General features: G+C 63.2%; 51 protein-coding genes (2 of these 51 only partly in view). 32 read left to right on the plus strand and 19 right to left on the minus strand.

What is annotated here, in order from left to right; translation table 11 throughout:
• Both VXL81_RS15400 and VXL81_RS15405 read left to right on the plus strand, forming a co-directional pair.
• Window positions 1-132, plus strand: the 3' portion of a protein-coding gene (locus VXL81_RS15400; RefSeq protein WP_340546057.1) for a TIGR00282 family metallophosphoesterase. Its footprint begins 681 nt before the window's first position; the window shows 132 of its 813 coding nt (coding positions 682-813); the start codon falls outside the window, past its left edge; it ends in the stop codon at window positions 130-132.
• Window positions 133-429: 297 nt separating this feature from the next.
• Window positions 430-2,208 (plus strand): SLC13 family permease, encoded by a 1,779-nt coding sequence (locus tag VXL81_RS15405; RefSeq protein WP_416546347.1) that lies wholly within the window; start codon window positions 430-432, stop codon window positions 2,206-2,208.
• Between the two features lie 51 nt (window positions 2,209-2,259).
• On the opposite strand, the gene VXL81_RS15410 is transcribed toward VXL81_RS15405, so the two are convergent.
• Together VXL81_RS15410 and VXL81_RS15415 are read right to left on the minus strand one after the other, a co-directional pair.
• Window positions 2,260-3,930, minus strand: a complete 1,671-nt coding sequence (locus tag VXL81_RS15410) for an FAD-binding dehydrogenase (RefSeq protein ID WP_416554990.1) — start codon at window positions 3,928-3,930, stop codon at window positions 2,260-2,262.
• Between the two features lie 111 nt (window positions 3,931-4,041).
• A complete protein-coding gene (locus tag VXL81_RS15415; RefSeq protein WP_416554992.1) occupies window positions 4,042-5,817 on the minus strand; it encodes an SLC13 family permease in 1,776 nt (591 codons plus the stop codon).
• Window positions 5,818-5,997: 180 nt separating this feature from the next.
• On the opposite strand from VXL81_RS15415, the gene VXL81_RS15420 reads away from it, so the two are divergent.
• Window positions 5,998-6,738 carry a YebC/PmpR family DNA-binding transcriptional regulator gene (locus VXL81_RS15420; RefSeq protein ID WP_340546053.1) on the plus strand — a complete coding sequence of 247 codons (741 nt, stop codon included), beginning with the start codon at window positions 5,998-6,000 and terminating at the stop codon, window positions 6,736-6,738.
• 88 nt (window positions 6,739-6,826) lie between these two features.
• A complete protein-coding gene (locus VXL81_RS15425) occupies window positions 6,827-7,297 on the plus strand; it encodes a GNAT family N-acetyltransferase (RefSeq protein ID WP_416535105.1) in 471 nt (156 codons plus the stop codon).
• A gap of 9 nt (window positions 7,298-7,306) precedes the next feature.
• Here the strand turns inward: VXL81_RS15425 and VXL81_RS15430 are convergent, their stop codons facing one another.
• Window positions 7,307-8,137, minus strand: coding sequence for a hypothetical protein (locus tag VXL81_RS15430; RefSeq protein WP_416554994.1), 831 nt, complete (start codon window positions 8,135-8,137; stop codon window positions 7,307-7,309).
• A gap of 110 nt (window positions 8,138-8,247) precedes the next feature.
• Complete coding sequence (locus tag VXL81_RS15435; protein WP_416541375.1) at window positions 8,248-9,132, minus strand: LysR family transcriptional regulator ArgP; 885 nt, start codon at window positions 9,130-9,132, stop codon at window positions 8,248-8,250.
• Window positions 9,133-9,270: 138 nt separating this feature from the next.
• Between VXL81_RS15435 and VXL81_RS15440 the strand changes: the two genes are divergently transcribed.
• The 3 genes from VXL81_RS15440 (at window position 9,271) to VXL81_RS15450 (ending at window position 12,118) form a co-directional block, all read left to right on the plus strand.
• Window positions 9,271-9,876, plus strand: coding sequence for a LysE/ArgO family amino acid transporter (locus VXL81_RS15440; RefSeq protein ID WP_416539044.1), 606 nt, complete (start codon window positions 9,271-9,273; stop codon window positions 9,874-9,876).
• A 127-nt stretch (window positions 9,877-10,003) separates the two neighbouring features.
• Window positions 10,004-10,981 carry a DMT family transporter gene (locus VXL81_RS15445; RefSeq protein ID WP_416546337.1) on the plus strand — a complete coding sequence of 326 codons (978 nt, stop codon included), beginning with the start codon at window positions 10,004-10,006 and terminating at the stop codon, window positions 10,979-10,981.
• A 66-nt stretch (window positions 10,982-11,047) separates the two neighbouring features.
• A complete protein-coding gene (locus VXL81_RS15450; protein WP_416554996.1) occupies window positions 11,048-12,118 on the plus strand; it encodes a DUF1036 domain-containing protein in 1,071 nt (356 codons plus the stop codon).
• A 55-nt stretch (window positions 12,119-12,173) separates the two neighbouring features.
• Here VXL81_RS15450 and betI read toward each other — a convergent pair whose 3' ends face one another.
• Complete coding sequence (betI, locus tag VXL81_RS15455; RefSeq protein WP_340546046.1) at window positions 12,174-12,749, minus strand: choline-responsive transcriptional repressor BetI; 576 nt, start codon at window positions 12,747-12,749, stop codon at window positions 12,174-12,176.
• A 159-nt stretch (window positions 12,750-12,908) separates the two neighbouring features.
• On the opposite strand from betI, the gene VXL81_RS15460 reads away from it, so the two are divergent.
• From VXL81_RS15460 to VXL81_RS15480, 5 genes are all read left to right on the plus strand, one after another.
• Window positions 12,909-14,117, plus strand: coding sequence for a BCCT family transporter (locus tag VXL81_RS15460; RefSeq protein ID WP_416554998.1), 1,209 nt, complete (start codon window positions 12,909-12,911; stop codon window positions 14,115-14,117).
• Between the two features lie 181 nt (window positions 14,118-14,298).
• Window positions 14,299-15,807, plus strand: a complete 1,509-nt coding sequence (gene betC, locus VXL81_RS15465; protein WP_416555000.1) for a choline-sulfatase — start codon at window positions 14,299-14,301, stop codon at window positions 15,805-15,807.
• Window positions 15,808-15,873: 66 nt separating this feature from the next.
• Window positions 15,874-17,331 (plus strand): betaine-aldehyde dehydrogenase, encoded by a 1,458-nt coding sequence (betB, locus tag VXL81_RS15470; RefSeq protein WP_416555002.1) that lies wholly within the window; start codon window positions 15,874-15,876, stop codon window positions 17,329-17,331.
• Window positions 17,332-17,530: 199 nt separating this feature from the next.
• Window positions 17,531-19,186, plus strand: coding sequence for a choline dehydrogenase (gene betA / locus VXL81_RS15475; protein ID WP_416541380.1), 1,656 nt, complete (start codon window positions 17,531-17,533; stop codon window positions 19,184-19,186).
• 151 nt (window positions 19,187-19,337) lie between these two features.
• A complete protein-coding gene (locus tag VXL81_RS15480; RefSeq protein ID WP_416555004.1) occupies window positions 19,338-19,577 on the plus strand; it encodes a YdcH family protein in 240 nt (79 codons plus the stop codon).
• Between the two features lie 110 nt (window positions 19,578-19,687).
• Here the strand turns inward: VXL81_RS15480 and VXL81_RS15485 are convergent, their stop codons facing one another.
• The 4 genes from VXL81_RS15485 to VXL81_RS15500 form a co-directional block, all read right to left on the minus strand.
• On the minus strand, window positions 19,688-20,185 hold the full coding sequence (locus VXL81_RS15485) for a hypothetical protein (protein ID WP_340546040.1): 498 nt from the start codon (window positions 20,183-20,185) through the stop codon (window positions 19,688-19,690).
• Window positions 20,186-20,320: 135 nt separating this feature from the next.
• A complete protein-coding gene (locus VXL81_RS15490) occupies window positions 20,321-21,709 on the minus strand; it encodes a helix-turn-helix domain-containing protein (RefSeq protein WP_340546039.1) in 1,389 nt (462 codons plus the stop codon).
• Between the two features lie 162 nt (window positions 21,710-21,871).
• Entirely contained in the window at window positions 21,872-23,083 is a 1,212-nt protein-coding gene (locus tag VXL81_RS15495) for a multidrug effflux MFS transporter (protein WP_340546038.1), read from the minus strand.
• Between the two features lie 47 nt (window positions 23,084-23,130).
• The gene (locus VXL81_RS15500; protein WP_416539039.1) at window positions 23,131-24,360 is read right to left on the minus strand and encodes a M10 family metallopeptidase; all 1,230 of its coding nucleotides are present in this window, start codon (window positions 24,358-24,360) and stop codon (window positions 23,131-23,133) included.
• A 217-nt stretch (window positions 24,361-24,577) separates the two neighbouring features.
• On the opposite strand from VXL81_RS15500, the gene VXL81_RS15505 reads away from it, so the two are divergent.
• From VXL81_RS15505 to VXL81_RS15535, 7 genes are all read left to right on the plus strand, one after another.
• Window positions 24,578-26,110 carry an acyl-CoA carboxylase subunit beta gene (locus VXL81_RS15505; protein WP_416535113.1) on the plus strand — a complete coding sequence of 511 codons (1,533 nt, stop codon included), beginning with the start codon at window positions 24,578-24,580 and terminating at the stop codon, window positions 26,108-26,110.
• 404 nt (window positions 26,111-26,514) lie between these two features.
• Window positions 26,515-26,910 (plus strand): DUF6497 family protein, encoded by a 396-nt coding sequence (locus VXL81_RS15510; RefSeq protein WP_260104883.1) that lies wholly within the window; start codon window positions 26,515-26,517, stop codon window positions 26,908-26,910.
• A gap of 283 nt (window positions 26,911-27,193) precedes the next feature.
• Window positions 27,194-27,334, plus strand: coding sequence for a hypothetical protein (locus VXL81_RS15515; RefSeq protein WP_014880466.1), 141 nt, complete (start codon window positions 27,194-27,196; stop codon window positions 27,332-27,334).
• 69 nt (window positions 27,335-27,403) lie between these two features.
• Window positions 27,404-27,760 (plus strand): hypothetical protein, encoded by a 357-nt coding sequence (locus tag VXL81_RS15520; RefSeq protein ID WP_416535115.1) that lies wholly within the window; start codon window positions 27,404-27,406, stop codon window positions 27,758-27,760.
• Between the two features lie 552 nt (window positions 27,761-28,312).
• Window positions 28,313-28,516: a hypothetical protein gene (locus tag VXL81_RS15525; RefSeq protein ID WP_340546034.1), complete on the plus strand. Its 204-nt coding sequence runs from the start codon at window positions 28,313-28,315 to the stop codon at window positions 28,514-28,516.
• 227 nt (window positions 28,517-28,743) lie between these two features.
• The gene (locus VXL81_RS15530; protein WP_416555006.1) at window positions 28,744-30,789 is read left to right on the plus strand and encodes an acetyl-CoA carboxylase biotin carboxylase subunit; all 2,046 of its coding nucleotides are present in this window, start codon (window positions 28,744-28,746) and stop codon (window positions 30,787-30,789) included.
• A gap of 9 nt (window positions 30,790-30,798) precedes the next feature.
• Window positions 30,799-31,323, plus strand: a complete 525-nt coding sequence (locus VXL81_RS15535; protein ID WP_340546335.1) for a hypothetical protein — start codon at window positions 30,799-30,801, stop codon at window positions 31,321-31,323.
• A gap of 97 nt (window positions 31,324-31,420) precedes the next feature.
• On the opposite strand, the gene VXL81_RS15540 is transcribed toward VXL81_RS15535, so the two are convergent.
• The gene (locus VXL81_RS15540; protein WP_374015580.1) at window positions 31,421-32,023 is read right to left on the minus strand and encodes a DUF4174 domain-containing protein; all 603 of its coding nucleotides are present in this window, start codon (window positions 32,021-32,023) and stop codon (window positions 31,421-31,423) included.
• Window positions 32,024-32,225: 202 nt separating this feature from the next.
• On the opposite strand from VXL81_RS15540, the gene VXL81_RS15545 reads away from it, so the two are divergent.
• The 7 genes from VXL81_RS15545 (at window position 32,226) to VXL81_RS15575 (ending at window position 39,028) form a co-directional block, all read left to right on the plus strand.
• On the plus strand, window positions 32,226-33,161 hold the full coding sequence (locus tag VXL81_RS15545) for a hypothetical protein (RefSeq protein WP_416555008.1): 936 nt from the start codon (window positions 32,226-32,228) through the stop codon (window positions 33,159-33,161).
• Window positions 33,124-35,250 carry a methylmalonyl-CoA mutase gene (gene scpA / locus VXL81_RS15550; RefSeq protein WP_340546031.1) on the plus strand — a complete coding sequence of 709 codons (2,127 nt, stop codon included), beginning with the start codon at window positions 33,124-33,126 and terminating at the stop codon, window positions 35,248-35,250. The genes VXL81_RS15545 and scpA overlap by 38 nt, the downstream gene beginning before the upstream one ends.
• 397 nt (window positions 35,251-35,647) lie before the next feature.
• The gene (locus VXL81_RS15555; RefSeq protein ID WP_340546030.1) at window positions 35,648-36,250 is read left to right on the plus strand and encodes a VOC family protein; all 603 of its coding nucleotides are present in this window, start codon (window positions 35,648-35,650) and stop codon (window positions 36,248-36,250) included.
• A complete protein-coding gene (locus VXL81_RS15560) occupies window positions 36,247-36,771 on the plus strand; it encodes a GNAT family N-acetyltransferase (protein ID WP_340546029.1) in 525 nt (174 codons plus the stop codon). Before VXL81_RS15555 ends, VXL81_RS15560 begins: the two co-directional genes overlap by 4 nt.
• A 9-nt stretch (window positions 36,772-36,780) precedes the next feature.
• Window positions 36,781-37,479: a molecular chaperone DjiA gene (locus VXL81_RS15565; RefSeq protein ID WP_340546028.1), complete on the plus strand. Its 699-nt coding sequence runs from the start codon at window positions 36,781-36,783 to the stop codon at window positions 37,477-37,479.
• Window positions 37,460-38,455 carry an endonuclease/exonuclease/phosphatase family protein gene (locus VXL81_RS15570; RefSeq protein WP_416555010.1) on the plus strand — a complete coding sequence of 332 codons (996 nt, stop codon included), beginning with the start codon at window positions 37,460-37,462 and terminating at the stop codon, window positions 38,453-38,455. Before VXL81_RS15565 ends, VXL81_RS15570 begins: the two co-directional genes overlap by 20 nt.
• Before the next feature lie 132 nt (window positions 38,456-38,587).
• Window positions 38,588-39,028, plus strand: coding sequence for a hypothetical protein (locus VXL81_RS15575; RefSeq protein ID WP_416555012.1), 441 nt, complete (start codon window positions 38,588-38,590; stop codon window positions 39,026-39,028).
• A 64-nt stretch (window positions 39,029-39,092) separates the two neighbouring features.
• Here the strand turns inward: VXL81_RS15575 and VXL81_RS15580 are convergent, their stop codons facing one another.
• The 3 genes from VXL81_RS15580 to VXL81_RS15590 are packed head-to-tail and all read right to left on the minus strand — an operon-like array spanning window position 39,093 to window position 42,532.
• Window positions 39,093-40,637 carry a Ppx/GppA family phosphatase gene (locus VXL81_RS15580; protein ID WP_416555014.1) on the minus strand — a complete coding sequence of 515 codons (1,545 nt, stop codon included), beginning with the start codon at window positions 40,635-40,637 and terminating at the stop codon, window positions 39,093-39,095.
• Window positions 40,638-40,684: 47 nt separating this feature from the next.
• Window positions 40,685-41,455 carry a chromosomal replication initiator DnaA gene (locus VXL81_RS15585; protein ID WP_416555016.1) on the minus strand — a complete coding sequence of 257 codons (771 nt, stop codon included), beginning with the start codon at window positions 41,453-41,455 and terminating at the stop codon, window positions 40,685-40,687.
• A 9-nt stretch (window positions 41,456-41,464) separates the two neighbouring features.
• Window positions 41,465-42,532, minus strand: coding sequence for an AI-2E family transporter (locus VXL81_RS15590; RefSeq protein ID WP_416539032.1), 1,068 nt, complete (start codon window positions 42,530-42,532; stop codon window positions 41,465-41,467).
• Between the two features lie 224 nt (window positions 42,533-42,756).
• Between VXL81_RS15590 and proS the strand changes: the two genes are divergently transcribed.
• The 3 genes from proS (at window position 42,757) to VXL81_RS15605 (ending at window position 46,340) form a co-directional block, all read left to right on the plus strand.
• Complete coding sequence (gene proS, locus VXL81_RS15595; protein WP_416555018.1) at window positions 42,757-44,112, plus strand: proline--tRNA ligase; 1,356 nt, start codon at window positions 42,757-42,759, stop codon at window positions 44,110-44,112.
• 229 nt (window positions 44,113-44,341) lie between these two features.
• Window positions 44,342-45,634, plus strand: a complete 1,293-nt coding sequence (locus tag VXL81_RS15600; RefSeq protein ID WP_416555020.1) for a lipoprotein-releasing ABC transporter permease subunit — start codon at window positions 44,342-44,344, stop codon at window positions 45,632-45,634.
• A complete protein-coding gene (locus VXL81_RS15605; RefSeq protein WP_416555022.1) occupies window positions 45,627-46,340 on the plus strand; it encodes an ABC transporter ATP-binding protein in 714 nt (237 codons plus the stop codon). The genes VXL81_RS15600 and VXL81_RS15605 overlap by 8 nt, the downstream gene beginning before the upstream one ends.
• 10 nt (window positions 46,341-46,350) lie before the next feature.
• Here the strand turns inward: VXL81_RS15605 and VXL81_RS15610 are convergent, their stop codons facing one another.
• From VXL81_RS15610 to parE, 5 genes are all read right to left on the minus strand, one after another.
• Complete coding sequence (locus VXL81_RS15610) at window positions 46,351-47,037, minus strand: hypothetical protein (protein ID WP_340546019.1); 687 nt, start codon at window positions 47,035-47,037, stop codon at window positions 46,351-46,353.
• 62 nt (window positions 47,038-47,099) lie between these two features.
• Window positions 47,100-49,166: a molybdopterin-dependent oxidoreductase gene (locus VXL81_RS15615; protein WP_416555024.1), complete on the minus strand. Its 2,067-nt coding sequence runs from the start codon at window positions 49,164-49,166 to the stop codon at window positions 47,100-47,102.
• A 101-nt stretch (window positions 49,167-49,267) separates the two neighbouring features.
• On the minus strand, window positions 49,268-50,020 hold the full coding sequence (locus VXL81_RS15620; protein WP_416555026.1) for a hypothetical protein: 753 nt from the start codon (window positions 50,018-50,020) through the stop codon (window positions 49,268-49,270).
• Between the two features lie 786 nt (window positions 50,021-50,806).
• Window positions 50,807-51,760, minus strand: a complete 954-nt coding sequence (locus VXL81_RS15625; RefSeq protein ID WP_416555028.1) for a COG2958 family protein — start codon at window positions 51,758-51,760, stop codon at window positions 50,807-50,809.
• An 8-nt stretch (window positions 51,761-51,768) separates the two neighbouring features.
• Complete coding sequence (parE, locus tag VXL81_RS15630) at window positions 51,769-53,727, minus strand: DNA topoisomerase IV subunit B (RefSeq protein WP_416555030.1); 1,959 nt, start codon at window positions 53,725-53,727, stop codon at window positions 51,769-51,771.
• Between the two features lie 225 nt (window positions 53,728-53,952).
• On the opposite strand from parE, the gene VXL81_RS15635 reads away from it, so the two are divergent.
• Window positions 53,953-55,368, plus strand: a complete 1,416-nt coding sequence (locus VXL81_RS15635) for a pyridoxal phosphate-dependent decarboxylase family protein (protein ID WP_416555032.1) — start codon at window positions 53,953-53,955, stop codon at window positions 55,366-55,368.
• Between the two features lie 232 nt (window positions 55,369-55,600).
• Window positions 55,601-56,209: a carboxymuconolactone decarboxylase family protein gene (locus tag VXL81_RS15640; protein WP_416539022.1), complete on the plus strand. Its 609-nt coding sequence runs from the start codon at window positions 55,601-55,603 to the stop codon at window positions 56,207-56,209.
• Between the two features lie 9 nt (window positions 56,210-56,218).
• Here the strand turns inward: VXL81_RS15640 and VXL81_RS15645 are convergent, their stop codons facing one another.
• Window positions 56,219-56,953 carry a DUF2461 domain-containing protein gene (locus VXL81_RS15645; protein WP_340546012.1) on the minus strand — a complete coding sequence of 245 codons (735 nt, stop codon included), beginning with the start codon at window positions 56,951-56,953 and terminating at the stop codon, window positions 56,219-56,221.
• A 169-nt stretch (window positions 56,954-57,122) separates the two neighbouring features.
• Between VXL81_RS15645 and VXL81_RS15650 the strand changes: the two genes are divergently transcribed.
• Window positions 57,123-57,291, plus strand: partial view of an MATE family efflux transporter gene (locus VXL81_RS15650; protein ID WP_340546010.1) — the beginning only. Its footprint extends 1,229 nt past the window's final position; only the first 169 of its 1,398 coding nucleotides appear in the window; its start codon is at window positions 57,123-57,125; its stop codon lies off the right edge, out of view.

The following is a 57,291-nucleotide window of genomic DNA, read 5'->3' on the forward strand; positions in this document are numbered from 1 at the left end:
AACCGCTTTACCCCGGCCGAAGGCCCGGCAACCCTGTCGGGTGTTTTTGTCGAAACCGACGATCGCACCGGGGCGGCCAAATCGATCCGCATGATCCGGGTCGGCGGCCTCCTTGAGCAGGCAACTCCCTGACGCTGGCCACCCGGTCCAGGCCCCCTAGTGCAGGCCACGGCAACCCCGCCCGTTCCATGCGCGAAACCTGGGCAGGCGGGGCGGGATATTCGCCTGCCAAACCCCTCAAATTCCGAAGCTTATTCGCAAAGGACCGCTAAATAGGGACCAGATGCTCCCATCGTGTTGCGAAACACTTGCCTCCGGTGACCGGATCAGGTTCACTCCCTTGGGCCGCGCGATATGCGAGGCGGTTCGCGCAGTTCTTTCAGGTCGCCGATGATTGATCTCTCAACCTCTTGGATGTCTTTACCCCTGATGCAGTTCATTCCCCTTGGCGAAACCGGTGGCGCGGTTCTGACGTTGCTGATCGTGGTGGCCATGTTTGCCGCTTTCCTGCGAGAAACCTTCCCGACCGAGGTGGTGGCGCTGGCCGGTGTCTCGGCGATGCTGGCAACCGGCGTTCTGCCCTATCAGGCGGCATTGCCCGTGCTGTCGAACCCGGCGCCCTGGACCATTGCGGCCATGTTCATCATCATGGGCGCGCTGGTGCGCACCGGCGCGCTGGATGCCTTTACCGCGCAGGCCCGCAAACAGGCCGAGGTCAATCCGAAACTGGCCATTGCGCTCTTGATGGTCTTTGTCGTTGCCGCCTCGGCGGTGGTGTCGAATACGCCGGTAGTGGTGGTGATGATCCCGGTGTTCATCCAGATCGCCCGCACAATGAACGTTTCCGCCTCCAAGATGCTGATCCCGCTCAGCTATGCGGCCATTCTGGGCGGCACGCTGACGCTGATCGGCACCTCTACCAACCTGCTGGTTGACGGTGTCGCGCGGGCGCAGGGGCTGGTGCCTTTCACCATCTTCGAAGTGACACCGCTTGGCATCATTCTGGTGATCTGGGGCATGATCTACCTGCGCTTCATCGCGCCGCGCCTGCTGCCGGATCGCAGCAGCATGGCCAGCCTGCTCAGCGACCGGTCCCGCATGAAATTCTTCACCGAGGCGGTGATCCCCCCGGACAGCAACCTGATCGGCCGCGAAGTCACCGGCGTGCAGCTGTTCAAACGGCCCGGCGTTCGACTGGTCGATGTCATTCGCGGCGACATCTCGCTGCGCAACGCGCTGAAAGGGGTTGAGCTTCAGGTCGGCGACCGCGTGGTGCTGCGCACCCAGATGACCGAACTCCTCAGCCTGCAACGCAACAAGGAGCTGAAGCGCGTCGATCAGGTCTCCACCGTGGAAACCACAACCGTGGAGGTGCTGATCACGCCCGGATGCCGCATGGTGGGACGGTCGCTCGGCGCGATGCGCCTGCGGCGGCGCTATGGCGTTTATGTGCTGGCGGTGCATCGGCGCAATCAGAACATCGGTGTGCAGCTTGAGGATCTGGTGGTGCGCGTAGGCGATACCCTGCTGCTGGAAGGCAATGTCGAGGATATCCAGCGACTGGCCGCCGATATGGATATGGCGGCCGTCTCGCAACCCTCGGTGCGCGCCTATCGCCGGCGCCACGCCCCCATTGCCATTGCCGCGCTGATCGGGATCGTGCTGCTCGCCGCGCTCAATGTGGCGCCAATCCTGCTGCTGTCGGTGCTGGCCGTCTCCACCGTGCTGATCACCCGCTGCATCGACGCGGATGAGGCTTTCTCATTTGTCGATGGGCGCTTGCTGACGCTGATCTTTGCCATGCTCGCGATCGGGGCCGCCCTGGAAAGCTCGGGTGCGGTGCGTCTGATCGTGGATGCCGTGGCCCCCTCGCTGTCTCTGCTGCCGCCGTTCCTACTGGTCTGGGCGGTCTATCTGTTGACCTCGATCCTGACCGAGCTGGTCTCCAACAATGCCGTGGCGGTGGTGGTCACGCCGATTGCGGTCGGGCTTGCACAGGCCATGGGCATTGATCCGCGCCCGCTGGTGGTTGCGGTCATGGTTGCGGCCTCGGCCTCTTTTGCGACGCCAATCGGCTATCAGACCAATATGCTGGTCTACGGTCCGGGCGGTTACAAATTCACCGACTTCCTGCGCGTTGGCATTCCGCTGAACTTCAGCGTCGGCCTTCTGGCCTCCATCCTCATCCCCTTCTTCTGGCCGCTTTAACAACGGCCGGTAAGGGTTTGTTAACCATAAGTTACCGCAGGTTTTGGCCGCTCATGCGATGGCGCGGGACCGGCCTGCCTGACGACCGGTAAACAGGCAGCCGCCCAGAAAGCTGCCCTCCAGCGCGTTGTAGCCGTGATAGCCGCCACCGCCAAAGCCTGCGACCTCTCCGGCGGCAAACAGTCCCTGCACCGGCGTGCCATCGGCGCCAATCAGCTGCCCGTCAAGATCGGTCTGCAAACCGCCCAGTGACTTGCGGGTCAGGATATTCAGCCGCACCGCGATCAGCGGCCCATTGGCGCGGTCCAGAATCCGATGCGGCTTGGCGGTGCGGATCAGCCGGTCGCCCCGGTAGTTGCGCGCGGCATTGATGGCGATGATCTGCGCATCCTTGGCAAAGGGATTGTCGGCCTGGGCATCGCGCGCTTCGATCTGACGCCGCAGGTGGGTTTCCTCCAGTGCGACATCGCCGATCTCGTTCATGCCCGCCACCAGCTCGCTCAGCGTGTCGGCCACCACAAAATCCGCACCGTGTTTCTTGAAGGACTCAACCGGGGCAGGGGCCTTGCCCCGCGACAACAGCCGGGCGCGCAGCACCTCGCCCCATTTGCCAGAGGTCAGATCCGGGTTCTGTTCGGACCCCGACAGGGCGAATTCCTTCTGGATGATCTTCTGGCTCAGGATGAACCAGCTGTAATCATGGCCCGTCTTCAGGATCTCGCGCAGCGTGCCCAGCGTGTCGAACCCCGGCAGATAAGGCGCAGGCAGCCGGTCGCCTCTGGCGTCAAACCACATCGACGATGGCCCGGGCAGAATGCGGATGCCGTGGTTGGGCCAGATCGGATCCCAGTTGCGCAGCCCTTCGGTGTAATGCCACATCCGGTCGGCATTGATGACATGGCCGCCCGCCGCCTGCGCAATCGGGATCATCCGCCCATCGACGTGAAAGGGCACGCCTGCCACCATGCGGCGCGGTGCAGGTCCCAGCCGCTCCACCGGCCAGTTCTGGCGCACCGCATCCAGATTGCCGCCAATCCCGCCCGAGGCGACCAGCACCGAGGGCGCATAGACCTCGAATTCGCCGATTTCCTGACGGTTGGTGCGAGCCCCCTGCGGCGCGTCATCTGCCGCCAAGACCTCGCCGGAGACACCTTTGACAGTGCCGCCCTGAGTGATGATATGGCTCACCTGATGGCGAAAGCGCGGCTGGATTAGACCAGCCTCGATATGGGCTTCGACCCGCGCGGCAAAGGGGGCGACCACCCCCGGTCCGGTGCCCCAGGTCAGGTGAAAGCGCGGCACCGAATTGCCATGTCCCTCGGCGTCGCCACCGCCCCGTTCGGCCCAGCCGACCACCGGAAACCAGCGCATTCCCAGACCATGCAGCCAGGCCCGCATCTCGCCGCTGGCAAAGTCCAGATAAGCGCGCGCCCAGCGTTGCGGCCAATGGTCTTCGGGGCGGTCAAACTGGGCGCTGCCGAACCAGTCGCGCCGCGCCAGATCGGGACAGTCGCGAATGCCCATGCGGCGCTGCTCGGGCGTGTCGATCATGAACAGCCCGCCCAGGCTCCAATGCGCCTGACCGCCCAGGAAATGTGCAGGCTCCTGATCCAGCAGGATCACCCGCTTGCCCCGGTCGCCCAGTTCGGCTGCCGCCACCAGCCCGGCCAGCCCGGCCCCGACGATGATCACATCTGCGCTGTTGTCCGTCGGCTGTCCCATGGCGTGCCTCTGCTGTTGGTCCCGGTTGTGGGATCAGCCTAAGCGTGCAGAGGGGCGCGGCGCAAACCCTGCGGTCCCTGCCGTTGGGTCACAGCAGCGCCACAGCGCCGATCACAGCGGCCAGAACAGCAGGATTGCGGGGATGGAGACCGCGATGATCAGCACCTCCAGCGGCAGGCCAATGCGCCAGTAATCGCCAAAGTGATAGCCGCCCGGACCCAGCACCAGCGTGTTGTTCTTATGCCCGATGGGGGTCAGGAACGCCGCCGAGGCCGCCACCGCCACCGCCATCAGGAACGGATCCGGCGACACGCCCAGACCATTGGCCATCTGGATCCCGACCGGGGCCGCGACAATGGCCGTGGCGGTGTTGTTCAACACATCCGACAGCGTCATGGTGACCACCATCAGCACGGTCAGAATGGCCCAGGCGGGCATGCCTGCGGTCAGCGTCAGCAGGCTCTCGGCGATCAGCGCAGTGCCACCGGCACTGTCCAGCGCCGCCCCCAAGGGGATCATCGAGCCGAGCAGAACCACCACCGGCCATTCGATATGGTCGTATAATTCCGCCAGCGGCAGGATCTTGGTCAGCACATAGGCCACCACCACCAGCCCCAGCGCAATCGGCAGGTAGATGATACCCAGCGAGGCCGCCAGCACCGCGCCTGCAAACAGCGCGATGGCAAGCCAGGTCTTGTCATTGGCCGTGACCGACAGGCCGCGTTCCGCCAGCGGCAGGCAGCCCAGCCATTCGGTGACATCCGTGCCGCGATCACGCGGGCAGAGCAGCAGCAGGATATCCCCCGCCTCGATCTGTTCCTGCCGGATATGCCGGGTCAGGCGGCGGCCCTGCCGCGCCAGCCCCATCAGCACGGTGTTCTGCCGCCAGGCCAGACCCAGCGCCTGCGCGCTGCGCCCCTTGATACGGGCGGTTTCCGGCACCACCACCTCGACCAGCTCCAGGCCATCACCCGCGGCGCCCAGCTTCTCCTGCCGGGCGGCATCGGCAAAATCGAGCGAGGCGGCGGAGCGGAATTCATCCAGCGCTTCGGGCGTGGCCTCCAGCACCAGCGCATCACCGGCCCGCAGCAGCTGACCCGCCGCGCGCCCATAGAGCCGCTTGCCGTCGCGGATCAACCCGAGGATCGCCACATCGGCCTTGTCGGCTTCCGCGTCCAGCTCGCCCAGACGCTGACCGATCAGGCCCGATTCTTCGGGCACCGTCAGCTCGGCGATATACTGCGACAGCTGCGCCTCCGAGTCGCCGGCCGCATTCTGGCGCAGCGGGATCAGCCGCCAGCCGATCAGCGCCACAAACAGCAGCCCTGCCAGCGCCGCGATGCCGCCCACCGGGGCAAAGTCGAACATTCCGAAGGGTTCGCCCAGAGTTTCGGCCCGGATCGACGCGATAATGATATTGGGGGGCGTGCCTATCAGCGTCACCATACCGCCCAGAATGGTGGCAAAGGACAGCGGCATCAGGCTCAACCCCGGCGCCCGCCCGGCCTTGCGCGCGGTCTGGATGTCCACCGGCATCAGCAGCGCCAGCGCTGCGACATTGTTCATAAAGGCCGACAGCACCGCGCCAATACCGCCCATCAGCGCGATATGTGCGCCCAGATTGCGGCTGCTGTCGACCAGCGTGCGGGTGATCAGAAACACCGCACCCGAGCGCACCAGCCCGGCCGAAACCACCAGCACCAGTGCCACCACCAGTGTTGCCGGATGGCCAAATCCGGCAAAGGCGTCATTGGCAGGCACCACCCCCAGCAGGACCGCCACCATCAATGCGGAAAAAGCCACGATATCATAGCGATACTTGCCCCACAGCAGCAGGCCAAAGACAGCAGCGAAGAGGGTGAACAATACAATCTGGTCAAATGTCATGGCGCCACTCTAGCGGTTGCGCGCTGCGGGACAAGCGCCTCCCTGCACGCCGGATGCAGTGCGGCTCACGGCTGTCACCGCCCGCATGGTGCGCCGGGCCGGATATGGGGCGCTTGAAAGCCCCCCGGTGTCGGGGCTATATGGGCGCCAGATCCGAAATTGAATTAGCAAGGATGCACCATGGCAGGCCATTCCAAATGGGCGAACATCCAGCACCGCAAGGGCCGTCAGGACGCCGCGCGGTCGAAACTGTTCTCGAAACTCTCCAAGGAAATCACCGTCGCCGCAAAGATGGGCGACCCCGACCCGGACAAGAACCCGCGTCTGCGTCTGGCCGTCAAAGAAGCCAAAAGCCAGTCCGTCCCCAAGGATGTGATTGACCGCGCGATCAAGAAAGCCACCGGCGGCGACGCCGAGAACTACGACGAAATCCGCTATGAGGGCTATGGCCCCAACGGTGTCGCTGTGATCGTCGAAACCATGACCGACAACAAGAACCGCACCGCTTCCAACGTGCGCTCCACCTTCTCCAAGAATGGTGGCAACCTCGGCGAAACCGGTTCCGTGGGTTTCATGTTCGAACGCAAGGGCGAGGTGACATATCCCGCCGCTGTCGGCGATGCCGATACCGTCATGATGGCCGCCATCGAAGCCGGTGCCGAGGATGTCGAAAGCGCCGAGGACGGGCATTTGATCTACTGCGCCGACACCGACCTCAACGAGGTCTCCACTGCGCTTGAGGCTGAACTGGGCGAGTCGGAATCGACCAAGCTGGTCTGGAAACCCACCACCACAACCGAGCTGGATCTCGAAGGCATGCAGAAGCTGATGAAGCTGGTGGATGCGCTGGAAGATGACGACGACGTGCAGCGGGTCACCACCAATTTTGAAGCCTCCGACGAGGTGATGGCGCAGCTCTGAGCCAGCGTCCGATGCGATTTCCAAGGCCCGTCAGCCCGGCGGGCCTTTTTCTTTGAACCCCTTGGGAATGCTGTAGAAAGGCCGCCCGATGCAGATCAGAGAGTTCCGCGCCGAAGATGCCGCCGCAGTGGCGCAGATCTTTCATGCCGCCGTGCATGGTGTTGCGCGGCAGGACTACACCGCCGCGCAATGCGCCGCATGGAGCCCGGAAGCCGCCCCCGCCACGGTCTGGCAAAGCCGCGCTCTGGACGGGCGGGTCATCTTCGTTGCGGCTGACGGCCGCGATCAGCCGCAGGGCTTTATCGAGCTGGAGCAGGACGGCCATATTGATTGTTTCTACTGCCACCCGGATGTGGCGGGCACAGGCGTCGGCGTGGCGCTCTATCGTCAGCTGGAGATCCGGGCGCGCGATCTGGGGCTGAAGATCCTCTATGTCGAGGCCAGCGAGGCCGCAAAGCGCTTCTTCACCCGGCAGGGCTTCAGCGATGAGGGGCGGCGCGATTTTGAACGGCGCGGCGTGATGCTGCACAACTACCGAATGACCAAATCGCTGCAATAAACCCGCGCCTTAGGGCCGGGTCAGCACACCTGCGCGCCGCAGCTCGTCCGCATCCGGTGTCCAGAGCTGGCGATGGTCGGTGGCAAACAGCCGTTCGGCAAAATCGGCGCTGACCCCCTGTGCAATCAGAAAATCGCGGTCGCGGGCCTGTTCGCGGTTCAGATCGACCTGCGGCAACCCACCGGGAAAGGCCAGCGCATAGGAATGGAACCCAAGGCTGCCACCCTTGGCGAGCCTGCGCTCCTCTCCGGCGGCAAAGACCAAGGTGCAGGCCGAGGCGCAGGCACCCTCGGCCACCGTGTCCAATGCGCGCTCCCGGATCAGCCGGGCCACACCTCGCGCCTCATAGATCAGCCCGCCCGGACCGCTCAGCGCCACCTCGCGCAGGGCCGGCGCCTCGGCCATCATCGCCGCCACCCGGCGCGTCAGCCCATGCGGGATTTCCCCGGCAAAGACCAGCCGACGCCCATCCGGGGTGATCGACAGATCATATAGCGCCTCGCGCGCCAGCCGTTCGGTTTCGGCATAATCCGGCTCCTTCGGGGTGGTTGCGATCAGCACTGCGTCCCACCACAGGGTCACCGTGGCAAAACCGGCGAAGAGAATGGCCAGATAGCCGCCCCAGACCGGCGCCAGATGACCGGTGTCGCGAATATGGGCATCGGCGCTGCGCAGGAAACTGCGCGCCTGCCACAGCAGCAACAGCCCATCAATCAGCACCAGCGCATAAAGCAGCCGAAGCGGCAGCACGACAACCGTGTTCAGCAGCGCCCATGTCAGGAGCACCAGCATCCGTGGCAACACCAGCTGCCACAGGAAACTGCGGCCCAGCGTCAGCATATGCAGCCGCTCCGGCGAGCTGCGGGCGGGATCTGTCTTCAGGCTGGATAACCTGCCGTCCGTTCTGTTGCCTTTGTGGTCCTCTGGCACTGTATTCGTGCCCCCGGTGGTTAGATCGGCGTCAGATGCCGACGGGCTGATTTGAGCACGGCACGGGTCACATCGGCAAGGGCCGGGGCCAGAACCCGGCTCACCTGCCAGGTCAGCGGTACATCCAGCGGGGTGTCTGGGATCAGCGGGCACAGCTGCTCGGCCGTCAGATAGGGCGCAGCCAGCTGCTCGGGGTTCATCCCCCAGCCGACGCCCGCCAGCGCCGCATCGACGAATCCCTGGCTCGACGGCAGGAAATGCGCAGGCGGCGCAATCCCCGGTCCCACATGCGCGCCAAGCCAGCGCGCCTGAAGCTGATCCTTGGCGTTGAAGATCAGACAGGGCGCACGACGCGCCGTCTCCGGGGTCACGCCGCTGGCAAACCAGCGGTCGCGGAACGCAGGCGAGGTGGTCGCGATATAGCGCAGCGCCCCCAGCGGATGGGCATCGCAGCCGGTCACCGGCTTGGCGCGGGCCGTCACCGCTGCCGAAACCTCGCCCCGGCGCAGCCAGTCGGCGCTGTGGTCCTGATCGTCGATCACCAGATCAAACAGCAGCCCCTCGCAGGCCGCCATCACCGGAACGAACCAGGTCGCCAGACTGTCGGCATTGATCGCCACCCGCAGCCGCGAGGCACCGGGCGCGCGCTCCAGCCGCAGATCGTCGGACACTGCCGCCTCCAGCAGGGCGACATCCTCGGCATGTTTGGCGATCCGCAGACCGGCCTCGGTGCCCAGACAGGGGCTGCCGCGTTGCACCAGGCTGCTGCCAATGCGATCCTCCAGCGCCCGGATCCGCTGCGAGATCGCCGACGGCGTCACCCGCAAGGCCTGCGCGGCCGCCTCAAACGAGCCGAGCCGCAAGACAGCCGATAGCGCGGCGAGCTGATTGGGATCGAATTGCATTAGCAGATCTTAATTTGGGTAAGTCAGATTAATTTGCTTACACCCGCTCAGCGCCTTAGTCAAAGCACAGGCCACGACCACCACCAGGTCACCTGTTGGACCAGGCCGCCTGCACCAAGATAACAAAGGACAGATCCCATGCCTTCCAGCCTGATTGCCGGTTTCTTTCTCGGCCTGAGCCTGATCATGGCCATTGGCGCGCAGAATGCCTTTGTGCTGCGGCAGGGGCTCAGACGCCAGCATGTGTTCTGGATCTGCCTCACCTGCGCCAGCTCCGATGCGCTGCTGATTACCGCAGGAGTGCTGGGCTTCGGCTCGCTGGCGCTGGCACTGCCGTGGTTCGAGCTGGCGATGCGACTTGGCGGCGCGGCCTTTCTGCTGTGGTATGGCGCGCGCAGCCTCAGGTCGGCATGGCGCGGCGGCGCGCATCTGGACAGCGCAGACGGGCAGGGCGCGCCGGTGACACTCTGGCCGATGCTGGCCACGGTGCTGGCGCTGACCTGGCTCAACCCGCATGTGTATCTCGATACCGTGGTGCTGCTTGGCTCGATCTCGGCGCAATATCCGCAGCCGCTGGTCTTTGGCCTTGGTGCGGCGCTGTCGAGCTTTGTCTTCTTCTTCACGCTTGGCTACGGGGCCAGCCTGCTGGCACCGGTCTTTGCCCGACCCCGAGCCTGGCAGCTGCTGGACGTGCTGGTGGGGCTGACCATGTGGGCCATCGCCATCAAGCTGCTAATGATGTGACAGTGCGGGGTGTCATACAGGTTCTGATGCGCCTCTGTGCGCGTCACGCACAAACCCGGTCGTGCCGCCCGGGACAAGAACATATTTCATATGTGAAGGGTTGTTCTGCGACCGCCCCGGTGCTCTCATGCGCGCCATGACCACTCCATCCGACGACCACCCCACATCCGACAGCGCCGCCGCCGCCGCCGCCGTAAGGCCGCCGGCGCCCCCCGTCGGCAACCCGGTAAAAGGGGTGTTCTGGATGCTGGTGACGGGGCTGTGTTTTGTCGCGGTGACCGCCCTTGTCAAATACCTCGGCAATCGCATCCCGCCTGCGGAATCGGCCTTTCTGCGCTACCTGATGGGGCTGGTGTTTCTGGTGCCGATGGTCGCGACGCTGCGCCGGTCGCGGCTCACCGCCCGGCTCTGGGGGCTGTTTGCCATGCGCGGCTTTGTGCATACGCTGGGGGTGATCCTGTGGTTCTTTGCCATGACGCAGATCCCATTGGCCGAGGTCACGGCGATGAACTACCTGTCGCCGATCTATGTCTCCATCGGTGCCGCCCTCTTTCTGGGCGAACGGATGGCCCTGCGGCGTGTGGGCGCCATTCTTGTGGCGCTGCTGGGCGCGCTGATCATCCTGCGCCCCGGATTTCGCGAGGTAGAGGCAGGCCATCTTGCCATGCTCTTTACCGCGCTGGCCTTTGGCGCGTCCTACCTTCTGGCCAAAACAACGGTTGATGGCACCAACCCGGTGGTTGTCGTGGCGATGCTGTCGATCTGGGTCACGGTGTTTCTGGCTCCCTTTGCCGCCGCGGTCTGGGTGACCCCGAACATCTGGGAGCTGGCTGTCCTCTTTGCGGTCGCCTGTTTTGCGACAGCGGGGCATTTCACCATGACGCTTGCCTTTGCGTCAGCGCCGGTGACGGTGACCCAGCCGGTAACCTTTCTACAATTGCTTTGGGCGACACTTCTCGGCGCCCTCGTCTTCGAAGAGGCGGTGGATATCTGGGTTGTCGCCGGTGGCTGCCTGATCCTGGCGGCTGTCAGCTTCATCACCTGGCGGGAGGCGGTGCTGAAACGCCGGGCGCTGACACCTGCCAGCCTCGCCACAAAGGTCTGATTTCGCAAAACCGTCACAGAGCACTGATAGGGACACCGGAATAATTCGAGAATAGAGGTGAACGACATGCGCGTCCGATGGATCTTGGCTCTTCTGATTGCACCGGCGGCGCTGGTGCAATCGGCTTGGGCCGACACCGGTCATGTCGGGCTGGAGATCTGCAATGACACCGCAGTGCCGCAGTCGCTCAGCCTGGCGTTCCGCGATGACGGGCGCTGGATCTCCCGTGGCTGGTGGCAGTTGCCACCCGCCACCTGCGAGCGGGTGATCGACGCCCCGCTGCGCAACCGCTTCTACTACTTCCGAAGCGAGGCACAGGACTGGCAGTTTCTGGATGAGCGGATTTCCTTCTGCACCGCGCCGGATGAGTTCACCATCTATGGCGACCATGATTGCGCAATACGTGGCTATGACAGCGCATTTTTTGCCAAGATCGACACCCAGGCGCTCGCCACAACCACCGATGCCCCCGGCGCCAAAATCGCCTATGTGGCGCAGCTCAGCGAACATTCCCGCCCGCGTCACGCCTCGCCTGAAAGCGCGGCGTCAGGTGCCACCGCGCCGCCGGACAGCGGGTTTGATCGGGATGTCACCTTTCAGGGCTGCGAGGTCCGGCAGAGCGACGGGCGGGTGATCTGCAAGCTGGTGATGGAGGAGGGGCAGATCTGCGTCACCAATGACGGCGCGACAGAGACTGCCATCATCGAGCGTCTGCTGACGTTGGATGCAGGCGCTCCGGTGCGGGTGGCCGGCAATCGTCTGGCGATCGGGGATCGCGTCATCCAGGCCAGCATCAGCGCGCTGACAGAGCGGGACGAGACCCGATATGACACCCTGCTTACTCAGCTGGCGGGCAGGTGGGTCTCACAGTCGGATGCCTACGATCTTTTTGTGGTCGAAGGGGCGGCGCGGCGCAATTTCTACGGCTCGGTCGAAACTATGACCGAATTGCTCTCGGTGCAGACCGCCTGCGCTGATGCTGCGGGTGCGGGCCCGTTCCTCGTCGCTCAGGCCGAGGACGGCGGACCGACCCATTGTTACCGCATCCTCTCCCTGACGGAGACCGATCTGGTGCTGGGCTACATGCCGCGTGACAGCCGATTGCACTATCGCCGTCAGGACCTGCCGCTGAACTGAACTGCCATCCGCTCGACGGGCCAGATCGTCGGGCAACGGCCCGGTTCAGTGGCTGTCAGCCGATCGCCAGATCCACAACCCGATGTGCCGCCCGGCGCGCCTGTTCGGGATCCAGCGGCGTTTCGGACTGGGCCGCCTGAAGCCAGACGCCATCCATATAACATTGCAGCGCCTGACGGGCGGTTTCGACCCGGTCCTGCGGCAACAGGCATTTCAGCTCGGCCCGGAAATGGCTGCGCACGCGGCTGCGGTTGATTCTGTGCAGCCGCGACAGACGACTCGAATAAGGCGCGCTGGCCCAGAACTGCATCCACAGGCTACAGGGCGCGACACGAAACAAATCATCGTCAAAATTGGCGTCCATCACCGCATAAAGCCGCTCTTTTGGCGTCTGCGCCGTGGCATATCCACGAATCATCGCCAGGCGCAGCTTGTTCAGCAGATGGCGCATCGTGGCCTCCATCAGCCCTTCCTTGGAGCCGAAATAATAGTTGATCGAGGCTGCCGAGGCCCCCGCTTCCTTCGCGATTTCCGCCATGGTAACAACACCATAGCCGCGGCGGTGGACCGCAACGATGGTTGCTTCGATCAGCTCTTCGTTCCGGATGTCGCGAATTCTTTTTCTAGCCATATAGAAGTCTTGCGCCAGCTCGGTCTGCGTTTCAACTCCTGTTATGACTATTCCGGATCTTGAATGGTCATTTAAAAACTATTTGGGGACCTCCCGTTTTCTGCTATGTCTGTCGCACACGTCAAAAGGGCGACCAACGCCCATCCAAGGGAGGGACGTATGACAACAATCATCTCAGCCGGGATCTTGCTGGCCTTTGCGCTGGTGATTTTCTGCGTGATCAAATGGTGGAACATGCGCATCGTCGGGGTCACCCCGGTGCCGCTGTTCACCTTCATCGCTATTCTTTTCACCTCGGGTCTGGATGTGGGGCTGATCATGTTCCCACTCGCCTTCGACTTCCCGCTTTACGCGGATACGGCGACAGAGCCCGCCTATGCCTTCACCAATCCGCTGGCGCTCGAATTTGGCTTCTGGGGCTTCCTGATCTGGGCGTTCTACTTCCTGACCGCCTTCTATTTCTGCGCCATCGAGCCGCGGGTGAAGTTCTTTGAAATCGGCATCGTGAAGCTGCTGAACAATCTGGTGATCATCACCACCTGTGCCTTCACCGGTGCGCTGTTCCTCATCTACATGCCTTATTATATCGCCGAAGTCGGCGACGGTGAGACGGTCATCCCGGCCTTCTATGTGATCTGCTTCCTGGTGATCCTGGCGGCGGCCTATTCCTCGACCGACATCAAATACGTCCGTATCCTGTCGGTGGGTTCGACCTTCCTCTTCTTCGCGCTGATCCTTGGCATGTGGGCCTATGCAGGTATGGGGCTGGGTGAGTTTGTCACCACAGCTGGCAATATCGGCGGCTACTTCGGCAATATCCACAAATTCATCCTGCCGCTGACCGAATACCATGAATTCTACCTGTTCTGGTGGTTTGCATGGTCGATCATGATCGGCCAGTTCACCTCGCGCTTTGTTGGCGGTCTGACCACATGGCAGCTGCTTGCCGCACTTCTGGTGTTCCCGTCGATCCCGCTCGCGGTTTGGTTCTCGGTGCTGTATTTCTACCACCTCAACACCATCCCGACCGCTGGTCTGATCAACTGGTCCATGACCGTCGTTGGCATTCTCTTCGTGATCAACTCGTTTGACTCGCTGATCCGCCTTTACACCGACAACATGAACCTCAGCGCCGAACGTCTGGGCAAGCTGCCTTATGTGCTTGGCAATGCGGTGGCGCTTTTTGCCCTGACCCTGGCCTTCCAGAGCCAGTGGCTGCAGATCCAGTGGGTCGGCACCGTGGTAATCGGCATCTACATCGCCTGCCTGATCTACATCTTCGTGAAGAAGCGTAGCGAAGTTGCAGCGATCACCAGCTCGCCTGAGGAAAACACCCTCGACTTCGATCGTATCAAAACAGCCCACTAAAGACCGGGCGCCCCGGCCCGCCAGATGGCAGGGCCGGGGCCTTTCGCGGCATCGCCGCATTCAGACATCTGACAGGATTGGTTCTTTGTGTCGCGCGCTTCTGGCCCCGCAAAACGCCACCTGTTGCAAGCTATCACCGGGCCCAAGGCCGCATTGCAAAGACAGAGGAGACGTTGGAAAGATGACCGCCCCGAATATCCTGATCGTGATGGTTGACCAGTTGAACGGTACGCTGTTCCCCGACGGTCCCGCCGATTTCCTGCATGCGCCCAATCTCAAAAAACTGGCGGCCCGCTCCACACGTTTCAAGAACGCCTATACTGCCTCGCCTCTATGCGCGCCGGGGCGGGCCTCGTTCATGTCCGGTCAGCTGCCGTCGCGTACCGGTGTCTACGACAATGCCGCTGAGTTCCGCTCCGATATCCCGACCTACGCCCACCACCTGCGCCGCGCGGGCTACTACACCTGCCTGTCCGGCAAAATGCACTTCGTCGGCCCCGATCAGATGCACGGGTTTGAGGACCGCCTGACCACCGATATCTACCCGGCCGATTTCGGCTGGACGCCGGATTATCGCAAACCGGGAGAGCGGATCGACTGGTGGTATCACAATATGGGGTCGGTCACCGGCGCAGGCATCGCCGAGATTTCCAACCAGATGGAATATGACGATGAGGTCGCCTATCACGCCAAGGCCAAGCTCTACGATCTGGCGCGTGGCAAAGATGATCGCCCCTGGGCCCTGACCGTCAGCTTTACCCACCCGCATGACCCCTATGTGGCGCGCCGCAAATATTGGGACCTCTACGAAGATTGCGACCATCTGCTGCCAGAGGTCTCGGCGATGGACTACGCCGACCACGATAACCACTCCAAACGGATTTTTGACGCCAATGACTGGCGCAGCTTTGATATCTCGGAAGAGGATATCAAACGCTCCCGCCGCGCCTATTTCGCCAATATCTCCTACCTCGACGACAAGATCGGTGAGATCCTTGAGGTGCTGGAAACCACACGGCAAGAGGCGATCATCCTTTTTGTCTCTGATCACGGCGACATGCTGGGCGAGCGGGGATTGTGGTTCAAGATGAGCTTTTATGAAGGCTCCTCCCGCGTGCCGCTGATGATCTCGGCACCAAACCTGCCTGCCGGGCTGATCGAGACGCCTGTATCCACATTGGACGTGACCCCAACGCTGGGCGCGCTGGCCGGTGTGGATATGGCAGAGATCGAACCCTGGACAGACGGGCAGAACCTGCTTCCGCTGGCTCTGGGCACGGAGCGCAGCGAACCGGTTGCCATCGAATACGCCGCCGAGGCCTCTTATGCGCCGCTGATCTCGCTGCGCTATGGCAAATGGAAATACAATCGCTGCACGCTGGACCCCGATCAGCTGTTCGATCTGGAGGCGGATCCGCAGGAGCTCAACAATCTGGCCGACGACCCGACCCATGCAGGCACGTTGCAGACCTTGCGCGCCAAGTCCGAGGCCCGCTGGGATCTGGACCGCTTCGACGCTGAGGTACGCGCTAGTCAGGCCCGCCGCTGGGTCGTCTACGAAGCCCTGCGCCAGGGCGGCTATTTCCCCTGGGACTACCAGCCGCTGCAAAAAGCATCCGAACGCTACATGCGCAACCATATGGATCTGAACGACGTTGAGGATGGCAACCGCTTTCCTCGCGGCGAATAGACCACTCACACATACTCCTACGCCAGTTCTTCTGGCCCCAAATATCCCCGCCGGAGGCATAAAATCATGACACACCCCGCACAGCCCAAAGCCAGCCATTTCATCAATGGCGCATATGTCGAAGACACCAGCGGCACCCCGATCCCGGTGATCTATGCCGCCACCGGCGAGCAGATCGCCACGGTCTACGCGGCCACGCCCGCAATCGTCGAACAGGCGCTCTCCACCGCCAAAGCCGCGCAAAAGGCATGGGCCAAGATGACCGGCACCGAGCGCGGCCGCATCCTGCGCCGCGCCGCCGACATCATGCGCGAACGCAACCACGAGCTCAGCGTGCTGGAAACCTACGACACCGGCAAGCCGCTACAGGAGACGCTGGTGGCCGACGCCACCTCCGGCGCCGACGCGCTGGAGTATTTCGGCGGCCTCGCAGGCTCCCTCACCGGCGAGCACATCCCGATGGGCGAAGACTGGGTCTATACCGTGCGCGAGGCGCTGGGCCTCTGCGTCGGCATCGGCGCCTGGAACTACCCGACCCAGATCGCCTGCTGGAAAGGCGCGCCTGCGCTGGCCTGCGGCAACTCGATGGTGTTCAAACCCTCCGAGACCACGCCGCTCTGCGCTCTGAAGGTGGCCGAGATCCTGCATGAGGCGGGCCTTCCCGCGGGCCTCTACAACGTCATCCAGGGCATGGGCGAGGTCGGGGCCGCGCTGGTCACCGACCCGCGCGTCGACAAGGTCTCGCTGACCGGCTCGGTGCCGACCGGCAAGAAGGTCTATGCCGCCGCCGCTGCTGGCATGAAGCACGTCACCATGGAACTGGGCGGCAAGTCGCCGCTGATCATCTTTGACGACGCCGATGTGGAAAACGCCGTCGGCGGCGCCATCAATGGCAACTTCTATTCCTCGGGTCAGGTCTGCTCCAACGGCACCCGCGTGTTCGTGCAGAAGGGCATCAAGGAGAAATTCCTCGCCCGTCTCGCTGAACGCACCGGCAACGCAATCCTCGGCGACCCGATGGATGAGGCCACCAGCTTTGGCCCGATGGTCACCGAAAACCAGATGAACATCGTGCTTGGCTACATCGAGAAGGGCAAAGAAGAGGGCGCCCGCCTGATCTGCGGCGGCAAGCGCGCAGACATGGATGGTTTCTTTGTCGAACCGACCGTCTTTGCCGATGTGACCGACGATATGACCATCGCCCGCGAGGAGATCTTTGGCCCGGTGATGTCGGTCCTCGACTTCGACACCGAGGAAGAGGTGATCGCGCGGGCCAATGACACCGAATTCGGCCTGTCGGCGGGCGTCTTCACCAATGACTTCAGCCGCGCTCACCGGGTGATCGGCCAGCTGGAGGCGGGCAGCTGCTTCATCAACTCCTACAACGACGCGCCGGTCGAGGCGCCGTTTGGCGGCGTGAAGGCCTCCGGTGTGGGGCGAGAGAACTCGAAAGAGGCGATCAAGCACTTCAGCCAGGTGAAATCGGTCTACGTCCGCATGGGCGACGTCGAAGCGGCGTTCTGATTGCCCTTTTGGGCAACGCCCACCCACCCGCCCCGTTGCCCAAAAGGGCAAGAGGGAAGGGGATGCTGAGGGCGCTTCGCGTCCTCGGCGGACCACAACAATGATGAGGCAGATTCGGGGTGCCTCAAGGACAGGCCGCGCCATGGCGCGGTGCCACAGGCATCCTTGACCCAACCCGGATCCGCAATGGAGAGACGCAATGAACGCGGATTATGTGATTGTCGGTGCCGGCTCTGCCGGCTGTGCCATGGCTTACCGCCTGTCCGAGGCAGGAAAATCGGTTCTGGTGATCGAACATGGCGGCAGTGATGCCGGACCGTTCATCCAGATGCCGGGGGCGCTGAGCTACCCGATGAATATGTCGATGTACGACTGGGGCTACAAATCGCAGCCGGAACCGCATCTGGGGGGTCGCGAGCTGGTCTGCCCGCGCGGCAAGGTGATCGGCGGTTCCTCCTCGATCAACGGCATGGTCTATGTGCGCGGCCACGCAGGCGATTACAACCACTGGGCCGAGACCGGGGCGACAGGCTGGTCCTATGCCGACGTGCTGCCCTATTTCAAACGTATGGAAACCTGGGACGATCGCGGCCATGGCGGCGATGCGGACTGGCGCGGCACCGACGGCCCGCTGCATGTGACCCGTGGCCCCCGCGACAACCCGCTGCACGCGGCTTTTGTAAAGGCGGGCGAACAGGCCGGCTATCCGGTGACCGAGGATTACAACGGCGAGCAGCAGGAAGGCTTCGGTCCGATGGAAATGACCGTCTACAAGGGTCAGCGCTGGTCCGCCGCCAATGCCTATCTGAAGCCCGCGCTGAAGCGTGACAATTGCGATCTGATCCGCGCCTTTGCCCGCAAGGTTGTCATTGAAGAAGGGCGCGCCGTCGGCGTCGAGGTCGAGCGCGGCGGCAAGATCGAGGTGATCCGCGCCAACGCCGAGGTCATTCTTGCGGCCTCCTCGCTGAACTCGCCCAAACTGCTGATGCTCTCGGGCATCGGTCCGGCCAAACATCTGGCCGAGCATGGCATCGACGTTGTTGTCGACCGTCCCGGCGTGGGCCAGAACCTGCAGGACCATCTGGAATTCTATTTCCAGTTCGCCTCCAAACAGCCGATTACCCTGTTCAAATACTGGAACCTGCTTGGCAAGGCGATGGTGGGGGCGCAGTGGCTGTTCACCAAAACCGGTCTGGGCGCTTCCAACCAGTTCGAAAGCGCCGCCTTCATCCGCTCGGACAAGGGCGTCGATTACCCGGATATCCAGTACCACTTCCTGCCCATCGCGGTGCGCTATGATGGTCAGGCCGCAGCCGAGGGCCACGGTTTTCAGGCCCATGTCGGCCCGATGCGCTCGGACTCGCGCGGTGAGGTCACGCTGGCTTCCAGCAATCCCAAGGATGCGCCAAAAATCCTGTTCAACTACATGTCGACCGAGAAGGACTGGGAGGATTTCCGCAAATGTATCCGCCTGACCCGCGAGGTATTTGCACAGGATGCGATGAAGCCGTTCGTGAAATATGAAATCCAGCCCGGCGATGGGCTGCAATCGGATGACGAGCTGAACGGCTTTATCCGCGAACATGTCGAAAGCGCCTATCACCCCTGCGGCACCTGCAAGATGGGCGCGGTGGAGGATCCGATGGCGGTGGTTGATCCCGAATGCCGCGTCATCGGCGTCGAGGGGCTGCGCGTCGCCGACAGTTCGATCTTCCCACGCATCACCAACGGCAACCTCAACGGCCCCTCGATCATGACCGGCGAGAAAGCCTCCGACCACATTCTCGGCCGCCGCCTGCCGTCGTCAAACGCGCAGGCCTGGTTCAACCCGAATTGGCAAACCTCCCAGCGCTGAACAGCCGGGGGATAGCCCTGAAACGCCCGCCGCACCCCGTTGCGCGGGCGTTTTTTAGTCGGACGAAGTTGCCGGTTTGATCCGCGTCAAAGTGGGCAGGGGCAGGGCTGGCTAAGGTCCGTCTGACGCTGAAAAATCAAGGAGCGAGCAGATGTCCAATACCCCCCACGAACTGGCCGAAGAATTTCCCGACAAGCAGCCGCAGATCCATGCGCTGAAGCAATCGGACGCCCATTTTGCCAAGCTTGCGGACAGCTATCACGCGGTGAACCGCGCGGTGCATCGCGCCGAAACCAATGTCGAGCCGATGTCCGAAACTGCCGAAGCCGACCTGCGCAAACAGCGCGCCGCCCTTAAGGATGAGATCTGGGGCTTGTTGTCAAAGGCGTAAGAAACCCAGCCAACAACAGCAAAGAGGGGCGCCGCCGGTGCCCCTCTTTTCCTGTCACCCGCGCGATTATTCCTGCGATATCATGCCGAAGATCGGGGCCGAGATATCGCTCAGCCCATTTCTTCCTGACATTCGATTGCCGCTTCAAGCGCCTTGTAACTCCCGGTGAGGTCAATCGACATGACTTCGCCCTCGGTCGTGTAGAGCGTCATCGTCTGTTTGATCGCGAGGTCGAACAGGAAATCGGGGTTGTCAAAGGCGATATCCGCCCCGGGCACATCCTCAAGATAGATGCCCGTCGCATCGGCATCATAATCCTGACCGTCAAGCGAGAAGAGAACCGGATAGGAGGCCCCTTCCTCGATGTCGCCCCAGCCCATGTTGAAGGCAGTGACATAGCCCGTGCCTTCGGTGCGGTCAAAACCGATGCGGACAACGGATCCATCGGTGAATTCCGACTGGATCAGGCAGCCGTCGCCCAGTGAGGGATCAATCAGAACATCCCAGTAATCAGAGGCCCCCCATTGCTCCAGTGTCTGGGCACCGACCGCGTTGGTATGGACCGCACCGATCAACAAGAAACTGGCGGCAATAGCTGGGATTTTCATGTGGTTACTCTCTTTTCCGGGGGACACTCGTATCTGGCTGCCGAGCTTGGAGGCTCGCCCCTGTTTCTGCAAGAAACTTTTCTGCCGGGGCGCTCAGGTCCTGCTGGGCACCGCGGCTGGGTGTTCCGCATCCTTTCAGCTCACCTCATAAGGCAGCACGCCGCGCTGGTCGGTGTTGATGCTCAGCCGCCGTTCCAGCGGTGGCACCGATCGCTGATGGCAATCGCGTCGTTCGCAGATCCGGCAGGAGATGCCAATCGGCTCATAGGCGCTGTCCTGACTCACATCCAGCGTATCGGCATAGACCAGAGCGTCGGCATGGCGCACCTCGCAGCCCAGGGCAATCGCGTAGCGCCGGACGGGAGAGCCAAAGGAACCGCCCGGTTTCGACACATCCCGCGCCAATGAGATATAGCGCACCCCGTCCGGCGTCTCCGCCAGCTGCCGCAGGAACCGGCCCGGCGTCTCAAAGGCGCGGTGCACATTCCACAGCGGGCAGGCGCCGCCAAACCGTGCAAATTGCAGCCGCGTGGCCGAGTGCCGCTTGGTGATGGTGCCCGCCTGATCAACCCGGACAAAGAAGAACGGCACCCCCTTGGCGCCGGGGCGCTGCAATGTGGACAGGCGATGCGCCACCTGTTCGATCGAGGCGCCAAAGCGGGTGGCGAGCAGCTCCAGATCGTGGCGGCAGTCCACGGCGGCATCCAGAAACTGCCGGTAGGGCATCATCGCGGCCCCGGCGAAATAGTTGGCGAGGCCGATCTTGGCGATCGAGCGGGCCGCCTCGCTGTGAAACTTGGCAAAGTCCAGCGTGGCCTCCAGCAGGTCGTTCTGATGCAGCAGCGCCACCTGCAACAGCAACTGGAACAGCTGCGTCTGCGGTGAGGCACGGTTGGACAACCGCAGCACCTTGCCTGCCGGATCAAACTTTCGCAGCCCGTCGATATCGCCGAAAACCACGCTGATCCCGGCCTGATCCAATGCGGCGATGGCGGCGCTGCGGGCGTCTAGCCTGCCACTGAAATTCTCTGCCGCGCGATCCACCGCATCAATGTAGTTGTCACAATAATGGAAGAAATCGCGCACCTCTTCCCAGGGCGAAGCCTGAATGCGCGCATCCTCGCGCCCCAGCGCCTCATCCAGCGAGGCCAGCCGCTCATGGGTCTGACGGTAGGCGCGATGCAGCGTCAGCAGCGCGCGCGCCAGCGCCGGCGCGTTGGAAGCCGTCAGCCGCAGATCCGCCATTGGTACTGCCGCATCGGCAAAAACCGGGTCGGCCATCACCTCTCGCATGTCGCTGACCAGTCGTTCGCTGTCACCGGTGGACAGCTCGGTGACATCCAGCCCGAATTCCTGCGCCAGCGCCAGAACCACGGTCGTGGAAACCGGGCGGTTGTTGTTTTCCATCTGGTTGAGATAGGGCAGGGAGACCCCCAGCTTGGCGGCGAACTCCTTTTGCGTCAGCGACAGACGCAGCCGCATTTCCCGCAGCTTGGCTCCGGCATAGAGTTTCTGTTGCGCCATGGGTGTCCCCTTTGCAAATATTGGATGTTGCAACTGTAGAATTGCAAATCATGCGGTGCAAGAGCGGCACGCCCATCGGACGCGCTGGCGGGGAAAGTGCAAGGTGATGATGGGAGGGCGTTATGCGAACACCCGAACCGGGCAGGGCGGCGCTAATGCCGCTCAGATCCCGAGGTTTTTCTCGCGGCGGATCACCACCTGGATCGACACAAAGCCCAGAACGGCGGTGGCCAGCATGATGGTCAGCAGCGGCACCGGCGTCGATCCCGGCACCAACAGGTAGCCCGCATAGGCGCTAAGCCCGGCGCCAACGCCAATCATGATCGCACCGGCAAGCCCTGAGGCAGTGCCCGCAAGATGGGGCCGCACCGAAATCGCACCGGCGGTGGCATTGGGGATCGCCATGCCGTTGCCCAGCCCGACAAAGGTCATGAAGCCAAAGAAGGAATAGACGCTGTCGGCACCCGCCAGCGCCAGTGTGAGCGACAGCGCCACGCCGATGCCGTTGATCAGACAGCCCCAGAGCACCATCCGATTGAGCCCGATCCGGGTCGAATAGCGACCGGACAGGAAATTGCCGATGAAATACCCCACGGCCGGCGAGGCAAAATAGACCCCAAGCTCGGCAGCAGACAGACCATAGACCTGTGTGCCGACAAAAGGCGCGCCGCCCAGATAGGCAAAAAACGCGCCCGACGACAGGCCCGAGGCCAGCGAATAGCCCCAGAACCGCGGCGACCGCAGCAGCTCGGGATATTCGCGGAACTGCGCCATCAGGGTCTTGCCGCTCTTGCGGGCGGTTTCGCCAAGGTCGAGATAGGCAATCGCGAATGTTGCCGCCCCCAGCACCATCAGCAGCCAGAAATTGGCTTTCCAGCCGAGGGTCTCTTCCAGCGCGCCACCGATCACCGGGCCGATCATCGGCACCACCGCCATGCCCATGGTGACATAGCCGATCATGCTGGCGGCGGCATCATTGTCGTAGATGTCGCGCACGGCGGCACGGCTCAGCACCATGGCAGAGGCGACAATCGCCTGACACATCCGAAACAGCAGAAAGATCTCCGCCGTCGGCGCATAAAGACAGCCCAGCGTCGCCAGCAAGAACAGCGCCACGCCCCACAGGATGACCGGGCGGCGCCCCAGCTTGTCGGAAATCGGCCCGACAAAAATCTGCACCGCCGCGCTGACGGCAAGGTACAGCGCGACCGACAACTGCATCAGGCTGTAATCGGCATCAAAATATCGGGCCATCCCGGGCAGGGAGGGCAGAAAGATATTCATCGCCAGCGCCGACAGCCCAGAGAGCAGGATCAGCGTGCCGATATTGGGGTTGGACCGACGGTCCAGAAATCGCCGCGGAATGGTTCGCATGTGAACGAATTAGGTCACACCGCGGCGATTGTCCATAATGCGCAGCCTCAGACCAGCAGATCGTCGCTGATCTGATCCAGGGTCATATTGCGCAGCGTGACGCTGTTGTTGCCATCAAGGTCGAAGTATAGATCGTCGCCCACCTCGCTGGCGCGGGCGAGCACCTCGGCTCTGCTGCCGTGGCCGACGATGCGCAGCGTGTCGATATCGTCCTGAAAGTCGCGGATGGTATCATTGCCGCCATTGCGGGCAAAGATGAAGATATCGGCGCCGCTGTTGCCCACCAGACGATCATTGCCGCCAGCGCCGTTCAGGCGGTCATTGCCGCCGCCACCGATGAGCAGGTCAATCCCGCTGTTGCCGTTCAAGGCATCATTGCCGCCATCGCCGCGCAGGGTGTCCCGTCCGCCGCCACCGACCAGCCGGTTGTTGGCGTCATTACCGATGATCAAATCCCGGCCTCGCCCGCCGATGGCGTTCTCGATGGTGACGCCATGGGCAATTGTCACATCGCTTTCGGTGTCAAAGCTCGAGAAATGCATCTCGCGCAGATCCAGTGTCACCGCCGTGCTGCGGTCGCTGGCGTTGAAGGTGTCGCGGCCACCGGTGTCCCAGATCACATCCACGGTGTCGGTGCGCGATCCGCGATAGGTAGAGTTGCCGGTGTTGTAATCGACGGCACCCCAGATGTCCTGCAGCGCCAGCACGTCAAACAGCATCATCGCATCGCTGTCCTGACCGTTCAGCGGGTTTTCGCGGTAGGACATCACCGAATAGAGGTTGCTGTCATAGCCTTCGGGCAGGCTTGAATCATGGGTGTGCTGAAGACCAAGAGCATGTCCCAGTTCATGCAGGATCAGGCTTTCACGGTTGTCCTGTGACATATCCAGGGTGTTGTCAAAAACCGCATAGCCGTCCCAGCTGCTGATATCACTGCCGCGAAAGCTCATGCTGTAGCCGCCGATCCCGACCGTGCTGCCGGGGATGGTGACGGAGCCGAGGTTCAGGTCGGGATCAGCCGCGCCCCGCACCTCGACAAAATCGACGTTCAGGAAGGTTTCGATATGATCGAAAGCCTCGGCAAAGGCAGCCCGTTCCGCGGCGCTGAAACTCTGCCAGCCGGAATATGTGCTGCCGGTCGGCAGATCGCCGGGCGCGGAGCTGCCCGCGAATTGATAGGTGATGGTCAGCCGGGGGGCGTTATCCGTGTTGATCGGATTGCGGGTGTAGAACCCGTCGAACTGCATGGCCTGTATGATCTGGGAAGGGTGTAACATGGGGGGTGTTCCGTCTCCGTTGCTCGGCCCCGGTGATACGAGCACATCGGTCAGCACATCAAGAACACCCGCCGCTTCGGCGGTTTCTGCGCGGTTCTGTGCCTGTTTGCAAATTAGCGCATCTGTTACGCAAATGCTTTGCAAATTTGCCATTATTGACTTTGGCTTCTCCTGTGCAGCGTCTATGGTCGCCTGAAATTCAACAGGGGGCATGGCCATGAAAGATATCCTTTCCGAGCTGGAAGACCGTCGCAACGCAGCGCGACTGGGGGGCGGACAAAAGCGGATCGACGCTCAGCATGGGCGCGGTAAACTGACCGCGCGCGAGCGGATCGAGCTGCTGTTGGACGAGGGCAGTTTCGAAGAATTCGACATGTTCGTGGCGCATCGCTGCACCGATTTCGGCATGGAAAAACAGCGCCCGGCGGGCGATGGCGTGGTTACCGGCTGGGGCACCATCAATGGCCGGATGGTCTATGTCTTCAGCCAGGATTTCACGGTGTTCGGCGGCTCTCTGTCGGAAACCCACGCGCAAAAGATCTGCAAGATCATGGATATGGCGGTGCAGAATGGCGCGCCGGTCATTGGCATCAACGATTCCGGTGGCGCCCGTATTCAGGAAGGTGTCGCCTCGCTTGCGGGCTACGCCGAGGTGTTCCAGCGCAACATCATGGCTTCGGGCGTGGTGCCGCAGATTTCCGTCATCATGGGCCCCTGTGCCGGCGGCGCGGTCTACTCGCCCGCGATGACCGATTTCATCTTCATGGTGAAGGACACATCCTACATGTTCGTGACCGGCCCCGACGTGGTGAAGACCGTCACCAACGAGGTCGTCACCGCCGAGGAGCTGGGCGGCGCCTCGACCCACACAAAGAAGTCCTCGGTGGCTGATGGCGCCTTTGAAAACGACGTCGAAGCCTTGGCGGAGGTCCGCCGGCTGGTCGACTTCCTGCCACTGAACAATCGCGAAAAACCGCCGGTTCGCCCCTTCTTTGATGAGCCGGGCCGCGTCGAAGCCTCGCTCGATACGCTGATTCCAGAGAATCCCAACACGCCCTACGACATGAAGGAGCTGATTCACAAAGTCGCGGACGAGGGGGATTTCTACGAAATTCAGGAAGATTTCGCCAAGAACATCATCACCGGCTTTATCCGCCTTGAAGGGCAGACCGTGGGTGTTGTTGCCAACCAGCCGATGGTGCTGGCGGGCTGTCTCGATATCGATTCCAGCCGCAAGGCGGCGCGGTTCGTGCGCTTCTGCGACTGTTTCGAGATCCCGATCCTGACGCTGGTTGATGTGCCGGGCTTCCTGCCTGGGACCAGCCAGGAATATGGCGGCGTCATCAAACATGGGGCAAAGCTGCTGTTTGCCTATGGCGAGGCGACGGTGCCGAAGGTTACCGTGATCACCCGCAAGGCCTATGGCGGCGCCTATGACGTGATGGCCTCCAAACATCTGCGTGGCGATTTCAACTACGCCTGGCCGACGGCGGAGATCGCCGTGATGGGGGCCAAGGGTGCGACCGAAATCATCCACCGCGCTGATCTGGCGGATGCCGACAAGATTGCCGAGCACACGAAGGATTACGAAGAACGCTTTGCCAATCCCTTTGTGGCGGCGGAACGCGGCTTCATCGACGAGGTGATCATGCCGCAATCCACCCGCAAACGCGTCAGCCGTGCCTTTGCGTCGCTGCGGGGCAAGCAGCTCAAAAACCCGTGGAAGAAACACGACAATATCCCGCTGTAACACCCGGACCCGTTCCGGATTTCCTGACCCAGACCCTTGCGGCCAAAGGTAAATATCGCCTTGGTTGCGAGGGGTGATGAGGATACAACTCAGATGTCAGCGCCTGCCTATGCCGCGATCTGCCGCCACCCCGATGGCAAAAGCCTGTTGGAAATCAGCGGGCTGGAACCAATCGCCGGCATATCGGGTGGATTGTTCGCAAAATGCGATCAATTTGAACAATCTCAGATGTTTGCGCCCACATTTGTATCTTTGTTTGACACCGGAACCGAATCTGACACATGATCCGCGCCAGCTCATATCGGACAGCGCGCACCGCGTGTGCAGCGCCTGCAGCCCCGACAGGAGGAGCCCATCGTTTTTGGGGTCGGGGCTGCGGTATTGGGCCTGCCATCAAATCTGCCGTGACGGCCTCCGGGGTCTCGGTTCTGCTTGCCCTTGGCGCGGCTGCGCAGGCCGGATCGCTGCCGATTGATCTGCCATCGGGGCAGGAGGTCGATCTGCATGAGGTTCTTCTGGACGACAGCACCGGCGAGCTTTGGGTGCGCTTTCGCTTTCTTGCGCCGCAGATTGCCCGCGACGCGGCGCTGATCAGCTATGAACAGGCCGCCCCGGATATGGATCACCTGTGCCAGACCCTGGTTTTGGCCTATCTGCACCAGCATGGGCTGGAGCCGGTCCGGGTGGTGATCTCGCTGTCGGACCGCGAAGTGCCCTTTGGGGCGGCGGATGCGGCGGCGACACAGTTCTTTGAAAGCTACCGCCCCGAGGGTGACAGCTGCATCTGGGAGGCATTCTGATGATCTGTTGTCTGCCCCGCGGGCTGCGGGCCGCTACAGCCCGGCAGCTGCCGCCGGTTCTGGTGTCCCCCGGTGTCACAAAGACGCCGATGCAGGCTGAAAACTGGCGCTTTTTTGCAGCTTTGCCCGCCGAAGTGTCGTCGGATCCGGCTTTGGGATGTGAAACCCCGCGCATCTCCGCTACTCTCTCGTCAGATCACATGAGCGTGATCTGTTATTTGAGGATGAGGCAGGCGCCGGCCGTGGCCCGCGCAGGTTTCAAAGACACAATTGGGAGACAGAAATGTCCAAGAGCATCAAACTCGTTGCCCTGGCGGGCCTGCTTGCAGCCGCCGCAGCCTGCGCACAGCAGGAAGAAGAATACGTCGTTGTCGAGCCCGAGCCGATTTCGGCTGAGCCCGTTTACACCGGCAAATACAAGTAATCACGACAGGGGTCCGGCCCTGCGGCCGGACTCTACCGTCCCGCGGGGTGCCGGATCGGAGGCACCATCATGCTAAAACACCGCGGTTTCCCCGGCCGTCTGCCGGGCACCGATTTTCAATTCGTCATCCGCCGTCCCAACCCCAAGGGGGTTACGCCGATCACCCGTCGCGAACGGTTCCGCGACCGTCGCCCGGCAGACCGGCGCGCCGATGCGGGCTTCATGCAGGCGCTGTGGGACTGCTTTGGCGATCAGCCCTTTGAACGTGGTAATCTGGATGCAGGTCGTCTGAGCTGGCTGTTCGGCCGCGAAGTGATCCCGGCCGAGGACCCGTTTGATCCCGAAAGCTATGAGGCGCTGCTGGTCATCAATGTCGATGTTGCCCAGCTGTCCTTTCCCGAAGTCTTCGACGGGAGCGCGCGCTGAGATGTTTGCCGGGCCCGACCATATCGCTGTGCAGAGCTGTCGTCGCCTCGCGCGACCGCCGCGCAGTGGCTGTGATCGGGCCCCGGCGAATCTCTTGACCCTGCGCGATGTGGCGAGCCCCGCGGCAAACCCGGCCGCAGGGAGGGTCAGATCGCGGGGCGGTGACACTATATGCGGCGCGAGCCGGGCATTCCGGGCCGATTTCGGCGTAATCCTGCAGGGCAGATCCCGGTTTGCGCAACTTCTCGCCAAATTGGCGTGTTTTGCAACTCAGGGGATGTTTCTGTGGCGCGGGCTGTGCACTCTGGTCGTGACAGGTCAGCCTGTCGTGCATCTGATCCAGCCCCTTCGCCTGGAAGGGCAGGTTTGCCCCCCCAATCGCGGCCTGCCCATTTTTTCCTTGGATGCAAAGGCGGAAGCTTGCCAATTGCCCCCCAGTGTTTGGCAGGCTTCTGCGCATTCCCCTGATCCGCAACAGAAATCCTTGTTTGCTCTGGACCGTGCTGCGAACAGTTGCGCAGAGCTTGGATCACAAAACGAAGGATCATTCCAATGCAGGCAAAACTCATTCTTGCGGCTTTTGGCCTCTGCACCGCGCTTGCGGCCTGTGGCGACACCACCGGCGAACAGGTTGTTTACGGGGCCGGTGCCGGTGCCGTCGGCTCGGCGCTGCTCAACGGCAACCTGGTCACAGGCGCCGCTGTTGGTGCTGCGGCCAACGTCATCTACTGCAAGGAAAATCCGCGCAAGTGCTAGGCCTGCCGGTGGCGCCGCAGGCACGCGCCTGTATCGCCGCAGCCATGCCCTGACAGCAACGCCGTCTGACCGCCTCGCCGCAGGGGCAGTGGCCGCGCGCCACATATATATCACCGCACAAAGGCCGCACCCGGAGTCCCCTCCGGCGCGGCCTTTTTTGTGTTCTGACGAAGCCAAGACCGTGACGGGGCAGGGCTCCGTCACCCACCGAAGACAAGGGACAGCCAATGTTTGAAAAGATCCTGATTGCCAACCGGGGCGAAATCGCCTGCCGGGTCATCAAGACCGCCCGCAAGATGGGCATCAAGACCGTTGCCATCTACTCGGACGCCGACAAGCAGGCCCTGCATGTCGAAATGGCTGATGAAGCTGTCCACATCGGCCCGCCGCCCGCCAACCAGTCCTATATCGTCATCGACAAGGTGATGGAGGCAATCCGCAAAACCGGTGCGCAGGCGGTGCATCCGGGCTATGGCTTCCTGTCGGAAAACGCCAAATTCGCCGAGGCGCTGGCCGCCGAAGGCGTCGCCTTTGTCGGCCCGCCGGTGGGCGCCATCGAAAGCATGGGTGACAAGATCACCTCGAAGAAGATCGCGCAGGAGGCTGGCGTCTCCACCGTGCCCGGCTACATGGGCCTGATTGCCGACGCTGACGAGGCGGTGAAAATCTCCAACGAGATCGGCTATCCGGTGATGATCAAGGCCTCTGCCGGTGGTGGTGGCAAGGGGATGCGGATCGCCTGGTCCGATGAGGAGGCCCGCGAAGGGTTCCAATCCTCCAAGAACGAGGCGGCGAACTCCTTTGGCGACGACCGGATCTTCATCGAGAAATTCGTCACCCAGCCGCGCCATATCGAAATTCAGGTGCTCTGCGACGGCCATGGCAATGGCATTTATCTGGGCGAGCGCGAATGCTCGATCCAGCGCCGCAACCAGAAAGTCGTCGAAGAGGCGCCGTCGCCCTTCCTCGATGAGGACACCCGCCGCGCCATGGGCGAACAGGCCGTTGCCCTGGCCAAGGCGGTGGGCTACGCCTCCGCTGGCACGGTGGAATTCATCGTCGATGGCGACAAGAATTTCTACTTCCTGGAAATGAACACCCGCCTTCAGGTCGAACACCCGGTCACCGAGCTGATCACCGGTGTCGATCTGGTCGAACAGATGATCCGCATTGCCGACGGTGAGCCGCTGTCGATCACCCAGAACGACGTCAAACTGAACGGCTGGGCCATCGAAAACCGCCTCTATGCCGAAGATCCCTATCGGGGTTTCCTGCCCTCCATCGGGCGCCTGACCCGCTATCGTCCGCCCGCCGAAGTCGCCGCAGGCCCGCTGCATGACAGCGGCAAATGGCAGGGCGACGCCCCTGCGGGCGAACTCGCCGTGCGCAATGACACCGGCGTCTTCGAGGGCGGCGAGATCTCGATGTATTATGACCCGATGATTGCCAAGCTCTGCACCTGGGGGCCGACACGCGAGGCGGCGATTGCCGCCATGCGCGATGCGCTTGACGGCTTCGAGGTTGAAGGCATCGGTCACAACCTGCCGTTCCTCAGCGCGGTGATGGATCACCCGATCTTTATCGCGGGCACCATGACCACCGCCTTTATCGAGGAGCAATATCCCGAAGGGTTCGTCGGGGTGGAGCTGCCGGAGCAGGATCTGCGCAAGATCGCCGCCGCCTCTGCCGCCATGCACCGGGTTGCCGAAATCCGCCGTACCCGCGTGTCGGGCCGGATGGACAACCACGAACGCAAGGTTGGCAGCGACTGGGTGGTCTCGCTTCAGGGCATGGATTTCAACGTCATCATCGACGCTGACCGCGACGGCTCCACCGTGCGGTTTGACGATGGCAGCACCCTGCGCGTCACCTCGGACTGGACCCCCGGCGATCAGCTCGCCCGGCTGACGGTTGGCGGTGATGCTCTGGTGGTGAAGGTCGGCAAGATCTCCGGCGGGTTCCGCATCCGCTCGCGCGGGGCCGATCTGAAGGTTCATGTGCGCACGCCACGACAGGCGGAACTGGCCAAGCTGATGCCCGAGAAAGTCGCCCCCGACACCTCCAAACTGCTGCTCTGCCCGATGCCGGGTCTGGTGGTGAAACTGGAGGTCGAAGTCGGCGACGAGGTTCAGGAAGGTCAGGCGCTCTGCACCATCGAGGCGATGAAGATGGAGAACATCCTGCGCGCCGAGCGGAAAGGCGTCGTCAGCATGATCAACGCCGCCGCCGGTGACAGCCTCGCCGTTGACGAAGTGATCATGGAATTCGAATAACACCAGATGATGTTGGTGCAGCCATATCGCAAACTGGCGCGTGTCGCCTGTCTGGCGCTGGTCCTTTCGGGGCTGGCGGGCTGTGCCATGCAAGATGAGGCGGCGGCCCGTGCCGCCGTCGGCGACTGGGTGCAGCTGGGGGAGACACAGTATTACTTCTCCCGCCGCAACTGCGCCGCAGGCGTGTTCGAAATCAAGGCCACCCGGATTTCATCGCTGCTGACCAAGGCACGGTCGGTCCGGGCGGGGCTGCGTCATCTCGATGACGACAAACCCGTCGCCTTTGAGGTGCCCGGACTGTCGCCCAATATGGTTTCGGTTCAGGTGATGACGATGGATCAGGGGCGCGGCAATGGCATCTTTGCCGCCGGGATCGTCGGCAAGGACTGCATGTTGGAGGAGGTGAGCCGCGCCTATCTGATCGCGCTGCTCGATCCGACATCGGTGTTGATCTATGAGCCACGCGCCCGGTTTATGGCGGTGGTGGACCGCACCAACAGGCGTCTGTTCTACGCGCAGGGCGGGGCGGTGTGATGGGCCTGCGATCTGCCACCCAGCCGCTGCGGGACGCGGCCCCGGATCCCGGCGCGTTTCATCGCGCGGGTGCGGGGCGCGGTGCATCGGCGGCGGCTCAGCTGCCGCGCCGTTCCTTCACCTCGCGCAGCCGGTCGGGGAATTTGTCGATCGTCCGGCTCAGCTCGCGCACGGTCCAGGGCTGCGGCTTGCGCAGTTTGACGCCGCCGTCCTTGCCGATCAGAACCAGCATGAACCCGCGCGGCCGCAGTGTTTTGCGCAGCGCAGACGTCACGCTTGGATCGGTATCGGTCAGCACGATGACATCGCGATCCAGCAGCGCCTCGGCGCCGTCGGTCAGCCGCTCCATCTGCTCGTGGAACCGCGGATCGGCAGGGCTGTCGGCAAAGACCACGATGGGGCGGTATACCCACAGGAGACTGTCCAGATCGACGCTGTCACCGGCACGGATCAGCTGGGTGATCGGATCCTGCGCCAGGTTTTCTGCGGTCTGCGGCAGCTCCTGCGCGGCGCTGGCGGGATCGGTGCCTTCGACCATCATCGTTGCGGTCTCACCGCGCGCGCCATCTGCGGCCTCGGTTGTTGCAGGCTCCTGCGCCATGGCCGGGCCGGGCAGCGCCAGCAGCAGCGCCAACGCGGCGCCCGCAGCTGGGACTGCGGGCCAAAATCGGGTTTTTCCAAAGACAAACAACTGTTTCATCGGCTCTCCTGTAGCGATGAATATATGCTCCGCCCCGCCAATTGCGATGGGCAATCCGGCTTGCCGGGCAAAAAAATCCACCCCGCACTTCGGGGCCAAAGCCGCCGTTAACCCTATTGTCAGCCTGCCCATGTCATCCTCCCGGCCTCTGCAAACCGGGCTGTCCGCCTCGCGCGGCGCCACCAACGGGACGGGACCGGCTATGGATATCATGCTGCACATCGGCGCACATCGCTGCGCTACGGGATATTTTCAGGGCTTTCTTGCCCATCATGAAACGGCGCTGCGCCGTGACGGGCTGGCGGTCTGGGGACCGGCCCAGACCCGCGACGGGCTGTTCCACGGCATCCATCCCGGCCCGGCCCCGGTAACAGGCCGTGACCTGGCAACCCGCGCCCGTGGTCGTCTGCGCCTGCGCCTCGCGACCGAGGCCGCCAGCGGCAGCACGCGGCTGCTGATCAGCGACGCCAATATGATGGGCAGTCCCAATGACCTGCTGCAACAGAGCCAGCTATATGGCAGCATCGGCGTGCGTATGGCGCGGTTCGATGCCGCCTTTGACGGGCAGGTGCGCGATGTGATGCTGAACCTGCGCAGCCCGGAGCGGTTCTGGACCTCGCTGCTGACCGGGATGGTGACCAATGGCCACCCGTTGCCCTCGGCCGCGCTGCTGGGGCGGATCGCTGCCCATCCGCGCAGCTGGCGCGATGTGATCACCGATATTGCCTGCGCCATGCCCAATGCCCGCATCCGGGTGCTGCCCTATGAAACCTATGGCGACCGGCCAGAGGTGCAGATGGCGCTGCTGACCGGGACGCGGCTGGCGCGGTTCTCCTGTTCGGATCGACTCAACCGCTCCGACGGGCTGCCGACCCTGCGGCATCGCCTGTCGGCAGCCGTCGCCCGCGACCTGCCACGCGGCGAGGGCCGCTGGACCCCGTTTTCCGACATTCAATCCGCAGCGCTGCGCGAGCGCTACGCCGATGATCTGATGTGGCTGCAAGGCGGCGCGGACGGTCTGGCAGAGCTGATGCGTGACCCTGACAAACATGCGGTGGGCTCGAACCCGCCCTCATACGACCTGACAAGAGGAACTTCCGATGACGACCAAAACCGACGATTGGCGGGCTCTGGCTGAAAAAGAGCTGCGCGGACGCACGCTGGACGCGCTGACCTGGAATACGCTGGAAGGCATTGATGTAAAACCGCTTTATACTGAGGCCGACAGCAAGGATCTGCCTCATATGGGCACGCTGCCCGGCTTTGGACCCTTTACCCGGGGCGTGAAGGCCACGATGTACGCAGGCCGCCCCTGGACCATCCGCCAATATGCGGGCTTCTCCACGGCTGAGGAATCCAACGCTTTCTACCGCCGCAACCTCGCGGCCGGGCAGCAGGGCGTTTCGGTGGCCTTCGACCTTGCCACCCACCGCGGCTATGACAGCGACCACCCCCGCGTGATGGGCGATGTCGGCAAGGCCGGTGTGGCCATCGACAGCGTTGAGGATATGAAAATCCTGTTTGATGGCATCCCGCTGGATCAGGTCTCGGTCTCGATGACGATGAACGGCGCAGTGATCCCGATCCTGGCCAGCTTTATCGTCGCGGGCGAAGAGCAGGGCCATGACAAGGCGCTGCTGGCAGGCACCATTCAGAACGATATCCTGAAGGAGTTCATGGTCCGCAACACCTATATCTATCCGCCGGAACCCTCGATGCGGATCATCTCGGACATCATCGAATATACCTCGAACGAGATGCCGAAATTCAATTCCATCTCCATTTCCGGCTATCACATGCAGGAAGCCGGCGCCAATCTGGTGCAGGAGCTGGCCTATACGCTGGCGGACGGTCGCGAATATGTCCGCGCCGCGATTGAGGCAGGCATGGATGTTGACAAATTCGCAGGCCGCCTGAGCTTCTTCTTTGCGATTGGCATGAATTTCTTCATGGAAATCGCCAAACTGCGCGCCGCCCGCACGCTTTGGCACCGGGTGATGACCGACTTTGGCGCCAAATCCGACCGCTCCAAGATGCTGCGCACCCATTGCCAGACCTCGGGCGTGTCCTTGCAGGAGCAGGATCCCTACAACAACGTGATCCGCACCGCCTATGAGGCGATGTCGGCGGTGCTGGGCGGCACGCAGTCGCTGCACACCAACGCGCTGGACGAAGCCATCGCGCTGCCCACCGATTTCTCTGCCCGCATCGCCCGCAACACCCAGCTGGTGCTGCAGGAGGAAACCGGCGTCACCAATGTGGTCGATCCGCTGGCTGGCTCCTACTATGTCGAAAGCCTCACCAATGAGCTGATCGAGAAAGCCTGGGCGCTGATGGAAGAGGTCGAGGAGATGGGCGGCATGACCAAGGCCGTGGCCTCCGGCATGCCGAAACTGCGCATCGAGGAAAGCGCGGCCCGTCGTCAGGCGATGATCGACCGGGGCGAAGAGGTGATCGTCGGGGTCAACAAATACCGCAAGGAAAAGGAAGATCCGATCGACATTCTGGATGTCGACAACGTCAAGGTGCGCGACAGCCAGATCGCCCGGCTGGAACAGATCCGCGCCAGCCGCGACAGCGCCGCCTGCGAGGCCGCGCTGGACAATCTGACCCGCGTCGCAAAGGAAGGTGGCAACCTTCTGGCCGCCGCCGTCGAAGCCGCCCGCGCGCGGGCCTCAGTCGGAGAGATCTCCATGGCAATGGAAAAGGAATTCGGCCGTCACAGCGCCGAGGTCAAGACCCTGGCCGGTGTCTATGGCGCCGCCTATGAGGGCGACGAAGGCTTTGCCGCCATTCAGAAATCCATCGAAGACTTTGCCGAGGCAGAGGGCCGTCGCCCGCGTCTTCTGGTGGTCAAGATGGGGCAGGACGGTCACGACCGGGGAGCCAAGGTGATCGCCACCGCCTTTGCCGATATCGGCTTTGACGTTGACGTCGGCCCGCTGTTCCAGACCCCGGAAGAGGCCGCACAGGACGCCATCGACAATGACGTCCATGTGGTCGGGATTTCGTCGCAGGCCGCAGGGCACAAGACGCTGGCCCCGCAGCTGGTGCAGGAGCTGAAGGCGCAGGGCGCCGAGGATATCATCGTGATTTGTGGCGGGGTGATCCCGCAGCAGGATTACCAGTTCCTCTATGACAATGGCGTCAAGGCGATCTTTGGCCCCGGCACCAATATTCCCGAAGCGGCGCAGGACATCCTGAAGCTGATCCGCCAGGGTGGGTAACCGGCGCGGCTGATCAGGACCGCCGGCATTTGCGGCCCGGCAAGGGCGGCGCTGCGGCCTGACCGCCTTGCCCATGCTCATAAGCGCTCCCGCGCCCGCCGGGGGCCTTTGCCCGATGGGCAAATCCCCCCTTGCGGCCTTGGGCGCGGCAGCCAGCCTGTCCGGCTGGCTGCCGACATCGCGCGATGCGCGATGCCATGCCCAACGGGCGCGGGGGCGTCTGTGACGCCGACGACGACGGGCGGGAGAGCTGCTGCCTCCCATCTGTGCCCGGATGTTGGGCAGCCACCTGCCGTGACATCGCCAGTGTTGGGGGCGCCCGCACGTGGTTCCAACATTGCCGCTTGCACCCCGGCGGCGGGTGGCTAGTCTCGCCGCCATCAGCGGGGAGCATGTCATGGAACTCGATCATCTGGCCGTTTCGGCCGCGACACTGGAAGAGGCGGTTGCCCATGTGGAGGAAAGCCTCGGCGTGCCGATGCAGCCGGGCGGCAGCCATGCGGTCTTTGGCACCCACAACCGGCTTCTTGGGCTTGCTGATGGCCTCTATCTCGAGGCCATTGCCATCGACCCCGCCGCCACACCGCAGCGCAGCCCGCGCTGGTTCGATCTGGACCGCCGCCACGGCCCGGCACGGATCACCAACTGGATCTGCCGCTGCGCCGATCTCACGGCCGCGCTGACCGCAGCCCCGGAGGGCGCGGGCGAGATTGTCGATCTGCAACGGGGTGATCTCAGCTGGCAGATGGCGGTGCCGGCTGATGGCATTCTGCCGTTCGACAATATGTTCCCGGCCCTGATGCAATGGCACAGCCCCCATCCCGCCGCCGCGCTGGTCCCGCAGGGCTGCACCCTACGCCGTCTGCATCTGTCGCACCCGGACAGCACAGCTCTGGCGCAGGCGCTGCCGTTTGATGATCCGCGGGTCGAGATCCACAGCGGCCCTGCCGCCTTCGAGGCCGAGTTCGACACGCCCCATGGGCGCCGGGTGCTGCGATGATCGTCCGGGCGGCCACCGCAGCGGATGCAGAGGCAATCGCCGCGATCACCAACCAGATCATCCGCGACACGCTGATCACCTTCACCACGGCGGAAAAGACCGGCGCGCAGGTCAGCGATGAGATCGCCGAGAAAGGCACCTATGTGCAGGTGGCCGAGGAGGCGGGCCAGATCCTTGGCTACATCAGCCTTGGCGGGTTTCGCAGCGGCCCCGGCTATGCCCGCACCGCTGAACATGCGATTTACCTCACCGAAGCGGCCCGTGGCCGGGGCACCGGCCGGGCGCTGATCGCCGCCATCGAGGAGGTCGCGCGCCGGGACGGCATCCACGTGCTGGTCGCAGGCATCAGCGCGCTCAATGCAGGCGGGCTTGGCTTTCACGCGGCCATGGGATTTGTCGAGGTCGGACGGATGCCGGAGGTCGGCTACAAATGGGGCCAGTGGCTGGATCTGGTGCTGATGCAGAAAATTCTCTCTCCCAAAGGGGTTGGCCCCGCTGACAGTCCGGCCAAAGCAGGCTAGGCTGGCCATATGTCACTTTGGACCCGCATCACCGAAGCGCTCGCTGCGCTGGCCTCTGGCCAGAGCCTCAGCGATGTCTTCGACAGCCTGCGTGCGCCACCGGAACGCACCGTTGCCTTTGCCATCGCGGTGATTGCGCTTGGTGCCAAAATGGCCAAGGCGGACGGGCAGGTCACCCGCGACGAGGTCACCGCCTTTCGCGAGGTGTTCCAGATCGCGGCGGAGGATGAGGCAGGTGCTGCGCGGGTGTTTGACCTCGCCCGAACCGATGTTGCGGGCTATCAGGACTATGCCGCGCGGATCCAGAAGATGTTTGCCAATGACCCGCAGACGCTGTGCGATCTGATGGAAGGACTGTTTCACATCGCCATGGCGGACGGGTTTTATCATCCCGGCGAAAACGAATTCCTGTCCGAGGTCAGCCGCATCTTCGGTCAGAGCGAGCAGCAGTTCATGGCGCTGAGGGCGCGGTTTGTTGCCGATGCGCCGCGCGATCCCTACACGGTGCTGGGGGTGACCCCAGAGATGCCGCGCGAGGAGATCCGCAAACATTGGCGCAAGCTGGTGCGAGAGACCCACCCGGATGCGATGATGGCCCGTGGCGTCCCCGAAGAGGCGGTGCGGCTGGCGGAAAAGCGGATGATCGACATCAACCGCGCCTGGGATGAAATCAACGGATGTGCGGCCCATGCGGCTCGTCACGTATAACGTCGAATGGTTCTCCTCGCTGTTTGACGCCGGGGACCGCCTGCTGATGGACGCTGGCAGTTCGGGCCGCTACGGGGTGGATCGCAGCAGTCAGACACGCGCGCTGGCGCGGGTGTTTCAACGCCTCGATGCCGATGGCATCATGGTGATCGAGGCCCCGGATACCAATGGTCGCCGCCAGACCGTGCACGCGCTGGAACATTTCGCGCGAGAGGCCGGGCTGCGCAGCACCGACGCGCTGATCGGTTTTGCCAATGACACCCAGCAGGAAATTGCCTTTCTCTACGATCCGCAGGTGCTGCGGGTGGCCCATACACCGGCGCAAACCACCGAGGCACCGCGTTTCGACGGTGTCTTTCACATTGATCTGGATATTGATGCCAAAAAGGATGCGGTGCGGTTTTCCAAACCGCCGCTGGAGCTGACCCTGACCACAAACGGCGGGCGCGAGGTGGCGCTGATCGGCGCGCATCTGAAATCGAAAGCACCCCATGGCGCGCGCTCCGAAGGGCACGCGGTCAGCCTGTCGATTGCCAACCGGCGCAAACAGCTGGCACAGGCGATCTGGCTGCGCCGCCGGGTTGAGCAGCTTCTGGCCGAAGGACGGGATGTCATCGTGATGGGCGATCTCAACGACGGGCCGGGGCTTGACGATTATGAGCAGCTGTTCAATCGCTCCTCGGTCGAGATTGTGATGGAGAGCGATCTCTATGATCCGAACGCCCAGAGCCTGCTGCAACCCCGGCTGCGGGTGATGCCCAGTACGGCACGCTTTTATGACAAGGCAAACAAACGCTATTTCAGTGCCTTGCTGGATTATGTCATGGTCTCTTCCGGGCTGCGCCAATCGGCGCAGAGCTGGCGGATCTGGCACCCGTTCGAGGATGCCGCCTGTTATGAGGATGTCGATCTGCGCGAGGCGCTGCTGGCGGCCTCCGATCACTTTCCGGTCAGCCTTGATCTCGATCTTGGGTGAAGGCCCTCAAAGGTTCACCGGCGGCACCGGGGGCTGCGCGACGCCGCCGGTGGTGGTCGCCACTTCAATCCTGGCGTGTTTCGCCTATATTGACGGCAAGCAATCCCGTCCAACCCTAAAGGGGGCAATGACATGATGCCTAGGTTCCGAATGACGCCTCAGTCGATGCGCGGCCTTGCGCTTGCGGGGCTGCTGGTGCTGCCGCTGACAGCGCCGGTGGCTGCCGAAACCGCACCCGCGCCAGAGGACGAAGGCAGCAGCCTGATGCAGCGCGGGGCGGAGCTGTTCTGGGAGGGGCTGCGTCAGGAAATGGCGCCCGCGCTTGACGATCTTCAGGCGCTGGCGGATGAATTCGGGCCAAGCCTGCAAGGGTTCCTGTCGGAGATGGGGCCTGCACTGGCCGAGATCGCGGGCAAGGTCGAGGACTGGAGCGTTTATGAACGTCCCGAAATCCTGCCCAATGGCGATATCATCATTCGCCGCAAGCCGCAGGACGCTCCAGGCGTGCCGCCGGGTGGATCCCCGCAGGCCAGCCCGGACACCGATCTGCCCGAAGGCACAACCGACCTGTGACGCGCTGAAGATCGGCCCAGAGCGGCAAGAGACGGTCTGACCCGATGCGGGGCAGGCGCTGCGGTTACTTGCGGATCTTAACCCGCAGCTCGGCCTCCAGCGAGCGGGCGAGCGAGGCCAGACGGGCCTCTGCCACCTCGCCAAACAGCGGCTCCGCCTCGGCCGGCAGTTCCAGCAGCAGGTGTTTCTTGCGCGGTTGCCAGACCAGCTTGCCGATGTTGCCATCCTTGCTGACCATCAGCATGGCGCCGAACCGCATCGCCTTGCCCAGGATCTCGGCCTCTTTCTTGCCGCGCTCGTCCAGAAGATCATAGAGATATTCAAACGCCGTCCCCTGCCGCTTGTTGCGATAGCGGTGCAGCAGCGCAAGGCCGAGAAAGATCCGTTCGGAGTGTTTCAGCCCGCCCAGATTGGCCCGTGTGGCGTTGTCGAAACAGACCTCGGCGCGATAGTCGGGATGGGCGCGCCAGCTGACGTCATGCAGCAGGCAGGCGGCTTTCACCAGCCGGGTCTTGGCATGGTCGGAGGATCTGAACAGCGGCGAGACGAATTCATACAGCGTGCGGCCAAAACCGGGGATGCGGGCATCCTTCTGCTCGGCAAAGCGGCTGGCTTCGATCAGCGGATCGCGGTCGCGCAGGCGCTGGGGCATCTGCTCGTAGAGCAGCCCCTCGCGGATGCCATAGCTGGAGACCGCGATATCCTTGGGCCGAAAGGTCTTGACCAGCCGCGACAGCACATCGGCGGCATAGGGCACCAGCGACATCCGGGCGCTGGAAACACCGCATTCGGCGCGCAGCTCTTCCAGGTCCTGGGTCTCGATATAGCGCAGGGTCTCGCGCACGGATTGGGCGCTCATGCGGTATTCATGCAGGACCCGCAGCGGGTAGCCGCGCCGCGCCATGTCGATCCGGGCAATCGCCCGCCAGCTGCCGCCGACCAGAAACAGCCGGTCGTTCTGCTGGCCCATCTCGCTGCGCAGGCCCTCCATCACCTCGGTGATATGCGCCTTGCGGCCACGCCGGCCTCCCGCAACGTCGCGCAGTTTCAGCGGGCCGAGTGAGGAAGTCACCCGTTTGCCGACCTCACCGTCATGGATTTCTGCCAGCTCCATGGAGGAGCCACCGATATCGCAGACCAGACCATAGGACCCGGGCCAGCCCAGCAGCACGCCCTGCGCAGACAGGCGCGCCTCTTCCTGACCGTCGATGACCCAGATCTTCAGCCCGGTTTCGCGCAGCACCTCGTCGCAGAAATCCTGCCCGTCGCTGGCATCGCGCACCGCCGCAGTGGCCACCACCGACAGCGGCGGCATGTCCATGCCCGCGGCCAGATGCTGGAACCGGCGCAGCGCCGACAGGGCGCGGATGCGCCCCTCCGGGTTCAGCCGACCGGTCTCCGACAGGCCAGCGCCCAGGGCACACATGATTTTTTCGTTGTAGAAATAAGCGGGGCTACGGGCGGCCCCGTCAAAGATCACCATCCGCACCGAGTTGGAGCCGACGTCCACCACGCCCACCCGTGACAGGGCGCGGGCGCCCGGATCGTCAAACAAGGGTCGGCCAAAAGGCCCCCAATCGGCGGTGGCAGGCTCCGGTGTCACGTGCATGTTGGCTCCGTTACGTGTCGTCAGGATGGGGGATCGGCAAAGCCGGGTCAATCGCAGGCTGCGGCAGCGCCGGACCTGTCTGCGGCATCGGCTGATGCGGTGGCGGCTGGTTTGTCCGCAGGCCGCGACGGGCTGCGTGCGGTTCGGGCAGGGCGGTCCGACATCAGCTCGACCGCCAGCACCCGCGACACCATCCGCCCTTCGGCGAGGGACAGGCGGTCCAGCTCCTCGACGATCTGCGAGGCCGCGGCAAAGGAGCGGTCCATATGCGCCACCAGATAGGGGATCACATCGGGTTTCGGGGTGATCTGCCGGTCGTTGAACAGTTTTGCCAGCACCACCGACAGCAGCGCGTCATCCGGCGGTTGCAGCTGGGCATGGGTCGCGCCTTCGACCCTGCTTTGCAGATCGGGCAGCGACATCGCCCACAGATGCGGTGCGGCCCGCCCGGTCAGCATCAGCGCATGGCCATTGGCCAGAACCAGATTGTGCAGGTGAAACAGGGCATCCTGCGCCTCGGCGTTATCGGCAATATCCGGCACGTCCTCGATGGCGATCGGGCCGTCAGCCAGATGCGGCACATCCGCCTTGGTCAGCTGCCAGGCGGGCAGGATGCGCGCGCCGGAGTTGCTGGCCCAGACATGCACCAGATGGGTCTTGCCGGAGCGTTTCGGCCCGCTCAGCACCAGCTTGCCGCCGGGCCAGGCAAAGGCGGGATCCAGCATCGCCACCGCCATCGCATTGGAGGGCGCGACAAAGAAATCGTCCCGTCCAAGCGCCGGTTTCGCCGGGAGGTCAAAGCTCAGCTGTTGTGCCATGGGTCAGGTTCAGTCCGCGTCGTGAAAGGCTTTGCCCTGGTAGAGGCGACTGTCCAGATAGCGCTCAACCAGGAACCGCGCAATCACCCCGAGTGCGGCGGCAACCGGCACCGCGATCAACATGCCGACAAAGCCGAACAGCGCGCCAAAGACCGACAGCGCCAGCAGCAGCCAGACCGGATGCAGCCCAACCGAATTGCCAACCAGCTTGGGGGTGAGCAAATTGCCCTCAACCACCTGACCGATCACGAAAATGCCTGCGACCATGCCGATCGACCACCAGTCGCCCCAGAACTGGAACAGCGCCAGCCCGATGGCCAGCGCGCCGCCGATCAGGGCGCCGAGATAGGGGATAAAGGTGACCAGACCGGCGATGAACCCCACCGCAAGACCGAAGTTCAGCCCCACCAGCATCAGCGCCACTGCGTAATAGGAGCCGAGAATCAGGCAGACCGTCCCCATGCCGCGGATAAAGGAGGCCAGCACCTTGTCGATGCGCGCGGCCAGCTCGCGGATGGTGGGGGCGTGATCGCGCGGCAGCAGCTCGTCGATCCGCGCAACCATGCGATCCCAATCGACCAGAAAATAGACCGCGACCACCGGAACAATCACAAACAGCACCATGACGTTGACCAGCGAAACCGCGGAGCCGACAACGCCCTCCAGCACGCTGATCGCCTTGCTTTGCAGGGTCTGGGCGATGGACACGATGGTCTGCTGGGCACGGCTGCCCTCGTCAAACAGGGACGGGGCCTGTTTCTGGGCAAAGTCGCGCAGGTTCTTGAAGGCCTCCGGCAGCACCTGCGCGAGGTCGATCATCTGGTAGATCAGCGTCGGCACCACCACCAGCAGCAGCACCACAAACAGCAGTACCGCCGCAACGGTGATAGTTGCGGTGGCCGCCGTGCGGCTGAGCCCCGCCGCTTCCAGCCGGTCGGCAATCGGATCAAGGAGATAGGCAATCGCGGCGCCCAGGACAAACGGCAGCAGGACATCGCCCAGTGCCCACATGGTCACCGCAAAGACGACAGCGGCAATGCCCCAGTATTTCAATTGCTTCTGTGCCGGAAGTGCCATGTGTTGCGTCCTGCTCTCAGCCTGATCCTAGGGGCCTGTTTGGGCAGAAGTCTTCGCCCATGCGCCCCGTCGATGCAACCCCAATGACCCGCCACCGGTTCCCGCAGGGGGGGCGGTCAGGTCATCCGCCCGGTCAGCCACGTGCCGAAACGCAAAGCACGATTGCCTGAGGCGCGTCGATGGCTTAGACCGCTTGCGAACCCAGATTGATAAATGAGACCGCCATGCGCCTGTCCCGCTATTTTCTTCCCGTGCTGAAGGAGACCCCCTCCGAAGCCCAGATCGTCAGCCACCGCTACATGCTGCGCGCCGGCATGATCAAGCAGTCCTCTGCCGGGATCTATTCCTGGCTGCCCTTGGGCTTCAAGGTGCTGAAGAAGATCGAAACCATCGTCCATGAAGAGCAGATGCGCGCGGGTCATATCCCGATGCTGATGCCGACGCTGCAATCGGCGGATCTGTGGAAGGAATCGGGGCGCTATGATGACTATGGTCAGGAAATGCTGCGGATCTCCGATCGCCATGGCCGCGACATGCTCTATGGTCCCACCAACGAAGAGCTGATCACCGATATCTTCCGCAGCCATGTCGGCAGCTACAAGGATCTGCCGCTGACGCTCTACCACATCCAGTGGAAATTCCGCGACGAGATCCGCCCGCGGTTCGGTGTCATGCGGGGCCGCGAATTCTACATGAAGGACGGCTATAACTTCGACCTGACCAAAGAGGACGCGCTGCACGCCTATAACCGTCATCTGGTCAGCTATCTGCGCAGCTACGAGCGTATGGGGCTTCAGGCGATCCCGATGCGCGCCGATGGCGGGCCGATTGGCGGCGATTATACCCATGAATTCCTGGTTCTGGCCGAGACCGGCGAGAGCGAGGTGTTCTATGACAGCGCAGTCACCGATCTGACCTTTGGCGATCGCGAAATTGATTACGACAGCGTCGAGCAGTGTCAGGGCGTGCTGGAGGAGTTTACCTCCAAATATGCCCGCACCGATGAAACCCATGACGAGGCGCTGTTTAACGAGGTGCCGGAAGACCGTCGCCGGGTGGCGCGCGGGATCGAGGTTGGCCAGATCTTCTACTTTGGTACCAAATATTCCGAAGCGATGGGTGCCAATGTGCAAGGCCCCGATGGCAAGCAGTCGCCGGTCCATATGGGCTCGCACGGGATCGGCGTTTCGCGTCTCCTTGGCGCCATCATCGAGGCCAGCCACGACGAAAAGGGCATCATCTGGCCCGAAGGTGTGACGCCGTTCCACTGCGGGATCGTGAACCTCAAACAGGGCGACGAAGAAGCCGACGCCGCCTGCGAGAGCCTTTATGACGCGCTGACAGCTGTCGGGCTGGAGCCGCTTTATGATGATCGCAAGGAACGGGCGGGCGGTAAATTCGCCACCATGGACCTGATCGGTCTGCCCTGGCGCATCACCGTCGGCCCGCGTGGTCTGAAAAACGGCGTGGTCGAACTCACCTCGCGCCGCAGCGGCGAAAGCGAGGAACTCTCGCCCGAGGCGGCAGTGCAGAAGATCGTGGAGATCTATGCCAACCACCGGACCGGCCGGGGCTTCTGAAGCGGCGCATAGCCCGCGACACGCCCTTATGGAACGATCAGCACGGTCCGCGCCCCATTGGTGCGGACCGTTTGCGTCGGGGCCTGGAATTTTGCCAAAAAACCCAGCGCCCGGCCGATGGCGGTGGATTGGTGTCACCGCCGGGGAATGCTGCCGGGGCGGAAACCAGATCTTGACCTTGGGCCGTGGGCAGCACAGGTTGCGCTGAACTTTGCCCGGCAGGATCATTATGGCCACACCACTCCCGTTTTCCCGTTTTGAATGGCTGATCGCCTGGCGTTATCTGCGGGCGCGCCGGGCCGAAGGTGGCGTCAGTGTGATGACCTGGATCAGCCTCATCGGCATTGCGCTTGCCGTCTTTGCGCTGATTGCCACATTGGCGGTGCGCACCGGGTTCCGCTCGGAATTTGTCGGCACCATTCTGGGGGCCAATGCGCATGTGACGCTCTATTCACATGGCACGGTGACCGAACAGGGCCAGCTGGACCGCAAGCTGACAGAGTATGACGCCCTGGCCGAGGCCGCCGCAGCGGTGCCCGGCGTGATCCGCAGCGCGCCGCTGATCAAGGGACAGGTGATGGCAAGCCTGCGCCAGCGCAGCGCCGGGGTTGAGGTCTTTGGCATCTCGGCGGCCAACATCGCCAGCCTGCCGGGGATTGCCCAGAGCGAGGCGGCGATTGGTGACCTGTCGCGGTTTGACGAAGGCGTGGCGCTGGGATCTGGCGTGGCCCGTGAACTGGGCGTGAGCGTCGGCGACCGGATCAAGCTGATTTCCCCCGATGGGGTCAAGACCGCCTTTGGCACCAGCCCGCGCGTCAATGCCTATGAGGTGGTCTATATCTTCACCGCCGGGCGCTATGACATCGACCGCACCCGGCTTTACATGCCTTTTGCCGAGGCGCAGAGCTATTTCAACCGCGAAGGCTTTGCCGATGAAATCGAGGTGATGGTGGAGGATCCCGAAACCGTCGACCGTCTGGTGCTGCCGCTGTTGCAGGCCGGGGATGAGGTTGCCCCGGGCATCGGCGTCTGGACCTGGCGCGATGCCTCGGGTGGCTTCCTGCGTGCGCTGGAGGTCGAGGACAATGTGATGTTCATCATCCTGTCGATCCTGGTGCTGATTGCCACGATGAATATCGTCTCCGGGCTGATCATGCTGGTCAAGAACAAGGGCCGCGATATCGGCATCCTGCGCACCATTGGCCTCAGCGAAGGATCGGTGATGCGGGTGTTTTTCCTCTGCGGGGCCTGTACTGGCGTGATCGGCACTGTGCTTGGGGTCATTCTGGGCTGTCTATTCGCGATCTACATTGATCCGATTTTCTCCTTTGTGAACTATGTGATGGGGGGCGGGGTCTGGGATCCGGCGATCCGGGGCATCTATGCGCTGCCCGCCGAGCTGCGGCTGGCGGATGTGCTGTCGGCGGTGGCGCTGTCGCTGACCTTGTCCTTTGTCATCACCATTTTCCCGGCCCGGCGCGCGGCGCGGATGAATCCGGTGGAGGCGCTGCGCTATGAATAATCCCGAAACGCAGACAGGCGCACAATCTGCCGTATTGCAGCTGAGCCAGGTCGGCAAATCCTACAACCACGGCCTGCCAACGCAGGTGGATGTGCTGACTGGCATTGATCTGACGGTGAAGCCCGGAGAGATCGTGGCGCTGGTGGCGCCCTCTGGTGCCGGCAAATCCACCCTGCTGCATACGGCCGGCCTGCTGGACACGCCCGATCGTGGCACGGTGCGGATTGGCGGGCAGGATCTGACCGGCAAATCCGAGCGGCGGCGTACGGCGGTGCGGCGGCAGGATGTGGGGTTTGTCTACCAGTTCCATCATCTGCTGGCGGAGTTCACCGCGCTGGAAAACATCGTGTTGCCGCAGCTGGCCAATGGCATCAGCCAGGCCAAGGCAGAGGCGCGGGCGCAGGATCTGCTGGCGCGGGTCGGGCTGAGCGACCGCGCCGGGCATCGCCCTGCGGCGATGTCGGGCGGCGAGCAGCAGCGGGTGGCGTTTTGCCGGGCGCTGGCCAACGGGCCGCGTCTGCTTCTGGCGGATGAGCCGACAGGCAACCTCGATCCCGCTACCGCCGATCAGGTCTTTGCGGTGCTGATGGAGCTGGTGGCCGAGACCGGCATGGCGGCGCTGATTGCCACCCATAATCTGGAGCTGGCGCAGCGTATGGACCGGGTGGTGCGGTTGGACGGCGGGCAGCTCCATCCGGGGCTCTGAGCCGCATCGGTCAGGCGCAGATACCGCCCAGCTCGGCGCCTTTCCACGGCAGGTAGACATCGCTTTCGCGGCTTTGCGGCAGGTCTGAGACGGGCATCGCCGCCTTCAGCATTCCATGCAGCCGCTTGGTGCGCGCGCCGGTTGGGTCCAGCGCGCGGCAGCAGACGTATTCTTCGACAATCGCGCCCTGCTGTTCATAGGCAAAGTCGATGAAGCGGTCGTCGCCTTTCAGATCAAACAGATAGGGATCATCCGTCGCCCGGTGTTCGGCGGCGGCGCGCAGCGGGTGATAGCCGGTCTTGGCGCGTTGCTGCCATTGCCAGACATGGGTCGCCTCATGGGCCAGCAGCATCGCCTCCACCAGATAGAGCCGCTCGGGGTAGGCGGGCATGTAGTCGTCGATATACCAGTCGCGCACGAAGAAGATGCGGTTGAACAGCGCCAGTGCGGCGGGGGAAGAGGTGACGATCTCATCTTTTACGGGCGGCAGGATGCGTTCGCGGCAGGTCACGCGGGGGCGTGGCTTGCGGCGAAATGTGACCTGCGAGAGCGGCGCGCCCTTGACGATGCGCAGGCGGCTCATATCCAGTTCGGGCCCGTGAATACGGCTGAGGAACTGCTGTTCGCCTTCGGACAGCGGACGCCCGCAGGACAGCAGGGCAAGACACCCTAGGACAAGACAGAACCGCGCGATCATGGACCCACCCTAGGACAAGTTGCGCCTGGGTGGGAACTGGTTTTGCGAGCTTTGTCGCGTGGTCAGCTGGCAGCGCGGCGCAGGTCCACGAAGGTCTCGTTATAGCAGGCGCCATCTTCGGTATCGGTGCGGATATCGGCGGGGATCAGCGCGTTCACGGTCAGACCCGTGGCGCTGCTGGCGCGCCAGGTGCCCTTGGGGCTGTAGAGCACGCCGGGACGGGTGGCATCGCTGATTTTCAGCCGCAGGGTGACGGTGGCCCGATCGTTGAAGACCTCCAGCAGATCGCCATCGGTCAGCTCACGGCTGGCGGCATCCTTTGGGTGCATTTCGACCAGTTCGGCCCCATCTGAGGGTGGCTGATCGCCAAAGGTGGCATTGGTGCGTTTCGCAGAGGACGGCGTGATCAGCACAAAGGGGGCGCTGCGCGGCACCGGATCATAGCGCGGCACGCCAAAGCCGTAGCGGGTCTCGTAGTCCTCGCTGAACAGCTCGATCTTGCCCGAGGCGGTGGCCGGCGCAATTGTATCACAGAGGATCGGTGCGGCGCCCTCGGCGGCGGTGATTTCCAGCGCCCGGTCGAGGGGGATTTCACTGGGGCGGTGGCCCTGAAGCTGTGGATGATTGCCGTCCAGCGCCTGATCCATCAGCTCAGCATCGCTGGCCTGAAACAGCGGGTCGTCATAGCCGAACCGCGCGGCCAGACGGCGGAAAATCTCGGTATTGGGCAGGCTGTCGCCCACCAGCGGAATGACCGGGGCGGCACGCTGGATGAAGTTCTGGCCATAAGCACCATAGACATCGTCATATTCAAAATGGCTGGCGGCGGGCAGGATCACATCGCACATCCGCATGGAATCGGTCATCGCCACATCGCAGCCCGCGATAAAGATATCCTCCTGGCTGAGCGCTTCGATCAGGCGGGCCTGATCGGGGTGGGTGGCGACCGGGTTGTGATTGTAGATCATCACCGCCTTCACCGGGATGCGCATGTTCTGGTCCAACAGTTTGCGCGCCACATCGACGATGTTGAAGATACGGGTGTCTGGGTCGATCAGGTGGCTGGCCTGCAAGCGGTCTGGAGTCTTTGGAGCCGCAAGGCCGGGTTTGGCCAGCACCCCGGCGCCCAGCCGCCCGTGATGGCCGGTCAGCGCCTGGAGCGCCATGGCCGCCCGCAGGCCGGAGCCGCCGGAGCGTCCGCGCTCGATCCCGTTGCCGAGCGAGGTGGACATGCAGCGGGCCTGTGCGATCCAATCCGCCAGCTGGTGGAACTGCGCCAGCGGGATGCCGCAGACCTTGGCCACCTGATCGGGGGTATAGCTGCGCGCGGCCTTCAGGTATGGTTCTGACCCCGTGGTCCACTGGGCGATGAAGTCATGATCCAGCGCGCCGCGCCGCTCCAGCTCAGCCGCCAGTGCCATCGCCAGCACCACATCGGTGCCCGGCACCGGTTGCAGATGCAGGTCGCAGTGTTCGGCAATCTTGGTGCGCTTGGGGTCGATGACGACCAGCCGTGTGCCCTTGGTGCGGGCCTGTTTCAGCAGCGGCGCCATATGCAGGTTGGAAACCGTAATGTTATTGCCCCAGACCAGCACCAGATCCGAATGCAGCAGCTGCTGCGGCGGCATGCCGGGAGCGGGGCCGAACAGGCTCTCATAGGCGCCACCGCGCACCCCGCCGCAGAGCGGCCCCCGGTTCAGCCGGGTTGCGCCCATGTGGTAGAAAAACCGCCGGTCCATCGACCCGCCGGCCAGCTCGCCGTGGGGGCCTGCGTAGTTGAAGGGCAGCACCGATTGCGCGCCGTGGGCGGTGATTGCGCGCATGAACCCGGCGTGGATCAGGTCCAGCGCCTGCTCCCAGCTGATCGGCTCATAGCTGCCGCTGCCGCGCGGGCCGCTGCGCCGCAGCGGCTGGGTCAGCCGGTTGGGACCATGGACAAAGCCTGCAAAACTGCGCGCCACCTTGTTGCAGATCACCGCGTCGGTCAGCGGATTGGCGTGTGATCCGCGCACCGCCGTGATCTCGCCATCCGTGACACTGACGCTGAGGCTGCAGGTGTCGGGGCAATCCAGCGGGCAGACGCTGGGCAACTGGGTGGTCGGGCTATCGGCAGGGGCGTTGTCGCGCATGGCTGGGCTCGCAAATCTGAAAGGGTCTGTCGCGGTCAGCCTAGCCCGGAATGTGACCTTGTCGAAATGGCCAGTTCGGTGAGTTTTGATAAGGCCAGGACCTAGCGTAGATCCACCACCGATTTGCCCAGCCGGAACGGCGCGGCAAAGGCCACCATGCAGAGCGCGAGGATCTGCAACACCAGAATATGAGCGTTGTCCTGAAGATATTCCCATTCGCTCTTGAGCTGGGTGATCTGCCCGATCAGCGCGTCATAGGCGCGGGCCAGGATCAGAAAATCGCCCGCAATGGTCGGCACCTTGCGGCGCAGGGTGTCGACGGCGGCTTTGGTCGGGGCATCCAGCGCGGTAAAAACGGTAAAGGCGGCGGGATCGAAGGCATCCGCCTTGGCGGCCATTTCCATCATCTCAGGCGTGTGCTCGGCGCGGCCAAAGATCAGCCGCAGCCCCTGCAGCGGGGTGACCTGATCGGTGACGGCGATGAACAGCGGCAGCTCGGCATTGCCCGCGGTGGAGGCGGAGAGAAACTCGATCTTGTCGCAGAGCGTGGCGATATCGCTGTCATAGGCCGGATCGCAGAAGCGCAGGCGAAAGCGCGCGGCGTCGCGGTCAAAAGAGGCGGTGGCGGCATAGGCGATGTCGATCTGCCGTTCCAGCCGCCCGGTGTCGGCCTTGTAGATGCCCGCCAGCACAGCAACCAGCGCGCCGATACCGCCGAGCACCACCCAGCCCAGATCCGCCAGCCGCCAGACGCGGTGTCCTGCTGGATGGCGAAACAGCAGCACGGTGCCAAGGCTGCCTGCGCCGAAACACAGGAGGATCAGCAGCAGCTGATTGTCGGCGATGGTCATCATGGCGGCGGCTCCTGCGGGTGGGTCCGGGGTGGGCTGGCTCAGGGGAAGTGTAGAAAGACCAGCGCCTTGCAGGCAAGCGCTATCACCGCGCGGCCGGTGATGCCCAGAGGCGCGGTGGGGGATGTCCTGATTGTGATGTCACCCGCGTGGTGGGGAGCGGGTAGTTGCTGCGGGCAGCAAAGAGCAGGCGGCGCCGCCAAGGGCCCAATGTCTCCACTGGGGCCAGAGGCGGAGGGTGGGATGGGGATTGCCCATCTTCGCGAGATATCTGCGAACCACCCCGGTTGGTGGCCGTGGCGTCCGATCTCCAGGTGGTGGGGCGGGGTGTCAGACCGCCCCGGATGTCGCGACGGGATCAGCCTGACAGAGCGGGTTTAAGCGAAGGTGCAGGGGGCGTGCGGTGGTCCGGGGGCTGGCGCAACGGGGGTATGAGGCACCTTGACCGGGCCGCGTGCCAGCCCCCGGCAGGCGCAGACCTATAGGCGGGATGCCTTCCCCCTCTCGGCGGCAAAACCGCCTGCCGGGCAGGGGGCGGGAGTATTTGGGGAAGGTGAAGGGGTTGGCGGAGTTCCCCTTTGGGACGTGGGGCGCCAGCCGCACGGCCCGCGCCTGACCTTCCCGTTATGCCAGAGGCATGCTTTCAGCATGACGAAGGCGCTTCACGCCTCCCCAAGGTCAGGCGCGGGCCTTGTGGGGAGGGAGGGTGGCGAGGGGCATCGGTTCAGTTTTTCTCAAAAGAGTTAACCAAGTGGATTGCATAAGCCGAATTTCACGCCTGGCGTCCGTTTAGTTGATCTCGAGGTCGCGGTGCCAGACATTATAAAGACTGTCTCCCGTTTGATAGAATTGTCTGACGAGCCGGATGTACTCTTTGAAGTCTTTGTTTTGCTGTACGACACGATTAACAGTGCCCCAGTCGATATCAGGTCGTTCTCGGGCAGGTATCAAGATTTCGCTGGATGAAAAGTCATCAGGATCAAACTTTATCACACCAATGCCGTGCAGCCCTGATAGGAGACGAAGCTCCTTTAGAGTATCGGTCCCATGAAACTCTACGGCAACCAAATATCCGAAATTGGCCCAAGATGAATTGCTGACGGCTTGGAAAAAGGATTCTCGGAGGTTACTTCCGTTTACCTTAAGTTTTAGTTCGAACGACCAGAGCTTCGTCTTTTTGTCAGAGTATTCTTTCGCGCAATCGATGACCTCCCTGTCCCATGCTTGGCTCAAATCCTCCATGCCAACGACATCGGGATAAAGCCACTTATTTCCTGCATGCCCTCTATCGTTTGAGGACTTACGTTCATCGATGCGTCTAGTCGAAACGTTCAGTTCCTCTTTGAGGAATATCCGAAATAGTGGATAAAGGTCCTGCTCCCTGAACGAAATAGGAGTGACCGTCGTAGCTGAGCCTGAATGCGGTAACCTGTCTGTCGAGACCTCTTCTTCCTCAGAGTTCGACGAAAAAAAATATTTCCGAGGCCTGCCTTCAGTCGTTCTGATGCCGTGCCTTTTCTCGAGTCTATTCCTTTGAGAACCAATTTCAGCGACAATTTGCTGGACCATCGCTTCTGGCGTATCCAGCGGCACCTTCTTGGCGTTGCTAGATAAACGTTTTCTCTCGGTTGCTTCCGGATAGGTTCGAGTGATCCACTGTGCAATTTCACGTGCAGTGAATCTTTCCTCTGGATTATCTTTCAAAAATTTTGGAACAAACTTGGTAATGCTAAAATCAGTCATTTTCCCCCTCAAACATCCAGCTCCTCCACGAACTTCGCGTTTTCCTGAATATACTGGAAACGAAGCTCGGGTTTCTTGCCCATCAGGCGCTCGACCAGGTCGCCGGTTTCGCCGGGCTCGTCCTCGTCGATGGTGACGCGGATCAGCTTGCGGGTCTTGGGGTCCATCGTGGTCTCTTTCAAATCCTTGGCGTCCATTTCGCCAAGACCCTTGAAGCGGGAGACGTCGATCTTGCCCTTGCCGCCGAGGCCCTTTTCCAGCCATTTGTCGCGCTCGGCCTCATCGAGGCAGTAGACGCGGCGCGCACCCTGGGTCAGGCGGAACAGCGGCGGGCAGGCGAGGTAGAGGTGGCCGCCGTCAATGAGCGGGCGCATCTGGGTGAAGAAGAAGGTCATCAGCAGCGAGGCGATATGGGCGCCGTCGACGTCCGCATCGGTCATGATGATGATCTTGTCATAGCGCAGATCGTCGAGGTTGAATTTGGTGCCAAGGCCGACGCCAAGCGCCTCGCAGAGGTCGTTGATCTCCTGATTGGATCCGAGTTTGTTGGAGGCCGCGCCCAGCACGTTCAGGATCTTGCCCTTCAGGGGCAAGAGCGCCTGATTGACCCGGTTGCGCGCGCCCTTGCCGGAGCCGCCCGCGGAGTCGCCCTCGACGATGAACAGCTCGGTGCCGGCGCGGTCCTTGGAGGTGCAGTCGGTCAGCTTGCCGGGCAGGCGCAGTTTCTTGGTGGCGGATTTGCGCTGGGTCTCTTTCTCCTGCTTGCGGCGCAGGCGTTCCTCGGCGCGCAGCACGAGAAAGTCGAGGATGGCGCCGGCCGATTTGGTGTCGGCGGCCAGCCAGTTGTCGAAATGATCGCGGACCGAGTTTTCCACCATCTTGGCGGCAGCCTCGGTCGAGAGGCGGTCCTTGGTCTGGCCGACAAAGGCGGGATCGGCGATGAAGCAGGAGACCAGCGCGCAGCCGCCCGCCATCAGGTCGTCGCGGGTGATGTTGCCGGCCTTCTTGTTGCTGACCAGCTCGCCGTAGGCCTTGATCCCTTTTAGGATTGCGGCCCAGAAGCCCGCCACATGGGTGCCGCCCTCGGGTGTGGGGACGGTGTTACAGTAGGACTGGGTGAAGCCGTCGCGGGACGGCGTCCAGTTGATCGCCCATTCCACGTATCCCGGCGCGTTGAATTTCTCGCGGAACTCGACCTTACCGGCAAAGGGCTGGTCGGCGTAGACGGAGGATCTGCCGAGCACCTCTGTCAGGTAGTCCTTGAGGCCGCCGGGGAAGTGGAAGGTGGCCTCGGTCGGGGTCTCATTGTCGTCGATTTCCGATTTCCAGCGGATTTCGACGCCGGAGAACAGATAGGCCTTGGAGCGCACGAGGGTAAACAGGCGCTTGGGCTTGAACCGGTGGGAGCCGAAGATCTGTTCATCCGCGTGGAATGTGACGAAGGTGCCGCGCTTGTTGGGGGCGGCGCCGATTTTTTCCACCGGACCCTGGGGGAGGCCGCGCGAGAAACGCTGTTCGAACAGTTCCTTGTTCTTGGCCACTTGCACCACCATGGAATCCGACAGCGCGTTCACCACGGAGGAGCCGACGCCGTGCAGGCCGCCCGAGGTCTGATAGGCCTTGCCGGAGAATTTGCCGCCTGCGTGCAGGGTGCAGAGGATCACCTCAAGTGCCGATTTGTCCGGGAACTTCGGGTGCGGATCAATCGGGATGCCACGGCCATTGTCGGAGATGGTGACGGAAAAATCCGCGTGCAGCGTCACCTCGATCCGGTTGGCGTGGCCGGCGACGGCCTCGTCCATGGAGTTGTCGAGGATCTCGGCGACCATATGGTGCAGCGCGCGCTCATCGGTGCCGCCAATATACATGCCGGGGCGCTGGCGGACCGGTTCGAGGCCTTCCAGAACCTCGATCGAGGAAGCGTCATAGGTCTCAGAAGCGGGCGTGCTGAGGAGGTCGTCGGCCATATGCGGGGCTGCTCTTGGTTGGTTTTGATTTGCCGCCATTATGGCAGGTGTTGGGGCCGGGTGGAAGAGGCACGCAAGGGGCTGTGGATAAGGCAGGGCAGGGTGCGCGGCGATCAGTTCATCGGCAGTAAGGCCGGGCAACTGGGTGCGGCGATATTCTTCGTGCGGTGCCTGGGCTTGCGGGCTACACCTGTGGGCAACGGCAGGCAGGAGGAGGGCGCGCGGGTGGCTGAGACTGGGATCAAGACGCAGGATTGGGCGGTGTTCCGCGCTGAGGCGCAGCGGATGCTGGAGGCGGCGCTGGACCAGATGCAAGAGGCAGCGGAGCGCCCCTGGCAGCCGGTGCCGGAGGATATTGACGCGCGCTATGCGGTGACGGCGGAGGCGCTGGGGCCGCAAGAGACGGTCGACCGGATCATCCGGGACGTGCTGCCCTATCACGGTGGCAACACCCATCCGCGGTTCTGGGGCTGGGTGCAGGGATCGGGTCTGGCGACGGATCTGATCGCCTCGGTTGCGGCGGCGGCGGTCAATGCCAATATGGGCGGGCGCGACCATGGCGCGAACTACATGGAGCGCGCGGTTGTCGACTGGACGCGCCGCAAAATGGGGATGCCGGAGGGGGCCAGCGGCATTCTGGTGACCGGCACCTCGCAGGCGACGGTGATTGCCTTTCAGGCGGCGCGGCTGCGGGTGCTGAAGGATGTCCGCAAGACCGGCCAGGGCGCGGTGCGGCTGACCGCCTATGCGGGCGAGGGCGTGCATAATGCCTCGCTGAAGGCGGTGGAGCTGTTGGGTATCGGTTCGGACAATCTGCGCAAGGTGCCGCTGGTCGATGGCCGGCTGGACTGCGCGGCCTTGGCCCGGATGGTGGCCGAGGATCGGGCCAAGGGCGCGCTGCCCTTTCTGCTGGTGGGCAATGCGGGCACCGTGGATCTGGGGCAGTTTGACGATCTGAATGCCTTGGCCGATGCGGCAGCGGATCTGGGGCTTTGGCTGCATGTGGACGGGGCCTTTGGCGCCTGGACGCGGATTGCGGCGGAGCCTTACCGGTCGCTGAGCGACGGGATCGGCCGGGCCGATAGCATTGCGCTGGATTTCCACAAATGGATGTATGTGGGCTATGACTGCGGCATGGCGCTGCTGAGGAATGAGGACGAGCACCGCGCGGCCTTTGCGGCGCGGCCTGCCTATCTGGAAGGGGCCGAGCGCGGGCTGGCGGGCGGTGAGCCGTGGTTCTGCGACTATGGCATTGACCTCAGCCGTGGCAACCGGGCGCTGAAGGTCTGGACGGCGCTTGAGACCTATGGCGAGGCGGCGTTCTGCGAGGCGATCACCGGCAATTGCGAGCTGGCGGCGCTGATGGCGGCTGAGGTTGAGGCGCAGCCGCTGATGGCACTGGGCGCGCCGGTGGTATCGAATATCTGCGTCTTCACCGCGCGCAGCGATCTGACGCCGGAGGCGCAGTCTGTGATCAACGCGCATATTGCCCAGACCCTGCAGGAAAGCGGCGAGGCGGTGTTTTCGACCACCCGCGCAGGCGGCCGCGTGATGCTGCGCGCCGCGATCACCAACCACCGCAGCCGCGAGGCGGATGTGCGGGCGGCGATTGCCGCGGTGGCGCGGGAGGCGGCGGCGTAAAGCGATGAGCCCCGCGCCTGCCTGGGCGGGCGCAGGCGTGACGGCGCGGCTTGGCGCCCGGCGCGATAGATGATTGCCGTTGCGTCTTGTTGCGCCGGTGAACGCGCCTGCCGGGGGGGCAGGCAGGCGCGGGGCGGCGGTGCCGCCTTGCGTAACATCTGTGACGTTCGGTTCCGTCTTTCCGCCACGTCAGATTCCGCTACTCTCGGGTCAGACAATCAGGGAGAGTAACATGGCCTGGATCAGGACCGTTCCGTTTGAAGAGGCAACCGGCAAGCTGAAAAAGCTCTACGAGCGGGTGACCGGGCCGGGCAACAATGTCGACAACATCATGATGGTGCACAGTCTGCGGCCGCATTCGATGGAAGGGCATATGGCGCTTTACAAGAATGTGCTGCACCACAGCGGCAACAGCCTGCCGAAATGGTATCTGGAGGTGCTGGGAGTCTGGGTCTCGTCCCTGAACGACTGCGCCTATTGCGTGGAGCACCATTTTGCCGGCCTCCAGCGGCTGCTGGCGGATGAAGCGCGGGGGCAGGAGATCCGCGCCGCGATCGAGGCGCGCAACCCGCAGCTGGCGCCGTTGGATCCGGCGCAGCGGGCCGGGCTGGTCTATGCGCGCAAGCTTACCGAAGCCCCGGCCGCGCTGATCGAGGCGGATATCCATGCGCTGCGGGCCGCCGGTCTGGATGACGGGCAGATTCTGGAGATCAATCAGGTCTGCGCCTATTTCTCCTATGCCAACCGCACCGTGCTGGGGCTGGGCTGTTCGATCCGGGGGGATGTGCTGGGGCTGAGCCCCAACAACAGCGACAATCCGGAGGACTGGGGCCACAGCTGATCCCGGCGATCAGGCAGCGACCGGCTTGGTCAGGATCGGGCGCAACAGGGTGAAGACGGGTGCCAGCACGAGGGCTGCGCTACAGATCGCGGCCTTTGGATCCACCGGCGACGTGAGGTCGAGATCAGACCACAGGGTCAGCGACTTGCGGCGCAGGAGATCGGCGTGGGGATGGGTTTGATCCTGTGGCCCCGGCACCCGTTTCAGCTCAGCCGCATTGGGTCGAAACCCCTTGAGGGTGAGGATATCCAGCAGCGCCGCCAGCTCATCGGCAAAGCCGCTGTCGGGGGGCTGTCGGCGCCCGTCGATCTGGTCGAGGCCTGCCGTCGGATAGACCCGGACCAGCGGCCGGCCCGCAACCGCAATGCGCCAGCGGCTGAGCGCAGCACCGTCAAGGCTCATGACACCGCCGCCGACGCGCAGCCGGGCCGGGTCGATGCCAAAGAACAGCCCGGCCCCCGGCAGCAGCGGCAGCTTCCACAGCATATGCAGATGGGTGTGATAGGGGGTCTTGTCCCTGGAAAACCGCAGATCGCGCTGGGGCCGGAACAGCTTGCCCTGAATGCCGGGGTGATGCGGGCGCAGGTAATCGGCAACCTCGGCCAGCAGCGCCTCTGCCGGGCGGCGCAACTGGTCGTCATAGCGGGCCTTATGCGTCTGGAACCAGTCGCGGCTGTTGTTCTGCGACAGCTCCGTCAGGAAGGCCTGCGCATCAGGGATCAGCTGGCGTGTGAGATCGGACATGCAGGCGCTCCTTGCTGGCGATGATCGGCACCGCCAGCATATCACATTTGCCGCAGATCGTACGCATAAGACGGGGCGCATAACCGGCACGGCAGACGTCGGCGGGCAGATTGCAACCGGAGCGGAAATGAGGCTTGCCGTCATGTCGACCCGTGCCTAAGGCTTGCATATGACACAGAGATTGCCCGCGCCTGCCCCGAACACACTCCTCGCCCATAGTCGCGCCATTGCCGTGCTTGGCCTGCCGTTGATTGGCGGGCATGTGGCGCAGTTTGCCATCGGGCTGACCGATACGGTGATGCTGGGCTGGTATGGGGTCGATGAGCTGGCGGCGGTGA

The organism is Phaeobacter sp. JH204B (assembly GCF_048055755.1).
In the GTDB taxonomy this organism is placed as follows: domain Bacteria; phylum Pseudomonadota; class Alphaproteobacteria; order Rhodobacterales; family Rhodobacteraceae; genus Phaeobacter; species Phaeobacter bryozoorum.

Bases quoted from the DNA above. Each gene is read 5' to 3' on its own strand.
- VXL81_RS15405 (WP_416546347.1), top strand. From the start codon at position 430: ATGCAGTTCATTCCCCTTGGCGAAACCGGTGGCGCGGTTCTGACGTTG.
- VXL81_RS15410 (WP_416554990.1), bottom strand. From the start codon at position 3,930: ATGGGACAGCCGACGGACAACAGCGCAGATGTGATCATCGTCGGGGCC.
- VXL81_RS15415 (WP_416554992.1), bottom strand. From the start codon at position 5,817: ATGACATTTGACCAGATTGTATTGTTCACCCTCTTCGCTGCTGTCTTT.
- VXL81_RS15420 (WP_340546053.1), top strand. From the start codon at position 5,998: ATGGCAGGCCATTCCAAATGGGCGAACATCCAGCACCGCAAGGGCCGT.
- VXL81_RS15425 (WP_416535105.1), top strand. From the start codon at position 6,827: ATGCAGATCAGAGAGTTCCGCGCCGAAGATGCCGCCGCAGTGGCGCAG.
- VXL81_RS15430 (WP_416554994.1), bottom strand. From the start codon at position 8,137: ATGCTGACGCTGGGCCGCAGTTTCCTGTGGCAGCTGGTGTTGCCACGG.
- VXL81_RS15435 (WP_416541375.1), bottom strand. From the start codon at position 9,132: ATGCAATTCGATCCCAATCAGCTCGCCGCGCTATCGGCTGTCTTGCGG.
- VXL81_RS15440 (WP_416539044.1), top strand. From the start codon at position 9,271: ATGCCTTCCAGCCTGATTGCCGGTTTCTTTCTCGGCCTGAGCCTGATC.
- VXL81_RS15445 (WP_416546337.1), top strand. From the start codon at position 10,004: ATGCGCGCCATGACCACTCCATCCGACGACCACCCCACATCCGACAGC.
- VXL81_RS15450 (WP_416554996.1), top strand. From the start codon at position 11,048: ATGCGCGTCCGATGGATCTTGGCTCTTCTGATTGCACCGGCGGCGCTG.
- betI (WP_340546046.1), bottom strand. From the start codon at position 12,749: ATGGCTAGAAAAAGAATTCGCGACATCCGGAACGAAGAGCTGATCGAA.
- VXL81_RS15460 (WP_416554998.1), top strand. From the start codon at position 12,909: ATGACAACAATCATCTCAGCCGGGATCTTGCTGGCCTTTGCGCTGGTG.
- betC (WP_416555000.1), top strand. From the start codon at position 14,299: ATGACCGCCCCGAATATCCTGATCGTGATGGTTGACCAGTTGAACGGT.
- betB (WP_416555002.1), top strand. From the start codon at position 15,874: ATGACACACCCCGCACAGCCCAAAGCCAGCCATTTCATCAATGGCGCA.
- betA (WP_416541380.1), top strand. From the start codon at position 17,531: ATGAACGCGGATTATGTGATTGTCGGTGCCGGCTCTGCCGGCTGTGCC.
- VXL81_RS15480 (WP_416555004.1), top strand. From the start codon at position 19,338: ATGTCCAATACCCCCCACGAACTGGCCGAAGAATTTCCCGACAAGCAG.
- VXL81_RS15485 (WP_340546040.1), bottom strand. From the start codon at position 20,185: ATGAAAATCCCAGCTATTGCCGCCAGTTTCTTGTTGATCGGTGCGGTC.
- VXL81_RS15490 (WP_340546039.1), bottom strand. From the start codon at position 21,709: ATGGCGCAACAGAAACTCTATGCCGGAGCCAAGCTGCGGGAAATGCGG.
- VXL81_RS15495 (WP_340546038.1), bottom strand. From the start codon at position 23,083: ATGCGAACCATTCCGCGGCGATTTCTGGACCGTCGGTCCAACCCCAAT.
- VXL81_RS15500 (WP_416539039.1), bottom strand. From the start codon at position 24,360: ATGTTACACCCTTCCCAGATCATACAGGCCATGCAGTTCGACGGGTTC.
- VXL81_RS15505 (WP_416535113.1), top strand. From the start codon at position 24,578: ATGAAAGATATCCTTTCCGAGCTGGAAGACCGTCGCAACGCAGCGCGA.
- VXL81_RS15515 (WP_014880466.1), top strand. From the start codon at position 27,194: ATGTCCAAGAGCATCAAACTCGTTGCCCTGGCGGGCCTGCTTGCAGCC.
- VXL81_RS15520 (WP_416535115.1), top strand. From the start codon at position 27,404: ATGCTAAAACACCGCGGTTTCCCCGGCCGTCTGCCGGGCACCGATTTT.
- VXL81_RS15525 (WP_340546034.1), top strand. From the start codon at position 28,313: ATGCAGGCAAAACTCATTCTTGCGGCTTTTGGCCTCTGCACCGCGCTT.
- VXL81_RS15530 (WP_416555006.1), top strand. From the start codon at position 28,744: ATGTTTGAAAAGATCCTGATTGCCAACCGGGGCGAAATCGCCTGCCGG.
- VXL81_RS15535 (WP_340546335.1), top strand. From the start codon at position 30,799: ATGTTGGTGCAGCCATATCGCAAACTGGCGCGTGTCGCCTGTCTGGCG.
- VXL81_RS15540 (WP_374015580.1), bottom strand. From the start codon at position 32,023: ATGAAACAGTTGTTTGTCTTTGGAAAAACCCGATTTTGGCCCGCAGTC.
- VXL81_RS15545 (WP_416555008.1), top strand. From the start codon at position 32,226: ATGGATATCATGCTGCACATCGGCGCACATCGCTGCGCTACGGGATAT.
- scpA (WP_340546031.1), top strand. From the start codon at position 33,124: ATGACGACCAAAACCGACGATTGGCGGGCTCTGGCTGAAAAAGAGCTG.
- VXL81_RS15555 (WP_340546030.1), top strand. From the start codon at position 35,648: ATGGAACTCGATCATCTGGCCGTTTCGGCCGCGACACTGGAAGAGGCG.
- VXL81_RS15560 (WP_340546029.1), top strand. From the start codon at position 36,247: ATGATCGTCCGGGCGGCCACCGCAGCGGATGCAGAGGCAATCGCCGCG.
- VXL81_RS15565 (WP_340546028.1), top strand. From the start codon at position 36,781: ATGTCACTTTGGACCCGCATCACCGAAGCGCTCGCTGCGCTGGCCTCT.
- VXL81_RS15570 (WP_416555010.1), top strand. From the start codon at position 37,460: ATGCGGCTCGTCACGTATAACGTCGAATGGTTCTCCTCGCTGTTTGAC.
- VXL81_RS15575 (WP_416555012.1), top strand. From the start codon at position 38,588: ATGATGCCTAGGTTCCGAATGACGCCTCAGTCGATGCGCGGCCTTGCG.
- VXL81_RS15580 (WP_416555014.1), bottom strand. From the start codon at position 40,637: ATGCACGTGACACCGGAGCCTGCCACCGCCGATTGGGGGCCTTTTGGC.
- VXL81_RS15585 (WP_416555016.1), bottom strand. From the start codon at position 41,455: ATGGCACAACAGCTGAGCTTTGACCTCCCGGCGAAACCGGCGCTTGGA.
- VXL81_RS15590 (WP_416539032.1), bottom strand. From the start codon at position 42,532: ATGGCACTTCCGGCACAGAAGCAATTGAAATACTGGGGCATTGCCGCT.
- proS (WP_416555018.1), top strand. From the start codon at position 42,757: ATGCGCCTGTCCCGCTATTTTCTTCCCGTGCTGAAGGAGACCCCCTCC.
- VXL81_RS15600 (WP_416555020.1), top strand. From the start codon at position 44,342: ATGGCCACACCACTCCCGTTTTCCCGTTTTGAATGGCTGATCGCCTGG.
- VXL81_RS15605 (WP_416555022.1), top strand. From the start codon at position 45,627: ATGAATAATCCCGAAACGCAGACAGGCGCACAATCTGCCGTATTGCAG.
- VXL81_RS15610 (WP_340546019.1), bottom strand. From the start codon at position 47,037: ATGATCGCGCGGTTCTGTCTTGTCCTAGGGTGTCTTGCCCTGCTGTCC.
- VXL81_RS15615 (WP_416555024.1), bottom strand. From the start codon at position 49,166: ATGCGCGACAACGCCCCTGCCGATAGCCCGACCACCCAGTTGCCCAGC.
- VXL81_RS15620 (WP_416555026.1), bottom strand. From the start codon at position 50,020: ATGATGACCATCGCCGACAATCAGCTGCTGCTGATCCTCCTGTGTTTC.
- VXL81_RS15625 (WP_416555028.1), bottom strand. From the start codon at position 51,760: ATGACTGATTTTAGCATTACCAAGTTTGTTCCAAAATTTTTGAAAGAT.
- parE (WP_416555030.1), bottom strand. From the start codon at position 53,727: ATGGCCGACGACCTCCTCAGCACGCCCGCTTCTGAGACCTATGACGCT.
- VXL81_RS15640 (WP_416539022.1), top strand. From the start codon at position 55,601: ATGGCCTGGATCAGGACCGTTCCGTTTGAAGAGGCAACCGGCAAGCTG.
- VXL81_RS15645 (WP_340546012.1), bottom strand. From the start codon at position 56,953: ATGTCCGATCTCACACGCCAGCTGATCCCTGATGCGCAGGCCTTCCTG.